47 protein-coding genes, 1 rRNA gene and 1 riboswitch are annotated in these 49,358 nt (G+C 66.5%); of the genes, 10 read left to right on the top strand and 38 right to left on the bottom strand.

Going from position 1 to position 49,358, the window contains the following annotated elements:
* Positions 1-110 precede the first annotated feature (110 nt).
* A complete protein-coding gene (locus tag ABZ789_RS21615) occupies positions 111-863 on the bottom strand; it encodes an alpha/beta hydrolase (RefSeq protein ID WP_358428363.1) in 753 nt (250 codons plus the stop codon).
* Positions 864-896: 33 nt separating this feature from the next.
* On the opposite strand from ABZ789_RS21615, the gene ABZ789_RS21620 reads away from it, so the two are divergent.
* Together ABZ789_RS21620 and ABZ789_RS21625 are read left to right on the top strand one after the other, a co-directional pair.
* Positions 897-1,202, top strand: coding sequence for an antibiotic biosynthesis monooxygenase (locus ABZ789_RS21620; RefSeq protein WP_241386643.1), 306 nt, complete (start codon positions 897-899; stop codon positions 1,200-1,202).
* A gap of 1 nt (position 1,203) precedes the next feature.
* The gene (locus tag ABZ789_RS21625; protein ID WP_358428367.1) at positions 1,204-1,734 is read left to right on the top strand and encodes a DUF1990 domain-containing protein; all 531 of its coding nucleotides are present in this window, start codon (positions 1,204-1,206) and stop codon (positions 1,732-1,734) included.
* Here the strand turns inward: ABZ789_RS21625 and ABZ789_RS21630 are convergent.
* From ABZ789_RS21630 to ABZ789_RS21640, 3 genes are all read right to left on the bottom strand, one after another.
* The gene (locus ABZ789_RS21630) at positions 1,724-2,410 is read right to left on the bottom strand and encodes a DsbA family oxidoreductase (RefSeq protein WP_358428370.1); all 687 of its coding nucleotides are present in this window, start codon (positions 2,408-2,410) and stop codon (positions 1,724-1,726) included. The two genes, ABZ789_RS21625 and ABZ789_RS21630, sit on opposite strands and share 11 nt — an antisense overlap.
* Positions 2,411-2,453: 43 nt before the next feature.
* The gene (locus tag ABZ789_RS21635; RefSeq protein WP_358428373.1) at positions 2,454-2,894 is read right to left on the bottom strand and encodes an OsmC family protein; all 441 of its coding nucleotides are present in this window, start codon (positions 2,892-2,894) and stop codon (positions 2,454-2,456) included.
* 111 nt (positions 2,895-3,005) lie between these two features.
* Entirely contained in the window at positions 3,006-4,298 is a 1,293-nt protein-coding gene (locus ABZ789_RS21640; protein WP_358428376.1) for an oxygenase MpaB family protein, read from the bottom strand.
* Positions 4,299-4,417: 119 nt separating this feature from the next.
* On the opposite strand from ABZ789_RS21640, the gene ABZ789_RS21645 reads away from it, so the two are divergent.
* Both ABZ789_RS21645 and ABZ789_RS21650 read left to right on the top strand, forming a co-directional pair.
* Positions 4,418-5,044, top strand: a complete 627-nt coding sequence (locus tag ABZ789_RS21645; RefSeq protein ID WP_358428379.1) for a TetR family transcriptional regulator — start codon at positions 4,418-4,420, stop codon at positions 5,042-5,044.
* Between the two features lie 122 nt (positions 5,045-5,166).
* Positions 5,167-5,757, top strand: coding sequence for a TIGR03086 family metal-binding protein (locus ABZ789_RS21650; RefSeq protein ID WP_358428490.1), 591 nt, complete (start codon positions 5,167-5,169; stop codon positions 5,755-5,757).
* A gap of 83 nt (positions 5,758-5,840) precedes the next feature.
* On the opposite strand, the gene ABZ789_RS21655 is transcribed toward ABZ789_RS21650, so the two are convergent.
* The 20 genes from ABZ789_RS21655 to dacB form a co-directional block, all read right to left on the bottom strand.
* Complete coding sequence (locus ABZ789_RS21655) at positions 5,841-8,384, bottom strand: ATP-dependent Clp protease ATP-binding subunit (protein ID WP_358428381.1); 2,544 nt, start codon at positions 8,382-8,384, stop codon at positions 5,841-5,843.
* A gap of 297 nt (positions 8,385-8,681) precedes the next feature.
* Positions 8,682-10,112, bottom strand: coding sequence for a phospholipase D-like domain-containing protein (locus ABZ789_RS21660; RefSeq protein WP_358428384.1), 1,431 nt, complete (start codon positions 10,110-10,112; stop codon positions 8,682-8,684).
* A 156-nt stretch (positions 10,113-10,268) separates the two neighbouring features.
* Positions 10,269-10,628, bottom strand: coding sequence for an Lsr2 family protein (locus tag ABZ789_RS21665; RefSeq protein WP_358428387.1), 360 nt, complete (start codon positions 10,626-10,628; stop codon positions 10,269-10,271).
* A gap of 94 nt (positions 10,629-10,722) precedes the next feature.
* Positions 10,723-12,234 (bottom strand): lysine--tRNA ligase, encoded by a 1,512-nt coding sequence (gene lysS / locus ABZ789_RS21670; RefSeq protein WP_358428389.1) that lies wholly within the window; start codon positions 12,232-12,234, stop codon positions 10,723-10,725.
* A gap of 53 nt (positions 12,235-12,287) precedes the next feature.
* Positions 12,288-12,758, bottom strand: coding sequence for a rhodanese-like domain-containing protein (locus ABZ789_RS21675; RefSeq protein ID WP_358428392.1), 471 nt, complete (start codon positions 12,756-12,758; stop codon positions 12,288-12,290).
* Between the two features lie 93 nt (positions 12,759-12,851).
* Positions 12,852-13,685: a type III pantothenate kinase gene (locus ABZ789_RS21680; RefSeq protein ID WP_358428395.1), complete on the bottom strand. Its 834-nt coding sequence runs from the start codon at positions 13,683-13,685 to the stop codon at positions 12,852-12,854.
* A gap of 2 nt (positions 13,686-13,687) precedes the next feature.
* Positions 13,688-14,125, bottom strand: coding sequence for an aspartate 1-decarboxylase (gene panD / locus ABZ789_RS21685; protein ID WP_358428398.1), 438 nt, complete (start codon positions 14,123-14,125; stop codon positions 13,688-13,690).
* Between the two features lie 38 nt (positions 14,126-14,163).
* Positions 14,164-15,102, bottom strand: a complete 939-nt coding sequence (gene panC / locus ABZ789_RS21690; RefSeq protein ID WP_358428401.1) for a pantoate--beta-alanine ligase — start codon at positions 15,100-15,102, stop codon at positions 14,164-14,166.
* Complete coding sequence (locus ABZ789_RS21695; protein WP_358428404.1) at positions 15,095-16,030, bottom strand: DUF2520 domain-containing protein; 936 nt, start codon at positions 16,028-16,030, stop codon at positions 15,095-15,097. Before ABZ789_RS21695 ends, panC begins: the two co-directional genes overlap by 8 nt.
* A gap of 159 nt (positions 16,031-16,189) precedes the next feature.
* Positions 16,190-16,945, bottom strand: coding sequence for a DUF6779 domain-containing protein (locus ABZ789_RS21700; protein ID WP_358428407.1), 756 nt, complete (start codon positions 16,943-16,945; stop codon positions 16,190-16,192).
* 76 nt (positions 16,946-17,021) lie between these two features.
* A complete protein-coding gene (locus ABZ789_RS21705) occupies positions 17,022-17,498 on the bottom strand; it encodes a DUF3180 domain-containing protein (protein ID WP_358428410.1) in 477 nt (158 codons plus the stop codon).
* Positions 17,492-18,034 (bottom strand): 2-amino-4-hydroxy-6-hydroxymethyldihydropteridine diphosphokinase, encoded by a 543-nt coding sequence (gene folK, locus ABZ789_RS21710; protein WP_358428413.1) that lies wholly within the window; start codon positions 18,032-18,034, stop codon positions 17,492-17,494. Before folK ends, ABZ789_RS21705 begins: the two co-directional genes overlap by 7 nt.
* Positions 18,031-18,414, bottom strand: coding sequence for a dihydroneopterin aldolase (gene folB, locus ABZ789_RS21715; RefSeq protein ID WP_358428416.1), 384 nt, complete (start codon positions 18,412-18,414; stop codon positions 18,031-18,033). The genes folK and folB overlap by 4 nt, the downstream gene beginning before the upstream one ends.
* On the bottom strand, positions 18,411-19,232 hold the full coding sequence (gene folP / locus ABZ789_RS21720) for a dihydropteroate synthase (protein WP_358428493.1): 822 nt from the start codon (positions 19,230-19,232) through the stop codon (positions 18,411-18,413). Before folP ends, folB begins: the two co-directional genes overlap by 4 nt.
* A gap of 32 nt (positions 19,233-19,264) precedes the next feature.
* The gene (folE, locus tag ABZ789_RS21725; protein WP_358428419.1) at positions 19,265-19,933 is read right to left on the bottom strand and encodes a GTP cyclohydrolase I FolE; all 669 of its coding nucleotides are present in this window, start codon (positions 19,931-19,933) and stop codon (positions 19,265-19,267) included.
* A 70-nt stretch (positions 19,934-20,003) separates the two neighbouring features.
* On the bottom strand, positions 20,004-22,406 hold the full coding sequence (gene ftsH, locus ABZ789_RS21730; protein WP_358428422.1) for an ATP-dependent zinc metalloprotease FtsH: 2,403 nt from the start codon (positions 22,404-22,406) through the stop codon (positions 20,004-20,006).
* A gap of 252 nt (positions 22,407-22,658) precedes the next feature.
* Positions 22,659-23,213: a hypoxanthine phosphoribosyltransferase gene (gene hpt, locus ABZ789_RS21735; protein ID WP_358428425.1), complete on the bottom strand. Its 555-nt coding sequence runs from the start codon at positions 23,211-23,213 to the stop codon at positions 22,659-22,661.
* An 11-nt stretch (positions 23,214-23,224) separates the two neighbouring features.
* The gene (gene tilS, locus ABZ789_RS21740; protein ID WP_358428428.1) at positions 23,225-24,259 is read right to left on the bottom strand and encodes a tRNA lysidine(34) synthetase TilS; all 1,035 of its coding nucleotides are present in this window, start codon (positions 24,257-24,259) and stop codon (positions 23,225-23,227) included.
* Positions 24,260-24,261: 2 nt separating this feature from the next.
* Positions 24,262-25,308 (bottom strand): zinc-dependent metalloprotease, encoded by a 1,047-nt coding sequence (locus ABZ789_RS21745; protein ID WP_358428431.1) that lies wholly within the window; start codon positions 25,306-25,308, stop codon positions 24,262-24,264.
* Positions 25,305-26,648 (bottom strand): D-alanyl-D-alanine carboxypeptidase/D-alanyl-D-alanine-endopeptidase, encoded by a 1,344-nt coding sequence (dacB, locus tag ABZ789_RS21750; RefSeq protein ID WP_358428434.1) that lies wholly within the window; start codon positions 26,646-26,648, stop codon positions 25,305-25,307. The genes ABZ789_RS21745 and dacB overlap by 4 nt, the downstream gene beginning before the upstream one ends.
* Before the next feature lie 260 nt (positions 26,649-26,908).
* Between dacB and ABZ789_RS21755 the strand changes: the two genes are divergently transcribed.
* A complete protein-coding gene (locus tag ABZ789_RS21755; protein WP_358428437.1) occupies positions 26,909-27,400 on the top strand; it encodes an inorganic diphosphatase in 492 nt (163 codons plus the stop codon).
* Between the two features lie 67 nt (positions 27,401-27,467).
* Here ABZ789_RS21755 and ABZ789_RS21760 read toward each other — a convergent pair whose 3' ends face one another.
* Positions 27,468-28,298 carry a crotonase/enoyl-CoA hydratase family protein gene (locus tag ABZ789_RS21760; RefSeq protein ID WP_358428440.1) on the bottom strand — a complete coding sequence of 277 codons (831 nt, stop codon included), beginning with the start codon at positions 28,296-28,298 and terminating at the stop codon, positions 27,468-27,470.
* A 224-nt stretch (positions 28,299-28,522) separates the two neighbouring features.
* Here ABZ789_RS21760 and ABZ789_RS21765 point away from each other — a divergent pair, with 224 nt between their 5' ends.
* Both ABZ789_RS21765 and ABZ789_RS21770 read left to right on the top strand, forming a co-directional pair.
* Entirely contained in the window at positions 28,523-28,996 is a 474-nt protein-coding gene (locus tag ABZ789_RS21765) for a YbaK/EbsC family protein (RefSeq protein WP_358428443.1), read from the top strand.
* A gap of 216 nt (positions 28,997-29,212) precedes the next feature.
* Positions 29,213-29,743: a winged helix-turn-helix domain-containing protein gene (locus tag ABZ789_RS21770; protein WP_358428446.1), complete on the top strand. Its 531-nt coding sequence runs from the start codon at positions 29,213-29,215 to the stop codon at positions 29,741-29,743.
* Between the two features lie 119 nt (positions 29,744-29,862).
* Here ABZ789_RS21770 and ABZ789_RS21775 read toward each other — a convergent pair whose 3' ends face one another.
* Positions 29,863-31,176, bottom strand: coding sequence for an aminotransferase class V-fold PLP-dependent enzyme (locus tag ABZ789_RS21775; protein WP_358428449.1), 1,314 nt, complete (start codon positions 31,174-31,176; stop codon positions 29,863-29,865).
* A gap of 68 nt (positions 31,177-31,244) precedes the next feature.
* Positions 31,245-31,362: riboswitch (SAM riboswitch) on the bottom strand.
* A 133-nt stretch (positions 31,363-31,495) separates the two neighbouring features.
* Here ABZ789_RS21775 and ABZ789_RS21780 point away from each other — a divergent pair.
* Together ABZ789_RS21780 and ABZ789_RS21785 are read left to right on the top strand one after the other, a co-directional pair.
* On the top strand, positions 31,496-35,401 hold the full coding sequence (locus ABZ789_RS21780) for a Pls/PosA family non-ribosomal peptide synthetase (protein ID WP_358428452.1): 3,906 nt from the start codon (positions 31,496-31,498) through the stop codon (positions 35,399-35,401).
* Positions 35,386-36,738, top strand: coding sequence for a M1 family metallopeptidase (locus ABZ789_RS21785; RefSeq protein WP_358428496.1), 1,353 nt, complete (start codon positions 35,386-35,388; stop codon positions 36,736-36,738). The genes ABZ789_RS21780 and ABZ789_RS21785 overlap by 16 nt, the downstream gene beginning before the upstream one ends.
* Before the next feature lie 12 nt (positions 36,739-36,750).
* Here ABZ789_RS21785 and ABZ789_RS21790 read toward each other — a convergent pair whose 3' ends face one another.
* The 10 genes from ABZ789_RS21790 to ABZ789_RS21835 form a co-directional block, all read right to left on the bottom strand.
* On the bottom strand, positions 36,751-37,338 hold the full coding sequence (locus ABZ789_RS21790) for a hypothetical protein (protein ID WP_358428455.1): 588 nt from the start codon (positions 37,336-37,338) through the stop codon (positions 36,751-36,753).
* 44 nt (positions 37,339-37,382) lie between these two features.
* Positions 37,383-38,645 carry an MCE family protein gene (locus tag ABZ789_RS21795; protein ID WP_358428458.1) on the bottom strand — a complete coding sequence of 421 codons (1,263 nt, stop codon included), beginning with the start codon at positions 38,643-38,645 and terminating at the stop codon, positions 37,383-37,385.
* Entirely contained in the window at positions 38,642-39,715 is a 1,074-nt protein-coding gene (locus tag ABZ789_RS21800; protein ID WP_358428461.1) for an MlaD family protein, read from the bottom strand. The genes ABZ789_RS21795 and ABZ789_RS21800 overlap by 4 nt, the downstream gene beginning before the upstream one ends.
* Positions 39,716-39,759: 44 nt before the next feature.
* Positions 39,760-40,866 (bottom strand): MCE family protein, encoded by a 1,107-nt coding sequence (locus ABZ789_RS21805; RefSeq protein ID WP_358428464.1) that lies wholly within the window; start codon positions 40,864-40,866, stop codon positions 39,760-39,762.
* A complete protein-coding gene (locus ABZ789_RS21810) occupies positions 40,863-41,873 on the bottom strand; it encodes an MCE family protein (protein WP_358428466.1) in 1,011 nt (336 codons plus the stop codon). The genes ABZ789_RS21805 and ABZ789_RS21810 overlap by 4 nt, the downstream gene beginning before the upstream one ends.
* A gap of 55 nt (positions 41,874-41,928) precedes the next feature.
* Entirely contained in the window at positions 41,929-42,966 is a 1,038-nt protein-coding gene (locus ABZ789_RS21815) for an MlaD family protein (RefSeq protein WP_358428469.1), read from the bottom strand.
* Positions 42,963-44,267 carry an MCE family protein gene (locus ABZ789_RS21820; RefSeq protein WP_358428472.1) on the bottom strand — a complete coding sequence of 435 codons (1,305 nt, stop codon included), beginning with the start codon at positions 44,265-44,267 and terminating at the stop codon, positions 42,963-42,965. Before ABZ789_RS21820 ends, ABZ789_RS21815 begins: the two co-directional genes overlap by 4 nt.
* 2 nt (positions 44,268-44,269) lie before the next feature.
* Entirely contained in the window at positions 44,270-45,124 is an 855-nt protein-coding gene (locus tag ABZ789_RS21825; RefSeq protein WP_358428475.1) for an ABC transporter permease, read from the bottom strand.
* A 1-nt stretch (position 45,125) separates the two neighbouring features.
* On the bottom strand, positions 45,126-45,959 hold the full coding sequence (locus ABZ789_RS21830; protein WP_358428478.1) for an ABC transporter permease: 834 nt from the start codon (positions 45,957-45,959) through the stop codon (positions 45,126-45,128).
* Between the two features lie 378 nt (positions 45,960-46,337).
* Positions 46,338-46,964, bottom strand: coding sequence for a TetR/AcrR family transcriptional regulator (locus ABZ789_RS21835; protein WP_358428481.1), 627 nt, complete (start codon positions 46,962-46,964; stop codon positions 46,338-46,340).
* A gap of 250 nt (positions 46,965-47,214) precedes the next feature.
* Between ABZ789_RS21835 and ABZ789_RS21840 the strand changes: the two genes are divergently transcribed.
* Positions 47,215-48,513 carry a cytochrome P450 gene (locus tag ABZ789_RS21840; RefSeq protein WP_358428484.1) on the top strand — a complete coding sequence of 433 codons (1,299 nt, stop codon included), beginning with the start codon at positions 47,215-47,217 and terminating at the stop codon, positions 48,511-48,513.
* An 83-nt stretch (positions 48,514-48,596) separates the two neighbouring features.
* Here the strand turns inward: ABZ789_RS21840 and ABZ789_RS21845 are convergent, their stop codons facing one another.
* Positions 48,597-49,154 (bottom strand): putative immunity protein, encoded by a 558-nt coding sequence (locus ABZ789_RS21845; protein ID WP_358428487.1) that lies wholly within the window; start codon positions 49,152-49,154, stop codon positions 48,597-48,599.
* Positions 49,155-49,270: 116 nt separating this feature from the next.
* A 5S ribosomal RNA gene (gene rrf, locus ABZ789_RS21850) occupies positions 49,271-49,358 on the bottom strand; the annotation flags it as partial.

Below are 49,358 nucleotides of genomic sequence, written 5' to 3' on the forward strand. Positions count from 1 at the left end.
CGAGCGGATGTGGGCCTTAGACAAGCCACACCCCACTCGGAGGTTCTCTTCACATCAAGCCGACACGCCTGCTACCAACGTCACGGCCGAGTACACCTAGACCGGGATCCTCACCGGCTCGTAGGAGGTTCCAGGCGGCTCAGGAAGTCCTCCACGGCCGCACGGTACTCGTCGGGTCTGTCGTCGTGCACGAGATGCCCGGCCTTCTCGACGAGGGCGTACTCGGTACCGGGACGGGTCGCCATCCGCCGCATCTGACCCTCCGGCGTGATGGTGAATTCCCCTTCGAGGAGCAGCGCCGGTACCCGGATCGAATTCCACTCGTCCCAGAAATGCCGCGACCCCCATTCCTCCGAGATGTCGCGGAATGTCGACACGTCGCCGTGCAGGTACCAACCGTCCTCGCGGTGGACGAACGAATCGAGGAAGTACCGGCCCGCGACGGCACCGAAGAAGTCGAGCACCGCGTCCTCCGTCGGGAACGGTTGCGGCCACTGCGCGACCATCGCCGCCCAGTTCGCCGCGGTACGTCCCCGGAAATCGGGAGCCATGTCCTCGAGCACCAGCGCGGCGACACGATCGGGATGCGCGGCAGCCAGACACCACGCGTGCAGGGCCCCCATCGAATGCCCGATCACCACGAGCGGTTCGCCGATCTCGTCGAGATGTCCCACGAGATCGGCGACGAACGCCTCCGTGACGAGCTCGGCGGGAGCGGGCCTGCCGTGTCCGGCGGCATCGAAGGTGTACACCTGCCCGTGCTCGCGCAGCCACGGCACCTGGCGACGCCACGTGCGGGCGCTGCCCATCAGTCCGTGCAAAAGCAGGATGGGTCGTCCGGTTCCGCCCTCGTCGTGCAACACAATCGACCAAGTTAGCGGAGTAGGCTCTCGCGCATGGCAGTCGTGAAGATCAACGCAATCGAAGTTCCCGAAGGCGCCGGCCCCGAGCTGGAGAAGCGGTTCGCCAATCGTGCGCACACCGTCGACAACTCCCCCGGCTTCCTGGGCTTCCAGTTGCTCCGCCCCACCGCCGGCGAGAACCGGTACTTCGTGGTGACACAGTGGGAGACCGAAGAGGATTTCGCCGCATGGCGGGACGGCGGCGCGCGAGCCGCACACGCCGGTGAGGCTCGGAACCCTGTCGCGACCGGCGCGTCGCTGCTCGAATTCGAAGTCGTCCTCGACGTCAAGAAGTCCTGAGATGCCGGCGTCCGGTCTCCCCGGACGCAACCTGACCTATCCGGAGGTCGGAGCGAGCGCGCGGGCGTTCCGAGAAGCGTCCCCGCTCCCCTCCGGCTACCGGCATCTGCGGGTCGAGCGGGAACTGGGCTACGGCGCCACCGACTTCGATGTCGCCGCGACCCGGCTGCTCACCTGGGAGATGCACCGGCGCGCGGGAATTCGCGTACCACCGGAGACTCCTCGCGCGGCAGCCGGGCTCGACGTACAACTCGGCGTGGGCCTCGGGCCGATACGCACCACCGCTCCGTGCCGCGTGATCGAGGTTTTCGGCACCGATCGGCAGCGAGGCTTCGCCTACGGCACGCTTGCCGGGCACCCGGAGAGCGGTGAGGAGACGTTCGTCGTCGAACTCGGTGAGGACGAGCGGGTGATCGGCACGGTCCTCGCGTTCTCCCGGCCGTCCCGCTGGTACACCCGACTCGCCGGCCCGGCCGGGCACCTCGTGCAGCGACGTATCGCGCTCCGCTATCTCGCCGCGCTCACAGTTTGACCGTCACATCGTCGACCGCCCTGCGCAGGAATGCGAGAAAGACGTCCGTCGGCTGAGCTCCCGAGACCGCGACAGCGCGATTGGCCACGAAGAACGGAACTCCCTGCACTCCGATCTTCCGTGCGGCGAGGAGGTCGGCGGCCACAGCGTCGCCGGACGCCTCACCGGCGGGATCGTCACCGTCCAGCGCAGCGCGCACCCACTGCGGATCGAGCCCGGCCGCACCCGCGACCTTCACGAGGACGTCGCGGTCGTCGACCACCTCACCCTCGACGAAGTGTGCCCGGAACAGAGCCTCGAGGACCTCGTCACCCTTGTCACCTGCAAGATGGACGAGACGGTGCGCATCGAACGTGTTGGCAGCGATCACGTTGTCGAAATCGATCGAGATTCCGACCTGTGCGGCCGTATCCGAGACCTGACCGAACATCTGTCGTACCTGTGCGGCCGGCATGCCCTTCATGGCGGCAAGCGCTTCGACCTCCGGTACACGCCGGCCGACGGGTGTGTCGGGCGAGAGCTGGTACGACCGCCAGGTGACCTCGATGCGGTCGCGCTCCTCGAAGGATGCGAGGGCCTCGGCGAAGCGGCGCTTGCCGATATAACACCAGGGGCAGGCGATATCGGACCAGATCTCGATGTGGGCGGTCGGAGCGGATATCTCGGGAGTGCTCATGTGCGGATCAACCCGGCTCCGACCGGCTCTGTTCCCGCCGGGCTCACCCGTCGAGTGCAGCGTCCAGCGAGATATCCACTCCTGTGAGCGCCTTGCTGACGGGGCAGCCGGTCTTGGCGTCCTGTGCAGCTTTGGCGAAGCCGTCGGCGTCGAGTCCGTCGACCTCGCCCCGCACCTTCAACGTGATGCCCGTCAGCCGGAAACCACCCGCGGGGTCCGGCCCCAACGAGACGTCGGCCGTGACCTCGAGGCTTTGCGGGGTGCCGCCTGCTTCCGCAATCAGCGCAGACAATTGCATCGCGTAGCACGACGAGTGCGCCGCGGCGATGAGTTCCTCGGGACTGGTGGTGCCGTCCGCGTTCTCCGCCGAGCGCTTCGGGAAGGACACGTCGAACGTGCCGCGGCCCGAACTCGTGAGTTCGACCTGTCCCGAACCCTTCTGGAGGTCGCCGTTCCAGGCGGTCCGTGCAGTACGTGTGGGCATGAGGATCGTCCTTCCTGTCGCGGGTGCGCGAGCGCTCGTCCACGAACCACACTCGCAGACTCGCCGACGCCACGAGGCAGGTTCCGGGCAGACGGTTCCCGAGGTGCGGATCTACGCCGAACGCAATTCCCGGTCGCGCTCGCGGATGGTCTGCACTGCCGCATCCCGCTCGTAGGGCCGTACCTCGAGTCGCTGCTTCACCTCGGCGATCGTCCGCATGCGCTCGGCGTGGCCTCTGTGTGCGGCACGCTCGGCGCCGCCAGGCACCATGACACTCAGACGGTCCCGTACGAAGTTGCGCGCGAACCACACCGGATACAGCGCCGCCATCGGGCTCAGTCGCGGAATGCCCACGGCGTCGGAGTATCCGGTGCCCAGCGAGAGCCGGGCCAGGTCGGCGTGGAAGTGATAGTGCGCCCAGCCCTTGATGCGGTTGAGCGGGCCGGGGGCATCGACTCCGTAGATGCGGGGAACGGCTTTCAGCGCAGCCTCGGTGAGAGCCGCCGAGGAGTCGTCGGGATCGACTTCCGACCAGACCGCGAGCCAGATCAGGCGCAGAAGTTCGTCCAGGGAAGTGACCTGCAGTTCGGCCGTGACGCCCATGGTGTGCGCGATATAGCGGTACAGGTGGACGATCGCGTCGCGCTCGCGTCGCGAGTACCAGTGCCCCGCCGCCATCACCGCGAGCGCGACGCCGGCGATCGGAATCATCGTCACGCAGTAGTGCAGTTGGTTCACGGGTCTGCCGTGCGTGTCGGTGTTCCAGTCCTCGACCCGGTCGATCCCGGCGCGGATGTATGCGTGCACGACACGCACCCGAGCGGTGTTCTTCGTCCCGGCTCCGAAACGTTCCATCCCGCCCGGTGCCGTGCAATCCATCGACCAGGAGACCGTCTCGACGATCCGGGCTGCAGCACGCTTGGCGAGATCGCCGCCGCGCAGCAGCACGTCGTTGACACGTGGGGACACATAGCTGGCGGGGAAGGCGATGGCCGCGGTGAATGCCATGAGGGTGCTCACCGGCATCCGGGCGATCGCCCGCGCAGCGAGGTCGAGTTTGTCGTAGTCGACCCAGAACGGCACGTCGTCGAGGGCAGCGATGAAGGCTTCCACCTCGGGAGCGGGGTCGTCCACGGTCTCGATCCCGTGCTCGAGCGCCTGCTCGAACTGTGGGCGGATCCGGAGCCGGTCGCGCCGCATTGCAGCCACCAGATCGTCCGCCACCGGATCACAGGTGTTCGCGAACTTGGCGAACGCCCTGGCCTGTGCTCGTGTCGGCCGCACCGAATCGCCTGCGAGAAGCGACATCGCCAGGCGGGGACCGCCCTCTCTCAGGATGGCTTTCGGTGCGAGTCGATCGGCTCGGTCGTGCAAACGGGCAGTCGACGGTGCATCGATCGTCACGGTTTCCTCCTCGTCCGGATTCGGGGATCGACTATCGCAAGGATGCCTCAATTAGTAAACAGATGATTCCGGAATCGATGGATTCCGAACAGTCGACGCTGCTGTGCCACACTCGGGATGTGCCCGAACCCGGAACCACCCGCGCGTACCGCGGCGTCGCGCCGGAGGATCGGCGCGCCGAGCGCCGGAAGCGCCTCGAGAACGCGGTGATCGAGGTTGTGGCCAACGAGGGGTGGTCGGCCGCGACCGTCCGGAAGGTCGCGGCCACCGCAGGGGTCGGACCGCGCTTCTTCTACGAGAGCTTCACCGACATGAACGACCTCGTCACCACCGCCTACGACGAACTCGGTGCCGCACTGTTGGCAAGTGCCGTCGACGCGATCGCATCGGCTCCCGACGACCTGTCCGCCAAGGCACGGGCCGCCGTCGGAGCGATCGTCGGCGCGGTCGAGCGCAGTCCCCGGCAGGGCCGCTTCCTGATCTCGGATGCTCCCCCGCTCGCCGAGCGGAAGAGCGCGTTCATCCGGGCGGCAGCCGACGAACTCGCCGAACAGAGCGATGCGGTGGGTACACGCCTGGATGCCCGACAGGCGGAACTGTGCGCGGTGGTGGTCATGGCCGGAGCCGTCGAACTCCTCCGCGGATGGCTCGACGGCACTCTCGACATCCGTCCCGAGGAACTCACCGACATCGTGGCGAGCACGCTGTCGACGCTGGCCACCCATATGCCCAATATCGGCAGATGAGGGTCGCGGAGGACGGTTCCGGCGTCAGCTTCGTAGTGCAGAGAACCGCCGGCCGGGGGTCGAGTCCGAAAAATCTCCGGTGAAGAGGCACTTACAGGGCGCAGCATTGAGCCGTGACCACGATGCAGCAGGATCCCCGTCCCCTCGTCCGTGCAGCGCTGGACCGCGCACGCAGGATCGTCGGTGGGGTCTCGATCGAGCAGCTGGCCGGCCCGACCCCCTGTCCCGAGTTCGATGTCCGCACACTCATCGGCCACCTCGCCGCGACCCTCGAACGAAGCGTGGCCATCGGCACCGGGCACGATCCGGGAACCCTCCCGGAATTCCTCACTTCGGAGAACGACGACTGGCCCGCCGTGCTGGATGCGGCGGCCGACCGTTACTGGCAGGTGTGGGACGACGACACACTCCTGGACAAACCAGTGACCGCACCCTGGGGCACTTTTCCCGGCCGGGTCGCGATGTTCATGGAACTCGACGAACTGCTCGTGCACGGCTGGGACCTCGCCGTCTCCACGGGACAGGATGCGGATGCCGATCCCGAGCTTGCGGAGGCTGCTCTCGAGATCATGAAGATCACCTTGCCGGAGGCACCTCGTGAAGGGTTTCCGTTCGGGCCGCCGGTCGTGCCCGCGCGCGATGCCGGACCGACCGAGCGTCTCGTGAACTGGGTCGGGCGTGAGAGCGCCCCCTGGACGGGTCACCCAAGCTGAGCGCACACAACGGCAGGGGCGGCACCCTTACGGATGCCGCCCCTGCCGTGTGAATCATTTATCCGGCGCGCACCGGGGACCGGTTATCCGGCGTCCGACTCGCCTTCGCTGGTCTTGGCCAGAGCCACTGCCGGGGTGTCGGGCACCTCGGCCGGCTTCTCGCTCGGCGTGAACGTGAACTTCGCGTTCTCGCCTGCACCTTCGCCGTCCCAGCCCTCGACGTCGACGAGCACGATCTGGCCGGGGCCGATCTCGCCGAACAGGATCTTCTCGGAGAGCTGATCCTCGATCTCGCGCTGAATCGTGCGACGCAGCGGACGTGCGCCGAGCACCGGGTCGAAGCCGCGCTTGGCGAGCAGTGCCTTCGCCTTGTCGGTGAGCTCGATGCCCATGTCCTTGTTCTTGAGCTGCGCCTCCACACGTCCGATCATCAGATCGACCATCTGGATGATCTGATCCTGCGTGAGCTGGTGGAAGACGATGATGTCGTCGATACGGTTGAGGAACTCGGGCCGGAAGTGCTTCTTGAGCTCGTCGTGGACCTTGTTCTTCATCCGCTCGTAGTTCGACGCCTCGCCCGTCCCGGCGGAGAACCCGAGCCCCACGGCCTTCGAGATGTCGGCGGTGCCGAGATTCGACGTGAAGATCAGCACGGTGTTCTTGAAGTCGACCGTACGTCCCTGACCGTCGGTGAGGCGACCGTCCTCGAGGACCTGCAGGAGGGTGTTGTAGATCTCCTGGTGGGCCTTCTCGATCTCGTCGAACAGGACCACGGAGAAGGGCTTGCGGCGCACCTTCTCGGTGAGCTGGCCACCCTCCTCGTATCCCACATAGCCGGGAGGAGCACCGAACAGGCGCGACGCGGTGAAGCGGTCGTGGAACTCGCCCATGTCGATCTGGATGAGGGCGTCGTCCTCACCGAACAGGAAGTTCGCGAGCGCCTTGGACAGCTCCGTCTTACCCACGCCGGACGGACCGGCGAAGATGAACGAACCGGACGGACGCTTCGGGTCCTTCAGGCCCGCACGGGTACGACGGATCGCCTTGGCAACGGCCTTGACGGCATCCTCCTGGCCGATGATCCGCTTGTGCAGCTCGTCCTCCATGCGGAGCAGACGCGTGGTCTCCTCCTCGGTGAGCTTGAACACCGGAATACCGGTCCAGTTCGCGAGGACCTCCGCGATCTGCTCTTCGTCGACCTCGGCAATGACGTCGAGATCGCCTGCACGCCACTGCTTCTCGCGCTCAGCACGCTGCGCGACGAGTTGCTTCTCCTTGTCGCGCAGGCTCGCGGCCTTCTCGAAGTCCTGCGCGTCGATCGCCGATTCCTTCTCGCGGCGGGCGTCGGCGATCTTGTCGTCGAACTCGCGCAGATCCGGCGGCGCGGTCATCCGGCGGATACGCATGCGCGCACCGGCCTCGTCGATGAGGTCGATCGCCTTGTCCGGCAGGAAGCGGTCGTTGATGTAACGGTCGGCGAGAGTCGCCGAGGCGACCAGCGCCTTGTCGGTGATCGAGACGCGGTGATGTGCCTCGTACCGGTCGCGCAGACCCTTGAGGATCTCGATGGTGTGCTCCACCGTCGGCTCCCCGACCTGCACCGGCTGGAAGCGACGCTCGAGAGCGGCATCCTTCTCGATGTACTTGCGATACTCGTCGAGGGTGGTGGCGCCGATGGTCTGCAGCTCACCGCGGGCGAGCTTCGGCTTGAGAATCGACGCGGCGTCGATCGCACCCTCGGCAGCACCTGCACCGACCAGCGTGTGCAGCTCGTCGATGAACAGGATGATGTCGCCGCGGCTGTTGATCTCCTTGAGGACCTTCTTCAGGCGTTCCTCGAAATCACCGCGATAGCGGCTGCCGGCGACGAGCGATCCCAGGTCGAGCGTGTAGAGCTGCTTGTCCTTGAGAGTCTCGGGAACCTCACCGTTGACGATGGCCTGCGCAAGGCCCTCGACGACGGCGGTCTTGCCGACACCCGGCTCACCGATGAGCACCGGGTTGTTCTTGGTGCGGCGCGACAGCACCTGCATGACGCGCTCGATTTCCTTCGCACGACCGATGACCGGATCGAGCTTGCCTTCGAGCGCGGCCTGCGTGAGGTTGCGGCCGAACTGGTCCAGAACGAGCGACGTGGACGGAGTGCCGGTCTCGCCACGGCTCGTGCCCGATTCTGCGGGCTCCTTGCCCTGGTAACCGGACAGCAGCTGGATGACCTGCTGACGCACCCTGTTGAGATCAGCACCGAGCTTGACGAGCACCTGCGCCGCCACGCCTTCACCCTCGCGGATGAGACCGAGCAGGATGTGCTCCGTGCCGATGTAGTTGTGACCGAGCTGGAGCGCTTCGCGAAGGCTCAGCTCGAGGACCTTCTTGGCACGAGGAGTGAAGGGGATATGCCCCGACGGCGCCTGCTGGCCCTGGCCGATGATCTCTTCGACCTGGCTGCGCACACCTTCGAGGGAGATACCCAACGACTCGAGCGACTTCGCCGCCACACCCTCACCCTCGTGGATGAGGCCGAGGAGGATGTGCTCCGTGCCGATGTAGTTGTGGTTGAGCATCCTGGCTTCTTCTTGAGCCAGGACGACGACGCGCCGCGCGCGATCGGTGAACCTTTCGAACATCGCACTCCCTCACACTCTCCGGCCGCCGGTCCGGTACGCCGATCGTCCCGCACCATGCTGCCGCTCTTAGCTCCGGCACTCGAGTCGTTCGTCGGAACCGATGGAGGTTCCACACTTCCACTCCACACTCTAGTGGTCGTGGTATCGACTCGCTTTCCCTCTACCCTTCGGAAGGCGGCGAGAAAACCCGGTCTCAGAAGTCAACGCTGCACGTGGCGGATACCTTTCCGCAAGCTGTACGCCACGAGCGAACAGGCGGCCGACCCTCGAATCCGGCGTGGCTGCCCTCGCTCCGCATCAGCGAGCGAAGAACCGCTCGATCCTCCGTCCGAGGCTCCGTGAGGCACGTTCGGGATCGGCCAGGGCACTTTCCGCGAGGACACTGTCCTCGTCCGACACGGTACCCGGTTCGAACGGTCGCAGCGAGCGCCCCGGGCCGCGCAGGCGTTCGATGGCGGCGATGAGCGACCCACCGTCCGCCGTCGCTTCGGCGACCACCTTGGGTTCGACGTCCAGATGCTCGGCCACCAGGATGTTGCGCAGCTCGACCGCGGCGTCGCCGACGGCGTCCCCGGGTTCGGCGGATTCGATGACGAGATCGCACTCGGTGTCGAATCCCATCGAACGGTTGTTCAGGTTCGACGAACCGATCCGCAGCAGCGTCTCGTCCATGACGACGACCTTCGCGTGGACGTAGATCGGCTCTCCCCCCGCAGTGACGGGATAGTAGGCGGCGAAGCGGCCGTGGACGTCGGCCTCCCAGAGCATGTGCAGCAGCGCCCGCCGGGCACCGTCCATCGCCTTGCGTTCGAGCCAGCCCTCGGCGTTCCGAGGGATCACCAGCACTATCTCGGGACCTTCCGGTTCACGCAGCCGCTTCGCGAGCGCTTCCGCGAGCGTGCGCGAGGCCAGATACTGACTCTCGAGGTAGAGCGTGTGACGGACCTTGTCGATCACCGACAGGTACAGGGCCTCGATCTCGTGGACGCCGTCCTGTCCACCGTAGGTGGGCAGTGTCCGGGCGATGCCGACGTCGACCCCATGGAGCGTCGGTTCGAGGCCGTCGGGCCAGATGGGATCGGGTGCCGGGACGGGAGGGAGCTCTTCTCCCGTGGCCGCCTTCCAGCGTGCGCGGGCCTGGTCGCCGAGTGCCCGCGCAGCGTCACCGTCGACCGCAGTCGTCACGTCGTGCCAGGGTCCGTACCGTTTGCCGCTCGGCTCGCGACGGAATCTGCTCCGGTCCGGATGCTCCGAGGTATCCCAGCGGTCGACGGTCATATCGATACCGCCGCAGAAAGCGATGCTGTCGTCGACGACGAGAATTTTCTGATGGTGTGCCGCACCCACCGGATGTGCGCCGTCGATTTGGAAGTGCAGTCGTGGATCGGTGAGCCAATCGAGCACGAACACCGGCGTCATTCCCCGTGCCACAGCACTGAACGCGCCGATGTTCCACTTGAGCAGATAAATATCGAGTTCGGGACGTCGCTCGGGCAACCATTCGAGGAATTGACCGAGTTTGTTCGGCCCTTCGAGAGTCTGATCGTCCGGTTCGAACTTGATGCGGGTATCGAAATCCCACCCGATCAGCATGATGCGTTTTTGTGCCTGAAGCATCGCCGACTTGGCATGGCGGAAATAGTCGGCGGCGTCGACTATGCAGGTCAACCGCTCCGCTCGTGCGATACGCCAGCAGGTTCTACCCGGTTGGAGCACGGTCTCACCCATGAGCGGATGCTACTCCCGGCACCACAGCCCCATCACGACCGGAACCCGGAACGTGTGACGGAGCGCACCGAGGCACAGGCGAACCCGCCGCCGAACGTCCGTGGGGCGCCGTCCGACGAGATGGACGGCGCCCCACGGACGGTACGACGACGATCGTCAGTGCGCCTTGTTGTACGCCTCGACGATCTCCGCAGAGATACGACCCCGCGCGGAAACCGGGAGATCGTTGTTCCGTGCCCATTCGCGGATCGCGGCCGTCTGCTCGCGACCGGCGCCCGCCGATGCACTCTTACGCGCAACCGGCGCCGTTCCGGTCGTAGCCTTGCTGCGCTTGCGGCCACCGACCTTCCGTGCGTGCTCGATCCAGAATTCCAACTGCTCGCGCAGGCGGGCCGCATTGTCCTCGGAAAGATCGATCTCGTACGTCACACCGTCGAGCCCGAACTCCACCGATTCGTCTGCCGCCGATTCCTGATCGACATCATCGATCAGGGTGACAGTGACTTTCTTCGCCATGTGGTGTAAATCCTCTCGCATGCGTTCCCCCCGCGGGACGGGCACCACACTACCCGCCGATTAACGCCTCGCAATATGAACCGGCGAAAATCTATTAACGGGTGTTCGGTCGCACAATCGGGAAGAGGATTGTTTCCCGGATTCCCAGACCCGTAAGGGCCATCAGAAGACGGTCGATCCCCATTCCCGTACCCGTCGTCGGCGGCATTCCCTGTTCCATCGCCGCGAGGAAATCCTCGTCGAGAACCATTGCCTCGTCGTCACCTTCGGAGGCCAACCGTGCCTGATCGACGAAACGTTCCCGCTGAATCACAGGATCGACGAGTTCCGAGTAACCAGTGGCGAGTTCGAAACCACGAACGTACAGATCCCATTTCTCGGTGACGCCACGTACATTGCGATGATCCCGCGTCAACGGCGACGTCTCCACCGGGAAATCACGCACGAAGGTCGGCTCGTGCAACTGGTCGCCACACATGTGTTCCCAGAGTTCTTCGACGAGCTTGCCGTGACCCCATCCCTTGCCTTCGGGAATCTCGAGACCCACCCGGTCGGCGAGTGCCTTCAATTCCTCGACGGTGGTGTCGGGGGTCACCTCCGAACCGATCGCCTCGGACAGCGAGGGATACATTTCGAGGGTTTTCCATTCACCCCCGAAGTCGTATTCGGTGCCGTCGGCGAGCGTCACGACATGGCTGCCGAAGACCGCGAACGCGACCTCCTGAACGACCTCGCGGATCATCTTCGCCGAATCGTCGTAGGTGCCGTACGCCTCGTACGTCTCGAGCATCGAGAATTCCGGCGAGTGCGTCGAGTCGGCACCCTCGTTACGGAAATTGCGATTGATCTCGAATACCTTCTCGATGCCGCCCACGACACACCGCTTGAGAAACAGTTCCGGGGCGATACGCAGATACAGATCGATGTCGAGCGCGTTCGAGTGCGTCACGAACGGACGGGCGGCTGCGCCACCGTGAAGGGTCTGCAGCATCGGCGTCTCGACCTCGAGGAAGCCTCGGCGTTCGAGCGCGTTGCGCAGCTCGCGCACCACTGCGACGCGCATCCGCGCGTTACGGCGCGCCTCGGGACGCACGATCAGGTCGACGTAGCGCTGGCGCACCCGTGCCTCTTCGCTCATCTCCTTGTGCGCGACGGGCAGCGGTCGCAGCGCCTTCGACGCCATGCTCCACGAGTCGGCCATGACACTGAGTTCACCGCGACGGGAACTGATGACCTCGCCGTGCACGAACACGATGTCTCCGAGGTCCACATCGGACTTCCAGCCGGCGAGAGCCTCTTCGCCGACGCCGGCGAGGCTCAGCATGACCTGCAGCTGGGTGCCGTCACCTTCCTGCAGCGTGGCGAAGCACAGCTTGCCGGTGTTGCGCGAGAAGATCACGCGTCCGGCGACACCCACGATCGTGCCGGTAGCGGTGTCGGGTTCGAGCTCGGGGTACTCGGCGCGGATCTCCGCGAGAGTATGGGTGCGCGCAACGGCGACGGGATAAGCATCCGAACCCTGCGTCAGGAGCCGTTCGCGCTTCTCGCGGCGGACCCGCATCTGCTCGGGGGTGTCGTCGGGCTGCTGGACGGTGGCATCACTCACGGGTAACCAGACTATCGGACCCGCGAGGCCGTTCTGCCTGCAGATCCGTGCTTTCAGTGCGCCGTGACCCGTGCCACGTCCTCGGAGACGTGCTGGGCCCGGGCAACCGCTTCCACCAGGCGCGCGGCACGGATGGCCTCGTAACCTCCGACGAGATGGGTGACGCGACGCAGACCCTGCGCGTGCAGGTCGGCGACCACGCCGTGCGAGCCCGTGCCGTCGGACGAGACGAGGATCCACTCGACATCGCGATCGCCAGCGAGGGCGAGGCTTCCCGGACCGCTCGGATCGAGACGCTCTGCGACGATATCCGCGGAGATGGCAAGGGCACCGGGAAGTGTCCCCTGTGCGGCACGTTCGGCGTGGGATCGGATGTCCACCACCACAGCGCCGCGGGCGACCGCGGCGGACAGTTCGGTGGGGTACGTGCGCTCGACGGCGAGCCGATGGAAAGCGACCGGAGCGGCGACAGGAACCGGAGCTGCAGAGGAAACGGACGTAGCGGAAAAAAGCGCAGCGCGCATGAGGAGACTCCCAGGAATGTGTTATCGGTCGAGGCGGACGTCAGCCTCGACAACACTCCTGGGCGCTCATGCAGCGGATCACGGGAGCCATCTTTACACAGAATGACGCTCAGCGGAACCCGCGGAACCGCGTGCCGCTCGTCTCACCTGGTTCCGTTCGTACACCAGACGCAATCCCTCGAGTGTCAGGTCCGGTTCGTGATGCTCGAGCGTGCGCGACTCCGGCATGATCAGCGGCGCGCTGTCGCCGGTACCGATCACGGCCACGTCGTCGCCGTCGAAACCGGGAACCTCCGCGCAGATCCGCCGCACGATCCCGTCCACCATGCCGGCGAACCCGAAGACCGCCCCCGACTGCATGCACTCGACGGTGTTCTTACCGAGAACGCCTCGGGGACGGAGCAATTCGACCTTCCGCAGGGCCGCGGACCGCGACGCCAGCGCGTCCATCGAGATCTCCACGCCGGGAGCGATCGAGCCGCCGAGAAACTCGCCCTTTCCCGACACCACGTCCACGCACGTAGAGGTTCCGAAATCCACCACGATGCACGGGGATCCGTAGAAATGGTAGGCCGCGAGACTGTTGACGATGCGGTCGGCGCCGACCTCCTTCGGGTTGTCCACCAGCAGCGGCACTCCCGTCCGCACCCCCGGCTCGACGACCACGTGTGGCACCGTCGACCAGTAGCGGTCGAGCATGACACGCAGTTCGCGCAACACCGACGGCACGGTCGACAGCGCCGCGACCCCGGTGATCTGCTCGGCGGACTCACCGAGCAGACCACGGAACAGCAAGGCGATCTCGTCCGCAGTCATCCGGGGATCGGTGCGAACACGCCAGTCGCGCATCAGTCGCGCGTGCGACCCACTGCCCGCGAACACCCCCAGGACGATGTTGGTGTTGCGAACGTCGACGGTGAGAAGCACCTCTAGACCAGCGACGGCGCGTCGAGGGTCGACAGCATGCGCGGGGTGATCAGGCCCGAGCCCTCCGGAGCATGGGCGGGATCATTGCCGAGCTCGACCTGACGGTTGTCGGCGTCGACGAACACCACGCGGGGGTTGTACTCCTTGCATTCCTGTTCGTTCATCACGCCGTAGGCGATGAGAATGACGAGGTCGCCGGGGCTCACCAGACGTGCAGCGGCCCCGTTGATCCCGATGACGCCCGATCCGCGTTCGCCGGCGATGACGTACGTCTCGAGCCGGTTGCCGTTGTCGATGTCGACGATGCAGACCTGCTCGCCCTCGAGCAGATCCGCGGCGTCCATCAGATCCTGGTCGACGGTCACCGATCCGACATAGTGCAGATCCGCGTGGGTGACCGTCGCACGGTGGATCTTCGACTTCATCATGGTGCGGAACATGCTCGTCCTCGGTTTCTCTTTTTCTTTTCCGGACTCGATCAGCGGGTCTGCAGGTTGTCTTCGGCGCGGGGATCCACCGGGCCGGTGGCACGCTCGAGGAAGCCGGTACCGACGGCGACCCCGACGTTGTCGATGAGGCGGGTGGTGCCGAGCCGAGCGGCGACGAGCAACCTGCCGTCGCCTCGCTCGGGCGCCGGCCCGAGATCGGCGCCGCGCACCTCGAGATAGTCCACCTCGATCCGAGGACTCTGCGCGAGCACCTCACGAGCCGTGGACAGGATCGCCTCGACCCCACCCGACGCGGCGTGCGCTCCGGCGACGAGCGCCGCCGACAGCGTCGTCGCGATCTCGCGCTCCTCCGCGTCGAGATAGCGGTTGCGGGAGGAGAGCGCGAGTCCGTCCTGCTCGCGCACGGTGGGAACGCCGACGATCCGGATGTCGAGATCGAGATCGGCGACCATCTGGCGGATCAGCGTGAGTTGCTGGTAGTCCTTCTCCCCGAAGTACGCGGCGTTGGGGCCGACGATGTTGAACAACTTCGCGACGACCGTCAACATCCCCGCGAAATGACCAGGGCGCGAAGCACCTTCGAGTTCCGATCCGAGCGGCCCCGGGTGGATCGTGGTGCGCCGCCCATGGGGGTACATCTCCGACACCGAGGGAACGAAGGCCAGTTCGACCCCGGCTTCGCGGAGCAACTCGAGATCGGAGTCGAGAGTGCGCGGATAGGCGTCGAGGTCCTCCCCCTGCCCGAACTGCAGCGGATTGACGAAGATCGACACGACCACGACCGCCCCGGTGAGCTTCGCCTGCCGCACGAGTTCGAGGTGACCGGTGTGCAGGGCGCCCATCGTCGGTACCAGCGCGACGGTGCGGCCGACGCCGCGCAGAGCCTTGGTGACCTTGGTCAGGCCCGCGGGATCGTGGTGAACGGTCAGTTCACCTCGAACGTATCCGCGCTGTCCTGCTTCACTCACCGTATTCAGCTCCTTCGAGAATTGCCATGAGTTCCGGCTTCGAGCCGGCCCGCTGCGCCGATCGCAGCGACAATGCGCGATAACCCGCGGCGATCTGCGGGTCGACGGCTTCGAGTGCGCGCAGGTGCGCGGCCACGGCGTCCGCGTCACCTCGCGCGACGGGCCCGGTCAGCGCCGCGGGGCCGCGGCGAAGCGCGTTGTCCAGCGCCGCCGAGAGCAACGGCTGCAGGACGCGCTCGGCGACACCCCCGGGTGCATCCTCCACGAGTTGCTGACCGAGCAGTTCTTCACCCTGCAACGCGCTGCGCAGCGCTTCGACGGCGTCGGCGACCAGCGTGACCAGGTGGTTGCTGCCGTGTGCGAGAGCCGCGTGATAGGTCGGCCGCATCGATTCGGGCACGCGGACCGGTTCGCCACCGATCTCCAGGACGAGGGACTGCGCGATGGCGTAGCCGATCTCGTCGGCGGCCGTGATACCGAAACATGCGGAGGTGAGCCGGTCGATGTCCTCGTCGTGACCCGTGAACGTCATCGCCGGATGAATCGCGAGCGGCACGGCGCCCTGATCGGTCAGCGGTTCGAGGATCGTGGTGCCGTGAGCACCGGAGACGTGGGCGACGATCGTGCCGGCCGCGACCGAACCGGTGGTCGCCAGCCCCTGAACCAGAGAGGGCAGTTCGGTGTCGGGAACGGCGAGAAGGAGAAGATTGCAACGCCCGGCAACTTCGTCGACCGGCAGGATCTGCGAATCGGGCAGACGTGTAGCGGCGCGGTGCCTCGAAACGTCGGAGACGGCGGAGCACGCCACGACGACGTGGCCGACACGCTCCAACGCGACGCCGAGTGCGGTACCGACCCGTCCGGCGGACACGATTCCTACCGACAGGCGCGCAGGCGCAGGTGCGTTTGTGATCCCGAAGGAATTCACGGGAGTCCTCTCGTTCGTTCCAGTCCCGCTCAGCGGGTACCGGACGTTCCGATCGACAATAGCGCGCACATTCTGAGCCCCGCCACGATCCCACCGAGTGATCTGCGCCTCATCGACCGAGGTCGGTGGGTCTCCCGGGGCGGCTGGGTCGCTGCCTGCTCAGCGCTCGGCCGACAGCGACGCGATGATCTCCGCGACCGTTCGCCCCTCAGTGTGGGCGCCGCCGTCGGCCCGCCGACGACGAGAGCGTCGACCCGCCGACTCCTCGTCGGATTCGTCCGGCTCCTCGGTCTCCGGCCCCTCGGTGTCCTCCGCCGAGGAGACCTCGACGCCCTCACGCGCGGCCGCCGTGTCGACCGATTCGGTCTCCGCGGTCACCGGTTCGTCGTCGGGAGACGCGAAGGCCGGCCCGGACGGCCGCGGCGCGGATACTCGCGCGGCCTCGCTCAGTTCGCGCAGCCTCTCCGCCTGGCCTTCGAGGGCGACGGCATCGTCCGGCAACCGACCGTCGAACAGCATCTCGAGCGTGCGGCGCAGGGTCGCCAACTCGGTACGCAAGGCCGTCATCTCGTCGGCGTCGAGTGCGAGGTCGGCCCGCACCTTCTCCTCGACGGTCAGTTCGTACTCGCGCCGTGCCGCGATCTCCCGCTGCAACTGCAATTCGTACACCGTCTTCAGGTCGTCGGCCTTGACCCTGTCGAGCGCCGATTCCCGGCGGTATTTGTTCATCGCGATGGCTCCCACAGTGGCGGCCCACAGCGCGACCACCACCGCGACCCGCAGCAATTGCACGCTCTCGCTGAAAACCAGCAACAGCGAGGCGATCATGGCCAGAGCGAGAAGACCGGCGACGATCGTCGAGCCGGTGCTGCGCCACGGACGACGATTTCTGTCTGCTCGCGCCGAGGAAGCCATATCCCTCAGGGTACTTGGGCGTCTCTGCCGATCGGCGCCGTACGAGACGCAACTCTCTCGCGGAACAATCCGCAGGTCAGAGAGCCGGTTCGCTAGGTTCGTCGGGATCTTCCGGTGTCCTGCAGCAGTATTCGAGCCACAATGCGGCGGCCACGAGGGCAAGGCCGGCGATCGCTCCGACGATCACCCCGGAGGTGTCCTCGGTAGCCGCCTGCACATCCCCGAGTTGCGGCACCAGATAGAGCAGGAATCCGGCCCACACGCCGACGCTGGCGGCACCCACCAGCGCGGACGCCTTCGCGAGCGCGACCGCCCGGGCCGCGGTGATGGGGTGCAGCCGGCCTGGTCCCTCACCGATCTCGCGCTTGCCCACCCGCGAGCGAATCATGAACGCGAGGATCACCTCGATCACCGCGACGGGATAGAGCGAGGCACCCGCGTAGACCGGGATGGGCGGTAGCGAGCCGTAGATGGTGCGTACGAGCAGCCACGCGATGATCGCCGCCAGCGCGGCCAGCGCCAGCAGATCGCGGATCCGAGTCTGTTTCAGCACTCGGTGCGACCCTCGATCGTCGGCCCGGCCAGCGCCAACTCGGTGCGGTGCACGCCCTCGCGTTCGGCATCGTCGAGTTCGTCGAGCCACTCTCCGATTCGCAACTGCCTGCCCTCCGCAGTGAGCACTGCTTCGGGCTGCACATCGAGCCAGGGGACGAGCACGAACGCCCGCTGATGGGCCCGCGGATGGGGCAGGAGCAATTCCGGATCGTCGCTGTGCACCTCACCCTCGGCCGTCTCGCAGGTCACCACGTCGACATCCAGACTGCGCGGCCCCCAGCGCTGCACCCGGACGCGCTCGGCGGCTTCTTCTCGCTCCCGGCCGAACCGCAGCCAATCCTGCGGCCCGAACTCGGCGTCCTCGGCGACGACGACCGCATTGAGGAAGTCGTCCTGCTCGACACCACCCCACGGTGCGGTCGAGTACACCGCCGAGACCGCGACGAGCCGCGGCCCCAGCGCTTCGACCACCGACTGCAGGTGCGAAAGCCGGTCGCCGACATTCGAGCCGATGGACAGCACCGCACGACTCATGGCGCAATCCCGGAGGTGTCCTCGCGGGAGCGATCGATCACCACGGCGACGTCACCGAAGGTCAGGGGGATCGGCGCCGACGGCTTGTGGAGGGTGACCTCCACCCGTGTGACACGCGGGTCGGTGAGCACCTCGTCGGCGATCTCCCCGGCGACCGTCTCGATGAGATCGCGGCCCGGACCGGCGATGATCGCGGCGGCACGTTCGGCGAGCTCACCGTAGTGCAGCGTGTCCGCGAGATCGTCGGACGCAGCGGCGCGTGCGAGATCGAGCCACGCGACGATATCGACCACGAAATCCTGACCGTCGCGCTTCTCATGGTCGAAGACGCCGTGGTTTCCGCGGACCGTCAGTCCCCGCAGTTCGATGCGGTCACTCATGCGTGCACTCCTTCTGCGCTGCCGCGCTGCCAGGCACGCACCACCGCGAGGGCATCGCGGGAGGCCTGCACATCATGGACGCGCACGCCCCAGGCGCCGTGGGTGGCCGCCAGTGCCGAGACCACGGCCGTGGCGATCTCGCGACCGGCCGGTGGCCGGACCGTACCGTCGGGCGCGGCGAGCAGAGAACCCAGGAAACGCTTTCGCGAGGCACCGATGAGCACCGGGAATCCGAGATCGGTGAGTTCGGGGAGTCGCTGGAGCAGTTGCCAGTTGTGGTCGGGTTCCTTGACGAATCCCAAGCCGGGGTCGAGCACGATCTTGTCCGAGTCGACACCTGCGGCAACTGCGATGTCGACCTGGGTGAGCAATTCGTCCCGGACCTCGCGGACGACATCGTCGTAGTGTGTCGACCCGCCCGCATGGACGTACTCACCCACCGGTCGCCAGTGCATCAGGATCCACGGCACTCCCGACTCTGCGACGACCGCGGCCATGTCGGAATCGGCACGCCCACCCGAGACATCGTTGATCATCGTCACACCGGCCTCGATGGCAGCCTCGGCTACCGAGGCGCGCATCGTGTCGACGCTCGTCGGGATGCCCGCCTGTGACAACGCCTCGATGACGGGCCCCACGCGGGACGCCTCGACCTCGGCGTCGACGCGCACCGCACCGGGCCGGGTCGATTCACCGCCGACGTCGACGATGTCGACGCCGAGTTCGCGCAGCTCGAATCCGCGGGCTATCGCGGTCTCGCGATCCAGATACCGACCGCCGTCGGAGAAGGAATCACTGGTGACGTTCAGTACGCCCATGACGACGGGCCACTGTTCGGCAGGAAAGACGGTCACCGGCGCAGGATCAGGTCCAGGGCCTCGGCACGCGACGCCGAACTGGTCTGGAACAGCCCCCGCACCGCAGAGGTGGTCGTGCTGGCACCGGGCTTGCGGATGCCGCGCATCGCCATGCACAGATGCTCTGCCTCGACGACGACGATGACGCCGCGTGGCTGGAGCTTGCGCATCATCGCATCGGCGATCTGGCTGGTCAGACGTTCCTGAACCTGAGGGCGCTTCGCGTAGAGATCCACGAGCCGCGCCAGCTTCGACAACCCCGTGACGCGTCCCGTGGGCCCGGGGATGTAGCCGACGTGGGCCACCCCGTGGAACGAGACCAGGTGGTGCTCGCACGTCGAGTACATCGGAATGTCGCGAACGAGAACGAGCTCCTGGTGGCCTTCGTCGAAGGTGGTGTCGAGAACCTCGTCCGGGTCCGTGAACAGTCCGCCGAACACTTCTCGATACGCACGAGCCACGCGGGCCGGGGTGTCGCGCAGACCCTCACGCTCCGGATCCTCACCCACCGCGAGCAGCAGTTCGCGGACCGCCGCTTCCGCTCGGGCCTGGTCGAAGGTTCGCCCTGCGTCCACACTCAACTCGTGGGTCGTCACAACATCGTCCGGATCGGAATTCGTATCCGACTCCAGGTGGTTCACCGACACCCGCTCGCCCTCCACTCTTGCTCACTCGTCTCCATCGGAACCGACCGCCCCGATGCGCGTCCGGTGCCGACTGCACCGGTGCGGATCAGTGTCGGCCGGCCGGGCCTTCCCACGGCTGTGTGGGAGGGGGCTCGGGAGTGCCGTAACCGTCGCGCGGTTGCGAGTCTCCCATGTGATGCTCACCCCGGTGCGGATCCCCCGCACCGTTGTCTCCGGATTCCTGCGGCCGCACCTGCCCCTGATTCTGATCATGCTGGCTCTGATCACGCGGGGGCCAGCCGGGGGCCGACCAGCCTGCCGGAGCGCCGTAGTCGGGTCGCGTCGCGTGTCGCGGGCCACCCGGATACGGGGCCGGAGGCGGGAAGCCGGGAAGCGGCTCGGACGACGGCACCGGTTGCGGCGCGGGATAGCCGTTCGCCGGCCGGCCGGACTGCGCCGGCTGATACTGCGGCTGGGGGCCGGGCTGATACGCCCCGGCAGCGGGCACTTCGTCCCGGCCGGGATATTGCGGGTGCCGATGCGCCGGCTTCGTGAGCGAGGGCGGCTCCGGCGGCCACGGCTCGCCGCGCTCGGCTGCGAGTTCTGCAGGCGTCTTGATCGGCGGCTTGTCGGACGGAACCCGATCACCGAACTCATCGAAGGTCGTGATGCGCGGACGCTTCTTCACGTCGGCGAGGATCCGTTCGAGATCCTTGCGGGTCAACGTCTCGTGCTCGAGGAGTTCGGCCGCGAGCACATCGAGGGCATCACGGTACTCGTTGAGGATCGACCACGCCTCGGTGTGGGCCGCCTCGATGAGGTTGCGGACCTCCTCGTCGATCTCACGTGCGACCTCGTGCGAATAGTCGGACTGCACGCCCATCGAGCGGCCCAGGAAGGGATCGCCCTGCTCCTGGCCGTAACGCACGGCACCGAGCTTCGCGCTCATGCCGTACTCCGTCACCATCGCCCGCGCGATCTTCGTGGCCTGATCGATGTCGGACGACGCACCGGTGGTGGGCTCGCGGAAGACGAGTTCCTCGGCGGCACGGCCACCCATCGCCATGACGAGGCGCGCGATCATCTCCGACCGGGTCATCAGGCCCTTGTCGTCCTCGGGCACCGTCATCGCATGCCCGCCCGTGCGACCGCGGGCGAGGATGGTGACCTTGTAGACAGGCTCGATGTCCGGCATCGCCCAGGCAGCGAGCGTGTGCCCGCCCTCGTGGTAGGCCGTGATCTTCTTCTCGTGCTCGCTGATGATGCGGCTCTTGCGGCGAGGACCGCCGATGACACGGTCGACCGATTCCTCGAGAATCGCCTCGGTGATCACCGTGCCGTTCTCACGAGCCGTGAGCAGCGCGGCCTCGTTGACGACGTTCGCGAGATCGGCACCGGACATGCCTACCGTGCGCTTGGCGAGCGCGCCGAGATCCGCGTTGGGGTCGATCGGCTTGCCCTTCGAGTGCACGGCGAGGATCGCCCGGCGACCGGCGAGGTCGGGGTTCGTGACCGGGATCTGACGGTCGAACCGACCCGGGCGCAGCAGCGCCGGATCGAGAATGTCGGGCCGGTTAGTCGCGGCCATCACGATGATGCCCGAGCGGTCGCCGAAGCCGTCCATCTCGACGAGAAGCTGGTTGAGGGTCTGTTCGCGCTCGTCGTGACCTCCGCCGAGGCCGGCCCCACGCTGGCGGCCGACCGCGTCGATCTCGTCGACGAAGATGATGCACGGAGCATTCTGCTTGGCCTGCTCGAACAGGTCGCGCACACGGGAGGCGCCGACGCCGACGAACATCTCGACGAAGTCCGAACCGGAGATCGTGAAGAACGGAACGCCTGCCTCACCGGCGACCGCGCGTGCAAGCAGCGTCTTACCCGTACCGGGCGGGCCGTAGAGCAGGACACCCTTGGGGATCTTCGCGCCCAGCGCCTGGTATCGCGACGGATTCTGCAGGAAGTCCTTGATCTCGTAGAGCTCTTCGACGGCCTCGTCGGCACCGGCGACGTCGGCGAAGGTCGTCTTGGGCATGTCCTTCGACAGCTGCTTGGCCTTCGACTTGCCGAAGCCCATCATGCCGCCGCGGCCTGCGCCCTGCATACGGCTCATCACGAAGAAGAACACGCCGAGCAGGATGATCATGGGCAGGACGAACAGAAGGATCGACGTCAGCCAGCTCTCCTGGGTGACGTTCGTGTTGTACTTCTGCGCCCCCGAATTGGCGACCAGGTCGAAGATCTGCTCGGATGCCGAGGCCGGGTACTTCGCGATGATCTCGGTGCTGCCCTCGGTCGCGTCGTTGCCGCTCTCGAGCCACAACCGCACCTGCTGTTCGCGGTCGTCGATGCGTGCTTCACTGACGTTCTTCGACTCGAGTTGCGTGACCGCGACGGAGGTGTCCACCTGCGTGAATCCGCGCGTGTCGTCGCCGAAGTAGCTGAAGGCGTAGATCACCAGCAGAATGCCGGCGACGATCGCCAAATTACGGAACACTGTCTTGCGGTTCATACAGGCTGGGCCCGGGCGGCCGGTCCTTTCGGTCGAGTTCGTCGGGGTCTCGCGGTCGCGGCGCTTCGCGCCCGGTGTGGTCGCATGGAACGCGACGGTCAGTGACCAGGCAACGCAAGGTTACCGCGTGTCGACGAGTGGCCGCCCCGGCGCCGGACCGATCCGGCTCCGAGGAGACCTCGTATGTGTCAACGACCGGACCGCCCCTGTAGTTCCAGACGAACAGGACCTGCGGCTCGGCTCGGCCGCAGGCTAGCTGCTGTAGACCTTGGGATCGAGGGTGCCGATGTACGGAAGGTCGCGGTAGCGCTCGTCGTAGTCGAGGCCGTATCCGACGACGAACTCGTCCGGGATGTCGAAACCGACGTCCTTGACCTCCACATCGATCTTCACCGCTTCCGGCTTACGCAGCAGCGTGACGACCTCGAGCGAGGCGGGATTGCGCGTCGAGAGGTTGCGGAGCAGCCACGACAGCGTCAGACCGGAGTCGATGATGTCCTCGACGATGAGGACGTTGCGACCGGCGATGTCCTTGTCGAGGTCCTTGAGGATGCGCACGACACCCGACGACGACGTCGACGACCCGTACGAGCTGACGGCCATGAACTCCATCTGCGTCGGAATCGGCATGGCCCGCGCGAAATCGGTCATGAAGAAGATGGCGCCCTTGAGCACACCGATGAGCAGCAGATCGCCTTCCGGCGCACCCACCGGGTATCGCTCGGCAATCGACTGCGCCAGTTCTGCGGTCCGCTCTTTGATCTGCTCCTCGGAGATCAGCACCGCCGCTATGTCGTTCTCGTACACCGGGGTCCTTCCTACCTTTCGCCGGTCGCCCATGCCTTCGGCGGGTCGACGTACTCCACGGCAAGCCTGCCACGCCGACGCGACACCACCAACCTCGTCCCCGACTCGGGGCCTCGCCCGACCGCAACCGGTCCCTGTCCGCGCCACGCCGCTACCAGGTCGTCGACCGCCCGCAGCATCGTCTCGTTCGGCGAGGCAGTGTGATCGATCAGCCATGCTCGGACGGCCCTGCGCCGTACGGCTGCAGGAGCCTGCGCGAGCACGTCGGCGTCGAGCAGGTCGCCGTCACGGGAGGCAGCCGCACGCAGCTCGTCCGCCCAGCGGTCGAGGGCGCGGCCGTCCTCCTGCAGCTGCCCGGCCGTTCGAGCGAGGGCTTCGGCCACGCCTCCACCGAGCACGTCCTCGAGCAGCGGAAGTGCCTCGCGACGCAGTCGCACCCTGGTGAATCGGTCGTCGGCGTTGTGCGGATCCTCGTAGGGGTGGTAGCCGAGCTCGTCGCACGCCAGCCGGGTCGTGACGCGGCGCACACCGAGAAGTGGACGTCCCCAGGGCGACTCGAACGACGCCATCCCCCGGATCGAGCGGAGCCCCGAGCCGCGGCCGAGGCCGAGCAGCACCGTCTCGGCCTGGTCGTCGAGGGTGTGTCCGAGCAGCACCGGCCGGTCGTCGCGATGCTCGTCGAGTGCCCGGTAACGGGCGGCACGTGCGGCAGCTTCGAGTCCTCCTCCGCCGGTGACGTCCACGCCGACCACAACGGCGGTCGCGCAACCACGGGCGCGTGCGAACTCCGCGGCGCGTGCCGCGACGACCTCGGAGCCGGATTGCAGCCGGTGGTCGACGACGACGGCGTGCACGAACTCCGCTTCGGCGACGGCGGCGGCGGTCAGGGCTGCCGAATCGGCACCACCGGACAACGCGACCGTCACCTCACGAACCGAGTGGGCGTTCAGCCAGGCCCGTACCGCGAGTCGCACTTCGTGGATCGCCGCGGTTTCGGGAAGGAGTGGGCGATCGGGTGATGGTGATGCCGACGAGCGTGAGGCCACGGTCAACTCAGCACCCGCGCGATCCACGCGTCGGGGTCGTCGATCTCCGCCAGTGCGGGGAGAGCCTCCGGCCCGGACCACACCGTATTGAAGGCATCCATGCCCACCTTCGCGACGACGGCGTCGACGAACTTCTTCCCGTGCACGTACTGCGCCATCTTGGCGTCCATGCCGAGGATGAGGCGGATGAGCCGGTGGACGGGGCTGCTGTTGCGGTGCCGACGGTTGTCGAACGCCCGCCGGATCCGCGCAACCGACGGGACCACCGCCGGCCCGACACCGTCCATCACATGGTCGGCATGCCCCTCGAGGAGGGTTCCCAGCGCGAGCATTCGATCGAATGACTCGCGTTGCGATTGTGCCTGCAGCGCCCGCACGACGCCGAGCATGCCGCGTTCCGACATCGGCTTCTCGCCGGGAGTGCGCAGATCCTTGACCGCCGACACGACGCGGGTCGCCACCTCGCTCACCGGTTCCTCGACGGCAGTGGCGAGGTCGGTCGCGGCGTCGCGCATCAGATCGGCCATCCATGGTGCCTGTGCGAACTGCACCCGATGGGTCACCTCGTGCAGGCACACCCACAGGCGGAAATCGGCGGGCGGCACCTTCAGCGCACGTTCGACCGCGACGACGTTCGGCGCGACCAGCAACAGCGAGCGGGAGAACGGATCGTATTGGCCGAGCACCGCGGACGACAGGTAGGCCAGCATGGCGCCCGCCTGCGCACCCGCGGGCTTGCCCACCCAACGTCGGGTGCTGCCCGAATCCGCGCCCGGCGCCGCCGTGAGATCGGCCATGGACGCTGCGGCTGCGCGCACCCATTCCGGACGGTCGACGACCCGCGCCGGCAGCGGCTCGGCTCCGTTGTCGAGTCGTGTGTGTTCGCGGACGGGCCCCTCGGCCCGCGCAGCCGACGAGAACAGCTCGTCGTGCACGGCGGTGCGCGTGTACCGCGACATCGCCGGTTCGGAGCGGGTGAGACGCACACCGACCCCTGCCGCGAACGACCAGTCGATCGCGTCGCCCAGGGCCCGCTCCTTGCCGGTCATCGGCAGCCGCACTCGCGGAGGACCGACGCGACGGCGTCGAGGGCGGGACGGGCCTCGCTCGGGGAGCGTCCGTTGGAGAGCAGAGCGAACGACAGCACGCGGCCGTCCGAGTCGACGACGTACCCGGCGAGTCCGTTGACCTCGGTCAGAGTGCCGGTCTTCGCCCGCACCCATCCCGCTCCGGCACGCGTGGTGGTGCCGTAGCGGTCCGCGAGAGTGCCGGTGGCTCCGGCGACGGGGAGATAGTCCAGCATGGGCCGCAGCTCCGTCCTGTTCGGTCCGGCGGCTTCGGAGATCACGCGGTCGAGCGTGCGAGCGGAGATCCGGTTGTCGACAGAGAGCCCGCTGGTGTCGCGCAGCGTCACTCCGGTGACGTCCAGACCCGCTTGCTGCAGCGTACCGGTCACAGCCCTCGTGGCTCCTGCGAACGAGTGCTCGTTGCCGGTCGCGATCGCGATTTCCCGTCCGATCGTCTCCGCGAGGACGTTGTCCGATCGGCGCATCATCTGGCCGAGGCGCTCAGTGAGCGGCGCCGACTGGACCGACGCCATCGGCGCTGCGCCCGCTGCGGCGGATCCGGTTGCGACGCGTGCCGGGTCGGCACCGAGCGCCGTGGCCAGTGCACGACCCGCATCCAGCGCAGGAGTTTCGCTGCGGGGGGACTCGTCCTCGAGCGGCTGCAACCGGCCACCGTCCAGCATGACGGCTTCGATGGGTGCGACGTAGCCCGCGCCGACGTCCTGTGGGGACCAGCCGGGCGCCAACGGATCTCCGCTGTACAGACTCGTGTCGACGAGAACGGTGTCGACCGCTGCACCGCTGCGACGGATCTGTTCGGCCAGATCGTCGATGCGGGGCCCACCCGGGTAGAAGCTGTCCTCCTCGCGGGGCAGTGCCGACAGCGTGGGGTCGCCCCCGGCGATCAGGACGATTTCCCCCGGCTTCGACCCCTCGACGACACGCGTGGTGATCCGGTGATCCGGCGGCAACACGAGCATGGCGGCCGCGGCGGTGAGAATCTTCGTGGTGGAAGCGGGGATCAGGGCACGACCGGGGTCCTGCGACCACAGGACGGTGCCGGTCGCCGGATCTGTGATCGATCCGGTGAAGTCACCGAGCCCGGGATTCTTCACGGCCGGTTCGAGCGCGGTCGCCAGCACCTCGGGGTCGGGCATAGGGGCGTCGGCTTCGACCGCTTCGATCGCCGGAGTCGCGACGACCGGTGCCGGTGCCGGAAGCACCGCTGTGCCGGAGGACGCCTGCACGTCGTAGATCGCGAAGGCCCCGCCCACGACCAGAGCGAGGAAACCCGCTCCCCAGATCCCGAACAGGATCTTCATGTTCCGCCGCCGCCGGCTTACCAGCGAACCCTGCTTCTTGCTGCCACCCTGCCCCGCCAACACGCCTCCGCTGCATCCTGCACACTCGTCGACCAGCCATCCGCAATTCCCGCTGCCGGCCGCACACTGCGCTGTAACGCACTCGGGGCCCGGTACCTGCGCCTCCAGACTAGCGCCGCGACCGTTATCCTCTCTCCGGACCATCACCGCAGATACGGATGTCGTATCGGCCGGAAAATACCGACGAAGTGAGGCAACGCGTGGAGTTCGAGGTCACCATCGAGATCCCCAAGGGGCAGCGGAACAAGTACGAGGTCGATCACGAGACCGGACGCGTCAAGCTCGATCGTTACCTGTACACCTCGTTCGGCTACCCCGCCGATTACGGCTACATCGAGAACACCCTCGGTGAGGACGGCGATCCGCTCGACTGCATGGTGCTGCTGCCCGAGTCGGTCTTCCCCGGCGTGCTGGTCGACGCCCGCCCGATCGGCATGTTCAAGATGGTCGACGAGGCCGGTGGCGACGACAAGATCCTGGCCGTTCCGGCCGGCGATCCGCGTTGGGATCACATCCAGGACATCAGCGACGTCGACCAGTTCGAGCTCGACGCGATCAAGCACTTCTTCGTGCACTACAAGGATCTCGAGCCGGGCAAGCATGTCGAGGCCGCCGACTGGGTCGGTCGCGCCGAGGCGGAGGCCGAGGTGACCGCGTCGATCGCGCGCCTGAAGGACAACGGCGGACACTGAGCCGTAGAACGAAGGTCTCCCGGACGATCGAATCGTCCGGGAGATCGTCGTTTCGGGGGTTGCGGGGCTACTCCCCCTTGAACTGCGGCGGACGCTTCTCGAAAACGGCGGTGATCGCCTCGGTGAGATCCTCGGACGGCAGGAACGCCGCATTCCACGCCGCGACGTAACGGAGGCTGTCGTCGACGCGGGCAGACCGGGTGTGGTCGAGGACGTTCTTGATGCCGTGGACCACCAGCGGCGGGTTGGCGGCGATCTCGGCCGCAGTCGCGTGAGCCGCGGCGAGAACTGCCTCCGCGTCGTCGAAGACGTCGTTGACGAGTCCGATCTTCTCGGCGCGCGTTGCGTCGATGTCCTTGCCGGTGAGCGCGAGCTCGCGGACGTGACCGTCGCCGATGATGAGCGGGAGCCGGGCGAGCGTGCCGACGTCGGCGACCATCCCGACCTTGACCTCGCGGACGCTGAACTTGGCGTCGGCGCTCGCGTAGCGGATGTCGGCGGCGGAGATCAGGTCCAGCGCGCCACCGATGCACCAGCCCTGGACGGCGGCGACCACAGGTTTGCGGCAGTCGGCGACGGCCGTGATGGCCGCCTGCATGCTCTTGATCATCGCGTGGAAATCCGTACGCGGTTTCGCGAGTGCCTTGCCGGACACGACGGAGCCGAGGCTGCCGCCCATGGCGACGAGGTCGAGCCCGTAGGAGAAGTTTCTGCCCGAGCCGGCGAGCACGACAGCGCGGACGTCGGGATCGGCGTCGAGTTCACCGAAGAGGACGGGCAGTTCGGCCCAGAAGTCGGGGCCCATTGCATTGCCCTTACCCGGGCCGACGAGCGTGACCCGCGCGACGTGGTCCGCTTGCTCGACGGTGAATGCTTTCCAGGGAGAGTGATCGGTCATTCTGTGTTCGACGGTCCTCGGTCCATGAGGGCGAGAACCGCCGTCCTCCTTCCAAGGTCGGGTCGAGGGCGTGTCGACGAAATCTGTCCGCCGCAGGCGGGAGAGGCTTTGATACTGGAGAGTAACTTGCGTGGAGGCATCCCCGCACTGCACCACCGGTCGACGAGGCCACGACGCGTGTCCGGAACAGTGCCGATCGTGCGGCGATTTCCTACTCTTGTTGCATGACCAGGTCGCTGGATCCGAATTCCCACCGCGTCTCGGACACGCTCATAGCTCGCGGCCACCACGGTCTGATCGTCGAGCAGCCGGAGAACGTGCACACCGCCGAGCAGGCGGCTGCCGCGGTGGGCGTGGAGGTGGGCGCCATCGTGAAGTCGCTCGTGTTCCTGCTCGACGACGATCCGATATTGCTGCTGGTCTCCGGAGCGCACCGCGTGGCGGTGAAGCGGACCGGCAAGCGTCTCGGCGGCGAACTCGTCCCGGCCTCGCCCGACCTGGTCACGGAGGTCACCGGGCAACCGCTCGGGGGAGTCGCGCCTCTCGGCCACCCCACCAACCTGCCGACCTACATCGACCGCTCGTTGCAGTACCACCCGGAGCTGTGGGCGTCGGGAGGTTGCCCCCACACGCTCTTCCGCACCGTGTATTCCGAGTTGATGCGCATCACCGCCGCAATCGACGTGGAAGTGGACTGAGATCTCCCGCCTGCCGGTACCGACGGCACGCCCACCCGGGTACACTCGCCGTCGTGACCGTCCGAGCGTGGAGCCGCAGGCATGTCGACCTGTGCCGCACCCGCTCGTGCCTGTGTGCGACCTGAGATCCACACCATCCCTTACTCTTTCCGGCGCCTCGCATTCTCGATAGTTGCCCGAGGGCGCCGTTCATCTTCCGACCAGCGGAGTCCTTTCATGACCACGTCCCCAATCGCGAATCCGGCCACCGGGCCGATCGATTCACCCGAACTCGTTCTCATCGTGCAGATCTCGGACACGAATGCCGGATCACCCGGCGATCTCGCGGTCCTCGCGGACGCACTTCGGGAGACCGCTCTCGACCTGCTTCCCGGCGCCCGCACCCGCACACTTCTCAGCCCCGGTCCGACACCCCTGGTGATCGACCTGCCGGCCCGCGGCCTCGTCCTCGACGGCGAGCGAGTCGAATTGAGCCACCGCGAATTCGAGATTCTCGGGCATCTGGTTCGACAACCTCGCGTGGCCGCCTCCCGCGCGTCGCTCCGGCAGCTCGGCACCGGAGACGCCGACAACGGCGAAATCGACGCCGAGCGCGGCAACCGCAGCGTCGACGTCCACGTGTCTCGAATCCGGTCGAAGCTGGGACGCTTCGGAAGCATCATCACCACAGTGCGCGGATCCGGCTACCGTTACGACCCCGATCCGCGTGTGCACGTGGTCGAGGCGCTAGACCGCCGTACGGCGTGAACACGCGAAGGAGGGGAGAGACGAGTCTCTCCCCTCCTTCGTGATATGTACCGGAAAACCGGGGTCAGGAAGCGCGCATCGGACGCGATGATCGATTCCGGATCGGCGAGATCACGGGCCTACACGCACGGCGAAGCGCTACCGGCGGCCTGTCCGAGACCCGGCCGCGTTTCCGGCGAAGGGTTCCACACGCCATCGGTCTTCGCATGCACCCACGACGGCCCGTCCGCGACCAGCGACCGCAGCGCTGTGAGAAGCCGTTCGATGTCGTCGGACGAACTACCGAGGCCGAGTGAGGCTCGGACGGCACCTCCGGCACGACCGACTCGTGCAAGCAACGGATGAGCGCAGAAGCGCCCGTCACGAACCCCGATGCCGTGTTCGCCGGACAGATACGAGGCGACGTGCCCGGGCTCGTACCCGTCGACCGTGAAGGTGACGATACCGACGCTGTCGGTCGAATCGCCCCAGAGGCGAAGCACTTCCACGCCGTCGATCGCCCGCAGACCCTCGACGAGCAGGGCGCACAGGGCTTCCTCGTGGCGGGTCACCGCATCGGGGTCGAAGCCGGCGAGGGCATCACACGCGGCCGCAAGTGCGGCAACCCCGAGCACGTTGGGGGTTCCGGCCTCGTGACGCGCAGGGGCGCACGCCCATTCCGTGCCGTCGAGACGTACCTCGCGGACCGCCCCGCCACCTGCCAGATACGGTTCGGCGGCGTCGAGCCAATCCCGGCGACCCACGAGCGCTCCTGCACCGAACGGTGCGTACAGCTTGTGGCCCGAGAATGCGAGGTAGTCCACGCCGAGCGACGCGAGATCGACACGTCGGTGGGGCACGAGCTGAGCGCCGTCGACCAGAATCCGCGCACCGCAGGCGTGAGCGAGTTCCGCGAGTTCGGCGATGGGCAGAACTTCGCCGGTCACGTTGGAAGCACCGGTGACGGCGAGCAGAGCCGCGGGCGCGCGCTGAAGTTCGACCGCGAGCCGCCACACCGTCTCCGACACCGTGTCCGCCGCCTCGACGATACGAGAGTTCTTCCACGGCAGCAGATTTGCGTGGTGCTCGATATCGAGCACCACGACGTCACCGGGTACCGCGCTCGCGAGCAGATTCAGCGAGTCGGTGGTGTTGCGCGTGAAGACCACAACCTGGTCGGCGTCCGCACCGACGAACCGCGAGACGGACGTACGAGCGTCCTCGTAGGCCGTGGTGCTGATCCGCGAGGCATATCCGGCACCGCGGTGCACGCTCGCGTAGAACGGCAGCAGTTCCGTGATTCGTTCGGTGACGGCCGACAGCGCCGGCGCGCTCGCCGCGTAGTCGAAGTTCGCGTAGGTGCAGGTTCCACCCTGAACGAGCGGAACCTGCACGTCACAACCGGAAACGGTGGCGAACGGAGCGATGCAGGTGGTGGTGGCTACAGCAGTCATGACAGATCCCTCGTGCAATCAGGGACCCGCCGGTGACGCCCACAACGGAGAATTCTCGTCGCCGGCGGAGTCCGCGCTTGCCGTGTCCGGAGGTGGATTCACGGCCTGGTCGTCACCCGGAGCACCCCACCGCGGTTGGAGGGTTGCCGACCAGCAAGCCGGGGCTTGACGCTGGTACTCATGACCTGGCGAAGACAATGACAGGACGGACCATCCGTGTCAACCCCACGATCTCGGCACCCGCCCACCGCACGTTCACCTGTCGTCCATCAGGACGTGAGATAACCGGAAGAACCATCGAGCAGAAGGACCCGCGGACTTGCCAGCCCCATCCTCCACCCCCGTCGGCCGGTCACCCATCCCGGACGAGTTCCTCCGCGCGTCGCACGCCCCGCCCGCACGCACCCTCGTCGACCTGCTCAGGAGGACTGCCGAGGCGCATCCGAGCGCTCCCGCTCTCGACGACGGCACCACTGTCCTCGACTACGCCGAACTCGTCGAGGCGGTGATCGCGGGGGCGTATGCACTGAACGATGCGGGCGTGGGGGCCGGCGACAGGGTCGGCGTGCGCATGACATCCGGGCGCACGGATCTGTATGTGACGATTCTCTCGATTCTGGCGGCGGGTGCCGCCTACGTCCCGGTCGATGCCGACGACCCGGACGATCGAGCCGAACTCGTGTTCTCGGAAGCACAGGTCACCGCCGTCATCACCGATGAAGGCACCGGTCCCGGAACGGCCGTGCCGCCCGGTGCCCCGGTCGTGCGCGGTCCGCAGCCCGAGGACGACGCGTGGATCATCTTCACTTCCGGCTCGACCGGCACGCCGAAAGGTGTCGCGGTCACCCACCGCAACGCCGCGGCATTCGTCGACGCCGAGGCCCGGATGTTCTGTCAGGCGTCGCCGCTCGGCCCCGGCGATCGCGTCCTGGCCGGCCTGTCGGTGGCGTTCGACGCATCGTGCGAGGAGATGTGGCTGGCGTGGCGGCACGGCGCATGCCTGGTTCCGGCACCGCGCGCGCTCGTCCGTTCCGGCATGGATCTCGGCCCCTGGCTCGTCTCCCGCGACATCAACGTCGTCTCCACCGTCCCGACGCTTGCGGCGATGTGGCCGGCCGAAGCACTCGAAGCGGTCCGCCTGCTCATCTTCGGCGGCGAAGCCTGCCCACCGGATCTCGTCGAGCGCCTCGCCGTTCCGGGACGCGAGGTGTGGAACACCTACGGCCCCACCGAGGCCACGGTGGTGGCGTGCGCGTCGCTGATGGACGGCACCGGACCGGTCCGCATCGGCCTTCCTCTCGACGGCTGGGACCTCGCCGTCGTCGATGCCGAGGGCAATCCTGTCGAGGAAGGCGCGACGGGTGAACTCGTCATCGGGGGTGTCGGTCTCGCGCGCTATCTCGATCCGGTGAAGGACGCCGAGAAGTACGCTCCCATGCCCACTCTCGGCTGGGACCGCGCCTATCGCAGCGGCGATCTCGTCACCCTCGACCGCGACGGCCTGCTATTCCAGGGTCGCGCCGACGACCAGGTCAAGATCGGGGGCCGGCGCATCGAACTCGGGGAGGTCGACAACGCACTGCAGAACCTCCCCGGCGTGGCCGGTGGCGCGTGTGCAGTACGCCGGACGGCTGCCGGGCACTCGATCCTCGTGGGGTACATCGCTTCGACCGACCCGGGGTTCGACATCGCGTCCGCACACGACCTGCTGTCCGAACAACTCCCCGCCGCGCTCGTCCCACGGCTCGCGCTCGTCGACGAACTCCCCACCCGCACGTCCGGCAAGGTGGACCGCGACGCTCTGCCGTGGCCGCTGCCCGGCGCCGACGCCGGCGCGGTGGAAGCGCTCGGGCTCGATCCCACGGCCGAATGGGTCGCCGAATTGTGGACCGACATCCTCGGCGTCCGAATCGAAGGTTCCGACGACGACTTCTTCGAGCTCGGTGGCGGATCTCTCGCGGCAGCACAGCTCGTCACAGCTCTGCGGAGCAGATACCCGGAGATGACGGTCGCAGAGCTGTACGACCATCCCCGGCTCGGATCGCTCGCGGTCTATCTCGACGAACTCGCGCCGACCGAAGCCACCGCACCTCGTGAGGTGACTCCCGTGCCCCGGCGCGCCCAGTTCACCCAGGTCGCTGCGACCGTCCTCCTCAGCACCCTCACCGGATTGCAGTGGGTGACCTGGCTGGCGCTCCTGAACAACATCATCGCGCTCGTCGTCGACGTGCCGTGGACCGTCACGTTGTCGTGGTGGTGGATCGCGCTCGGCGTCCTGTTGTTCCTCACCCCCGCCGGGCGTATGGCCCTCTCTGTCGCGGGTGCACGTCTGCTGCTGCGCGGGGTGGAAGCCGGAAGCTACCCGCGCGGCGGAAGTGTCCACCTCCGGCTGTGGACGGCCCTGCGACTGTCCGACGCGGTAGGGGCCACGAACGTCTCGAGTGCGCCGTGGATGCGGCAGTACGCGCGTGCCCTGGGAGCGAAGGTCGGACGCGATGTCGACCTGCACAGCCTTCCGCCCGTCACCGGGCTCCTCGAGCTCGGGGACGGTTGCTCGGTCGAGCCGGAAGTGGACCTCGGCGGCTACTGGGTGGACGGCGATGTCGTCCACATCGGGAGCATCGGAATCGGCGCCGGTGCGACCGTCGGTGCGCGATCGTTCCTCGCGCCGGGCGCGCGCATCGGAAAGAACGCGCGGGTGGAAGCCGGATCTGCTGTATTCGGTCGCGTGAAAGCCGGACAGAGCTGGGCCGGATCTCCCGCCCGGAAGGTCGGCAAGGCCGACCGGCCCTGGCCTGCACAGGTGCCTCCTCCCGGAAGACGATGGGTGCCGGTCTACGCGCTGTCGTCGCTGCTGCTCGGGGGCCTGCCGATCGTGTCGATCGCTGCCGGTGTGGCCCTGCTGGTGTGGTGGGTGCACGACACCGCGACCGTTTCCGACGCCGTGCTCCGCTCCCTGTCGATGCTGCCCGTCGCGGCGCTGCTCACGATGTTCGTCTTCGCCCTGCTCACTTTGTTCTCCGTGCGGCTGCTCGCCATCGGGATGACGGAGGGCTGGCATCCGGTGCGCAGCCGCGTGGGCTGGCAGGTGTGGTTCACCGAGCGCCTCATGGATTCCTCGCGCACCTTCCTCTTCCCGCTCTACGCGTCGATGCTCACCCCGATCTGGCTCCGCTTGCTCGGTGCCGACATCGGCAAGGACGTCGAGGCGTCGACCGTGCTCATGGTCCCCAAGTTCACGAAGGTCGCCGACGGCGCCTTCCTCGCGGACGACACGATGGTCGCCTCCTACGAACTCGGCGGCGGCCGGTTGTACATCTCGCATGCGAAGGTCGGAAAACGCGCATTCCTCGGCAACTCGGGCATGGCGGCACCCGGCCGGCGCGTACCGAAGCACGGACTCGTCGCGGTGCTCTCCGCAGCTCCGGAGAAGGCGAAGTCCGGGTCGTCGTGGCTGGGCAGTCCCCCTGTTCGTCTGCGGCGCGCGAGTGGAGAGAGCGATGCGAGTCGCACTTTCGAGCCATCGCTGAAGTTGAAGATCGCGCGCGGCGCCGTGGAGACCTTCCGTCTCGTGCCCATGATCGTCACCTTCGGCATCGGACTCGGTGTGTTGTTCACCCTGAACACTCTCGCCGTGCACTGGGGGTATGCCGTTACCGCACTGCTCGGTGGCGTCGTGCTCATGATCGCCGGGGCCGTGGCGTGCCTCGTGACGGTCGCCGCGAAATGGCTCGTGGTGGGACGGATCGGACGCGTCGAACACCCACTGTGGAGTTCGTTCGTGTGGCGCAACGAGGTCTCGGACACCTTCGTCGAAACCGTGGCCGCCCCGTGGTTCGCGCGGGCCGCGACCGGCACCGTCGTGATGAATCTGTGGTTGCGGGCACTGGGGTCGAGGATCGGCCGTGGCGTATGGTGCGAAAGCTACTGGTTGCCCGAGGCCGACCTGGTCTCCCTGGGCGACGGCGCCACGGTCGAACGGGGTTGCGTTGTACAGACCCACCTGTTCCATGATCGGATCATGTCCATGGACACCGTGACCCTCGGCGCCGGCGCCACGCTCGGTCCGCAATGCGTCGCGTTGCCGGCGTCGGGCATCGGCGACGGCGCCACCGTCGGACCGGCGTCGCTGGTGATGCGCGGCGACGTCGTCCCGCCGTCCACCCGCTGGCAGGGCAACCCGATCGCCCCGTGGACCACACCGAACGATTGGTCGCCGCGGTGAAACCCGTCAAGCCCGTCGCGCCTGTCGCTGCCGACCGCCCGCTCGACCCCTACCTGCCCGAGAGTGGGAACCGCGGATACCGGGTGTCGCGTTACGAACTCGAGCTCACCTACAAGGTGGTCTCCAACAGGCTGGACGGCCGAGCGAAGATCATTGCAACGACGACGGACGTACGGCCCAAGTACTCGCTGGATCTCGCACAGTCGATGCGTGTCTCGAAGGTGACCGTCAACGGGCGTCGCCCGGCGAAGTTCGCGCACCGGGACGGAAAGCTCACCGTCACGCCGGCCGAGAAACTCCCCGTTGGTGCCGTGCTGATCGTGGGCGTGCAGTACTCCGGCACTCCCGCTCCCCTGCGGACCATGTGGGGCGAGGTGGGCTGGGAGGAACTCGACGAGGGGTCGCTCGTCGCGAGCCAGCCGAACGGTGCGCCCACATGGTTTCCCTGCGACGATCATCCCGGCTCCAAGGCCACCTATCGGATCTCCATCACCACAGATGCCCCGTTCGTCGCGATCGCGAACGGAACGCTCGTGCACAAGACCACGAAGTCCAGTCGGACCACCTGGGTGTACGAGCAACCCGAGCCGATGGCGACCTATCTCGCGACTGTGCAGACCGGGCAGTACGAGGTACGCAAGCTTGCGTCGGATCCGGTGCCGCAGTACGGGATCCATCCGTCCCGCCTCCGCGCCTCGTTCGATCGGGATTTTGCTCGTCAGACCGAGATGCTCGAAGTCTTCACGCGCCTTTTCGGACCGTATCCGTTCGCGCACTACACCGCACTCGTGACCGACGACGACCTCGAGATCCCCATCGAGGCACAGGGGCTGTCGATCTTCGGAGCGAACTTCTGCGACGGCACCGGACGCGAGGAGAGACTCGTCGCCCACGAGTTGGCCCACCAGTGGTTCGGCAACAGCCTCACCCTGTATCGCTGGTGCGACATCTGGCTCCACGAGGGGTTCGCCTGCTACGCGGAATGGTTGTGGTCGGAGAGTTCCGGCGACAGGTCCGCACATGCGCACGCACTCGATGCCCACCGCGGACTTGCCCGCAAGCCACAGGACATCGTGCTCGAGGACCCGGGTCCGGAGGCTATGTTCGACGACCGGATATACAAGCGGGGGGCACTGACCCTGCATGCCTTGCGGTTGCACCTCGGTGACGATTCGTTCTTCGATCTTCTGCGGACGTGGACCTCGGAACACCGGCACGGAAACGTCACGACGGCCCAGTTCAAGGATCTCGCAGCCCGCTTCTCCGATACCTCACTCCGTCCGCTGTGGGAGGCGTGGCTGGGCACCGAGTCCCTTCCTGCCGCCCCGACCGCCTGAAGCGGCACGTGGTCAGGGCAGGTCGACCTTCGACGCGAGCCACCGGCCGTCGGCGAGTTCCATCGTCATCACCACCCGACTGCGATCGAGCCGAGGTTCGGGAACCAGGGTGTTCGTGACGCTCTGGTCGACGAACAGGAGCACTTCGACCTTCGTCGTGGTCGCCGACTTGATACCCGACTCCACGACGACACCCTCGGCGCGCGCCTGATTGTCGATCAGCAACTGTTCGAGTTGTTCGCTCGACTCCGCATACATCTGCGCGAATTCGCCGGTGCTTCCTCGGAGCACCGCAGCGAAGTCCGCATCGAGACTCGCGGAGTCCACGGACGTCAACGTCACCGCGAACTGCCTTGCAGCCTCCGACGCCGCTCGTGCCGCATCGTCCACTGCACGAGCGTTCCGCAACTGTGTGCCCAGCACTGCGGCAGCGGCCAGGGCTGCCACCGCCACGACGGCGGTGAGTACGAGCAGCGAACGCGTGAGTCGCCCTCTTCCCGAACGGTTTCCGTCCTCGTTGTCGTCGGTACCGGCAACCCTCGCGTCCGTGCTCTCGTCCGTGACGGTCTCGTCCGTGACGGCCTCGCTGTCGATGCTCATGTCGGTTCTCCTGGTTCGGTTCTTCACGGAGGTTGCGGCACAGGTCAGTTCGGCACCTTCGGGCCGCCGTAATCGAGCGGAATGCTGTGCGGTCCTATCGGAGCAGGATCGGACGTGCGCAGCGGATCGACGCCCGGCGGGATGCTCGCCGCGCCTTCCTCGCCGGGTGGACGAGGCGCGTTGCGGGCACCGCGGACGAGCGTCGACGGGTCGGGGTCGGCGCAGTAGGTGTAGAGATACGGTTCCGGGCTGTCGGCAATGGTCGGTGCTCGTCGCGGCAGGTCGTAGTCGCACGAGTTCCGCGGATAGATGTTCACGAGCGCCCAGACGCCTCCGTCGCGAAAAGCGGTCATGAGCGCTTCGAGCGTCGACCCGTCCCGTTCGCTCGGGAAGAAGAATTCGTGCAGGGCAGGTACGCGCACGTGAGCCATCTGCGCGACAGTCGTCAGATTGCCGAGCAGTTGCACCATCGTCGGGGAGTTCTCCGCGAGGAGGTTGTCGACGGAGTGCATCGTCGCGGGTGCGCGGTCCACGAAGTCGCGAAAACCCTCGTCCATCGATTCGACTCCGCGCAGCAGGGCCGACATCTCCCCCGACATCTCCTGCAGTCCTGGTTCGGCGTCGGCGAGCGTGCGAAGCACGATCTTGCCGGAGCGCAGCAGTGACACCGTCTGCGGTAGTACTTCGTCGAGTGTGGAGATCAGGAAGGTGCCGCCTTCGATGATGTCGGTGAGTTTGCGCGGCCCTTCCGGTCCGACGCCGAGTTCCTCCACGACGACTCGGAGAGATTCGGGTTCGATCTGCGCGAGCATGCCGTCGAGATCGTGCATCAGAGTCGAGAGAGGGACAGGTGTCGACGTGTTCTCGGCCGAGATCTCGGCACCGTCCTGCAGATAGGGACCCCCGTCCCTGTCCGGACGCAGGTCGAGGTATTGCTCTCCTGCAAGCGACAGTCCTGCCACGCGGATCTCTCCACCCGCCGGAATCGATACCTCCGAGTCGATCTCGGCGACCGCGACCACGCCGTCGTCGGTCAGCTCGACGGACGACACGGTACCCACCGGCACCCCGCGCAGCGTCACGTCCCGCCCCGGGAGCAGTCCACCCGAGTCCTCGAAGTGCACGCGGATGCGGAAGGTCCCGGCCGTCGGATCGGCATCGAACACGCCGAGCACGAGGTAGGTGAAACCGACGACGAAGGTGGTGACGAGAGCGACGACCGAGAGGCCGAGCCGGTGGCCGTAGCCGTAGCGCACCCCCGCGACGATTCCGCCCGCGACGAACTCGACGGCTCCTCCCCGGTTCACGGACCTTCTCCGTCCAGGCGGTTCTGCAGTCGCATCAACGTATATGTCAGGGTTCCGACGAACGCCTGCCAGTCGGTCTCGTCCGGCAGTCGGCTCCCCGGATCGCCCGAATGTCCCGGCGACGGGACCGCACCGATGACGAGCTGTTCGAGATCGGCGTCGACATTCGCAGAGGTGCTGTTCGTGACCCTCATGATGGGTGCGAGTAGTCGATTGACCGCGTTCAGGCTTGCTTCCGGGTGGGTCGCCGCGACATTCAGCTGCTCGGCGATCCGATCGAGGTCGGCGATCGTGCTGCGGGTGTCGGTGCCCTGTACCGAGGGGAATCGCTCGATCTGCCGGCCGATCCGATCGATCTGCCCGACGAGGTCGAGAATTCGGGCGGTGTCGGCCGCTACGACATCGAGTGCCGGACGTGCGGCCAGCACCACCTCGTCGATGCTCGCTCGCCGATCGGCAAGAGTCGCGATGAGTCCTTCGGTGCGGGTCAACGACTCCTCGATCTCGGCGGTGCGAGCGGTGATGAGACCCGCCAGCCTGGTCGACTCGTCGACGAGCGCCGCGAGCCGATCACCGCGCCCTCCCACGGCTTCGCCCAATCCGTCGACGATCTTCGTGAGGTTGCGCAGGGCACCACCGTTGACGAGAACCGATGCGGTGGAAAGCACTCCCTCGATGGTCGCCGCAGCTGCGGTCGATGACAACGGGATCGTGTCGCCCGGAGAGAGGGCCGCTCCGTCTACGGCATCGACCGGTGGTTGCAGCGAGACGAACACATCGCCCAACGGTGTGGCGGATCTCAACTCGGCGGCGGTGCCCACCGGGACGGACACATCGTCGACGATTCGCATGGTCACGATGGCCGTGTAATCCTCCACCTGCATGGACGCGACCTCACCGACGTCCGCACCCGCGAGTCTCACCTTGGCTTTGGTCGGAAGGTTGAGCGCGTTCTCGAAAACCGCGTGGAGGACGTAGGAGTCGCCCCCCACACCCGGTTCCGGAAGCGGAAGACTCTCGAGCCCCGAGGAACACGCGGTCGTGCCGAGCATCGACGCTGCGATCGTCACGAACACGCTCCGTGTCCATCGCCTCCGGCGGGTGGCCACATGCGTCATCGCGGCAACCCCGCAATCCCTTCGAGCATCGAAGCGATACCGAATCCCGGACCGAAATCCCTCAGATTCCCGGAAGTACAACCGACATCGCGCATCTCCAGTGCCGCACACACCTGGGAAACGAGATGCCCGTCGAAGAAGACCTTCTCGAGTTGGGCGTGTACGCGCGCGGCACCGTGCTCCTGGTCGATCGCGTTGTACGCGTTAGCGAGAAGAAGCGGTGACAGATCGAGGAATTCGGCTACCTCGTTGCGGTAGTCGACGATCGCGCGGACGACCGACTCTGCGTTCGTCACGGTCGACTGCACCGCACCGCGATTGGACTCGAGCAATTGTTCGGCCTGCCCGAGGATCTCGTTCAGCTTCGTTCCGGTGTCCCCCTCGCCGATGCGAGCATCGGCGAGTACTTCACCGAGTCTTCGGGTGGCTTCTCCGAACTCGCGGATCTCGGTGTCGTTGGCGGCCGCGATGTCTGTCAGGACGGAGAGATTGTCGATGATCGTGGTGATCTCGTTGCCGGTTATCGCGCCCTTCTCGGCGCTCATTCGCAGCGCGTCCGACAGTCGGCCGAGGGCGGCTCTGATTCCGACACCGTTTCCTGCCGTCATTGCTTCGCCCACATCGAGCAGTCGCGCAACCGGCCCGTTACCCGCTCCGTCACCTTCGAGTTCGAGGGCCAGAGTGTCTGCCATCGCAAGCAGGCGATCGAACTCGATCGGGGTACGTGTGCGGTCCGAACCGATGACCGCCCCGTCCTCGAGCGTAGGTCCGCTCCGGTAGACGGGGGTGAGTTCGACGTGCCGGTCGGTGAGCACGGAGGTGGACACGGCGACCGCCTGCACATCTGCCGGGATGTCGATGCCTGCGTCGATCTCCATCGTCACGGCGACGTGGGTGCCGTGTGCCGCGATCGCGGATACTCGCCCTACCGGTATCCCGAGGACCGACACCTCGTTCCCCTCGTAGAGACCGGCCGCGTTGTCGAACCGTGCGGTGACGGTCACGGCCTCCTCGGACGTGCGGACCCGGTCGAGAACGAAGAAGGAGGTCACGCCTGCGATCGCGAGCAGGGCGATGCCCCTCACCACCCACTTGATCGTCATCGGCACTCCCCGAGGTAGTCGCGTAGGGTCGGCTCCTCGGTGTGCCCCACCAGAGCACACATCCACGAGTCGATCATCGGTCCGGCCGGCGCCGTGAAGTCGACCTCGTTGGCCGTCCCCGACGCATTGGTGAAGTTGCGGATCGGTACCGGCAGGATCTGGAGAATGTTGCGGAGCAGCGCATCGTTGTTCGCCAGGGACTCGAGGAACTCGTTCAGGTCGGTGATCATAGCGTCGATGTGGGTGCGGTCCTCCACGACGACCGAGTGCAGCGATTCCACGAGCCGTGTGGTCGACTCCAGCAGGCGCTGAACGAGATTGCGACGGTTCTCGAGTTCGGCCAGCATGGCGTGCCCGTCGCGGACGAGTACGGCGAGACTGTCCTGCTGGGACCGCACGACAGTGGTGATCGATGCGGTGGCTTCGAGGATCGAGCCGATCTGGCGGCGCCGGTCTGCCAGGGTTCCGGAAAGACTCTCGATGTTCTGCAGAACCTGCGGGAGAAGTTCGGGTACCCCGTCGAGTTCACCCGCGAGGACGTTCATCGTCTCACCGAGTTGCTCGGCATCCACCTGCTCGAAGGTGGTCGTCGCATCCGCGAGCACGTCCTGCAGGTCGTACGGAACGACAGTGTTCTCGATCGGAATCCGGTTGTCGTCCAGAGGCTCCCGGCCCGCCGGCCGCAGTTCGAGATATCGGGATCCGAGCAGAGTAGTGAGTTTGATCGACGCCACGGTGTCGGAACCGAGTTCGACCCCCTTGTCGATGTCCATGGCCACCACGACGTGGTCCCCGGCAAGGCGGGCCCCTTCGACCGTCCCTACTTGGACGCCCGCAATCGTTACGGCGTCTCCCGTACTGATCCGTGCCGCCTGTGCGAATTCGGCTTCGTACCGCACGGAGGACAATCCGATGCGGGAGACGCCGACGGTGGCTGTCAGCGCGACGGCGATCAACACGACCGCAACGATGCCGATCGTCAGGGGATTGCGCTCCTCGAGCGTCACCTTTCGCTTCGGAGTGCCTCCGCGGCTTTGTCTTCTGCGTGCGAATTTCACGGATTCACCTGCAGACCGGGGAGTGCGTGATCCGCCCTTCGGGCGTGACCTCCGAGACCACGGACGGAATGATCGTACCGACCTGGGGAACCAGAGTGACGTTGAAATTGCACAGGTAGGTGTTCAGATAACTGCCCTCCTGACTTACACGTGCCAGCCCTTTGAGCAATCCCGGCAGGTTCGCCCCGAAGTACGCGAAGCTGTCCTTGTTGTCGAGGAAGTGCCGGGTGAATCCCGGTTGCCGGACGATCATCTCGTGCATGTCGGGCTGCACTTCCCGGCTGATCTGCGCGATTCTGTCGACCGTAGCGGCGACGGAATCGAGCGAGTCGATGGTCTCGTCCCGCCGTGCCGACAGTTCGGCGAAGATCGCGCGGGCACTGCTCAGCACGGCCTCGACATCCTCGCTCTGCGTCGCGAGCTCTCCGATGACCGCATCCAGGTTGACGATGATGTCACCGAGAACCCGATCGGGTTCGTCGAGTGACTCGGCCAGGCGCGATGTTTCGGCGACGAGCACCGTCACGCCACCACCGTCGCCCTGAAGTGCCGCGATGATCGCACTCGTGATCCGGTCGACCTGCTCGGGATCGAGCACACTGAACAACGGCTCGAAGCCGTTGAGCAGCACGGAGATGTCGAATGAGGGATCGGTGTGTTCGAGGGGGATCTCCCACTCGGGTGGGACGGGCTTCCCGGCTCCGCCCTCACTACGCGTGAGTGCCAGATACCGCTGCCCGATGATGTTCTGGTAGGTGATCGCGGCCTCGGTGTCGTCGTACACCGCCTGTGTGTCCTCGATGCGAAACGCGACCTTCGCGACCGTCGCGTCCAGTTCGATCGCGTCGACGCGCCCCACCCGTACGCCCGCCATCCGAACGTCGTCGCCCACCCGCAAGCCCGATGCGTCGCTGAAGACGGCACTGTAGGCGACCGTGTCGCCGTGGACTTCGCGCTGGAGCGTGACGACGACCGGCCAGGTCGCCCCGAGGCACACCAGGAGGAAGAGGACGAGACCGATCAGGGGCTTGCGGTAGTTCACCTCGGACCGCTCCCCTCGTCCGGCCGAACCGTGATCAGCGCTCCGCGCGCCACCGGTCCGAGCAGCATCTCTGCGGCCGCCGACGGATCGCCCCCGAGGAGCGCGCCGAGCAACCTCTTCTCCTCCTCGCTGCCGATCGAGCCGACGTTGCCGCCGGCCGGGACGCTGCTGAGCACTCGTGCTCCGGTGTCCAGGGAGGCGACCGGCGGCGCTCCGGTCTCGGGTGCCGTTTCGCAGCTCGGGCCGGCCAGAGCGCCGTACCTGGGGCAGTCGGCACGCGTGTACATCCTGTGCGGGGTGAACTGGAAGATGAACTTGCCCATCCCGCGCGGTGCACCGTGCGGCCAGAAGTCCTCGAACCACTTGTCGGAGATGCGCCGCATCCGGGTGGTGATACGGGGGAACTCCTCCGCACCGTCCGCCATGACGCCCAGTACCGGAGTGAGCGCCGTCGTCACGCCGATGACCTGCTCTGTGTGTTTCTCGAAGCCGGTCGCAACGAGGTCGAGAGTGGCCGCGCTCGACGCCAGGAACGTCCCCAGTTCCGCACGCTTCTTCGAAACGGTCCGCATCGGCAGCACCGCGTGGTTCACGGCGTCGAGCAGGTCCGGTGCGGATTGTTGGAGTCCGCGCACCGCATCGGACAGAGCCACCAGTGTCGACGGACCACCGTCGGGTGTGAGGACGGCCCCCAGCTCACGGACCATACGATCGAGTTTCTCTCCTGCCGAGACGATATCGGCTCCGCGGCGATCGGTTGCCTCCGCGACGGTTGCGAGGATCCCGAGGGTGTGCCGCTGGTCGACGCGAGCCGTGGCCGCCGTGATGTCGCGGAGTTTCGTCAGCGCTGTCTGCAATTGGACGGTCGCCAGGCTCGTGTCCTGCGGAATCGACGCACCGGCGCGCAAGGGTGATGCCGCGCCGTTGTCGACGAGTTGCACGGACGACACGGCGAAGACGTTGCTCGGCACGACACGTGCAGTGACGCTGCTCGGAATCGATTGCACGTGTTCCGGTTTCAGCGACAGCCTCACAACGAGGGAGGACGTGGCGTCCGGGCGCACGACCTCCCGCACCTCCCCGACCAGCACGCCCCGGAACTTGACGTCCGACCGTGCGAGGAGTCCGTCACCGATGTCCGAGAGCACGGCGTCCACCTCGACGGTCCGGGTGAATCTGCCGTCGGCCTTCGCCAAGACCACTCCCACCGCGATGAGGCCGACGAGCAAGGCCAGCGCACCGGCGACGAACAGCCGGGCCGGGGTGGAACGTCCGACGTCGCTCTCGAGCAGAATCGACATACCTACCCTCCGAGCCTTGCGCCCGAACCGATACCCCACAGGGCGACGGTCATGAGGAGATTGACCACGATCATCGCGGAGATACTCGCCCGCATGGCCCGGCCGGCAGCGGTCCCCACCCCCTGCGGTCCACCAGCCGCATAGAATCCGTAATAGCACTGGATGGTGGTGGTGATGACGACGAACACCACGGTCTTGAGCAGGGAGTACGCGATATCCGTGCCGCTGAGCACAAGTGAGAAGTAGTGGCCGTAGGTGCCGGCCGACACACCGCCCGCCAGTCCGATCACCGATTGCACGGCAACGTAGTTCACGGTGAGGCACACGAGATACAGGGGCACCACCGCTACCACCGAGGCGAGCAGCCGCGTCGTGACGAGATACGGGATCGACCGGATCGCCAGCGACTCCAGAGCGTCGATCTCCTCCGAGATGCGCATCGCACCGAGTTGGGCAGTGAATCGGCAACCTGCCTGTGCTGCGAAGGCGAGCGAGGCCATGATGGGAGCCAGCTCACGGGTGGTGGCCGTCGACGAGACCATTCCCGTCGCGGGTTCCAAGCCGAGCAGGTGCAGCGCGTTGTATCCCTCGATTGCCACGATTGCTCCCGCGGAGGCGCCGAGGACGATGATCACCCCGGCCGTGCCGCCCCCGACGACGAGAGAACCGTTGCCCCAGGTGACATCAGAGAGGATGCGTAGGAACTCCTTCCGGTAATGCCGCAGTGTCGTCGGGATCGCTGCGACAGCTCGGAACAGGAAGACGATGATGTGCCCGAGTCGCTGGACCGAGCGAGCATGTGCAGTCGCGAAGACGACGAGCGGGCGGGTGCCGGGCGGGAAGTATCGTGACGCCATTTCAGAATCCCGTCCGGGGAAACAGCAGCACGTAGAGCTGGGTGAAGGCGACGTTGACGATCATCAGAAGCAGGATCGATGCGACGACGGTCGCATTGACCGAGTTGGCGACGCCGGCAGGTCCTCCGCGTGTCGTCAAGCCCTTGTGACAGGCAACCACGGCGACGATCGCTCCGAAGACCGCCGCCTTGACCATGGTGAGGACGAAATCACCCAGGGTCGCGAACGACGCGAAAGTGGTCACGAAACTACCTGGAGTACCGTTCATTACGAAGGTGTTGAAGATGTAGCCGGACAGAAAGCCGACGAAGCACACGAGGCCGGTGAGCGCGAGACCGACCACGATCGCAGCCACCAGGCGCGGAACGACCAGGCGCCGGACCACCGAGAGACCCATCACCTCCATGGCATCGATCTCGTCGCGGATCTTGCGCGAACCGAGGTCGGCGCACACCGCCGAACCGGCCGCCGACGCCATCAGCAGAGCCGCCACCATAGGCGCGCCCTGTTTGATGACCGCGAGACCACTGGCGGCACCGGCCAGTGAGGTGGCCCCGACCTGCCCGGCGAGAAGACCGAACTGTATCGACAGGGTCACCCCGATCGGGACGGCCACGAACATCGTGGGCAATGCCGATGCCGACGCCATGAAGGCTGCCTGGCGCACGAACTCCGCGAACGGGAATCGCAGGGTGGCGATGTCGAGGATCAGGTACTGAAGGGCACGGATTCCCAGAACGCATTGACCGCCCACGGTTTCGAGTGCCGCAACAGGATGTCGCCGGATGTACCCTCGCGCCCAGTTGCCGATCTCGTCTGTGGCCGGCGTCCGCATCGCGGGATCACCGGGCCCATCCGGTACCGGACATATCCACCCGCCCGGGACTGCACTTCGCCGTACCCGAAACCATATGTGCCACGGGCGCTCCCCTTCAGGAATGAACGAGTACGTGTATGACACCGGACGATCGATCGGCCGCAATCATTACCGAGATCGGTTGCGTTCGGATGGTTTTCGAGAGAATCTCCGAATCCGTCCGATGTCACGACACGCGCCACGAAACTTCGCTTCGGCCACCCGCGGGCGATCGGGCGCCGAAGCAGGGCTGTCTACCCCAGCCCAAAAGTAGAATACTATTCTCGAACTTGCAATACATGATTTCGGAATACTTCGCCCACCTCCACGGGAGCCTCCCCACGCAAGACGATCGCACTACACGTGATCGCGATGCCTGCCACTACGGTCACCGGGAGGTTCGACGTCTCGTTCGAGCACCGACAGGCACCACTCCACCAGCTCGAAGGTCTCGGCATGACCTGCGGTGAGCCCGAGGGCCTCCTCCATCACCACCACACGGGAGATGCTGGTCATCAGCACCGATACCACGACGGGCGGAAGGCGGGCCATGTCGTATCCCGACCGCGCGAGGGCTGCGCGCGCGGCGTCCCGTTGACCTGTGCGGAACAGTTCCGAGTATCGGGCGATCTCGCGACGAAGGGCGTCGCGATGACGAGCGAGTGCGATGAACTCCGTCGTCACGGCCACCGCCGCGGGATCGATGCTGAACTCCCACAGCGCCCGCAGTGGCTTGTCGGACCTCACGACCTCCGCCTGGATCGCCAAGCCCTCCTCGGCACGTCGGCGGAACATCTCGAGAAACAGGTCGTCCATGGTTCGGAAGTAGTAGTGGACGAGCTGCGGCTTGAGACCGGCACGCTCGGCTACGCGCCTCGAAGTGACGGCCGCGTAGCCCTTTTCGAGCATCAACTGCTCGGCCGCGTCGAGCAGCACCGTCCTGTTCTTCGCATCCGGTGCACCGATCCGTCTCGACGACGTCATCTCCCACCCCCGTGTAGCCGACACAGCGCGACCCGTATCGCAGGTGACCGGCCGGCCCGGCGGTCGCGAAACGCCGGTCGGCCACTCATGTCTACTGCATGAGCAATGTGTCCTTGACCACATTCGAGGTCCATGCTATCCATATATCCAGCACTGCTAGGCAGGCGCTCAGCATCGGGCGAGGCTGGCGTTCTCATCGGAAACATCCGCAGTTGCACATCTCGTGTGTGCACAACGTCAGGAGCCCCGAGTGAACGACGACTTCGACTCGAAGGATTTCTTCACAGACCCTTCGTTCATCCCGGATCCACATCCCTATTTCGATCATCTGCGCTCGCAATGCCCGGTGCGGTTCACCGCTCCCCGCGGCGTGGTGGCCGTGACCGGCTACGACGAATGTCTTGCCGTGCTTCGGGATACGTCGACCTACTCCAACATCAACGCTGCGACCGGCCCGTTCCCCGGCATGCCCTTCGAACCCGAAGGCGACGACATCAGCGAGCAGATCGAGCGTCATCGCCCCGAGATCCCATTGAACGAGCACCTCGTGACGATGGATCCGCCTCAGCACACACGTGTCCGACGGCTTCTCGCCGGACTGTTCACCCCTCGGCGGCTGGCCGAGAACGAGGACTTCATGTGGCGACTGGCAGATCGCCTGATCGACACCTTCCACGAGTCCGGGAAGGTGGAGCTGCTTCACGAGTACGCACAGCCGTTCGCTCTGCTCACGATCGCCGACCTCCTCGGTGTTCCCGAAGAGGACCACGCCGCCTTCATCGCCCACCTGTCGACACAGACACCCGGTGCGATGGCCGAGGACGGAGTCCTGGGAACCAATCCGCTGGAATTCCTCGATTCGAAGTTCTCGGCCTACATCGAAGATCGGCGCCGGACACCGCGAATGGACGTCCTCTCGATGCTCGCCGAATCGACGTACGCGGATGGCGACACCCCCGACGTTGTCGATCTTGTGCGTCTCGCCACCTTCCTGTTCGGCGCAGGGCAGGACACCACTGCACGCCTGATCACCGCGGCGTTCCGGCTGCTCGCCGATAGGCCCGATCTCCAGAAGCAGCTTCGCGAGGATCGCAGCCTGATACCCCAGTTCGTGGACGAGGCGCTACGCCTCGAGGGGCCGGTCAAGAGCGACTTCCGTCTGGCCAAGAAGAAGACGAGCCTCGCTGGAGTCGATATACCTGCAGGTACCCCCGTCATGGTGTCGCTTCCTGCCGGCAACCGAGATCCTCGACGGTTCGCCGATCCACACGAGTTCCGACTCGACAGGGAGAACTCCCGCGATCACATCGCCTTCGGGCGCGGTGTCCACTCCTGCCCCGGCGGCCCGCTGGCCCGGGTGGAAGCACGCGTGTCCGTCGAGCGTCTCCTCGATCGGCTCGGTGACATCCGGATATCGGAAGACAAGCACGGGCCCGTCGGTGACAGGCACTTCGATTACGAACCGACGTACATCCTCCGCGGGCTCACCGAAATACATCTCGAGTTCACTCCCGTCGCCATGCCGGAAGGAAGTGCCCACGTCCGCTGACGGAGTCCGTGCAGCAGCGGTACTCGAGTGATCTCACTCGAAAGAGACCGGCACGCACCGGATCTTCGGTCGGTAACGGCCTCCTACGATCGGCAACGCAGGGATGCATCCAGCGCGCTCATCAGTTGCCCGACACGAGTCTTCGAGGTGGGCGCGGGTGGATAGCGCGAGAGTACGTCGACCAGCGTGGGGGTCGCACGGCGGCGTGCCTGCTCGATCATCGAGTTCCCGACTGCGGGGTCGTCATCGGCTCGGAGCTCGGCAATGCGCGCAGCGCTCGCGGCGGCTCGCAGGATGTGCCCGACCTGGGTAGCCTTCGCGATCGGATGCAGATAGGCGGCCGCGGGGGCATCGCCGGCGCATCGGGCAGCCAGAGCGGCCGCCTCGGTGGACGCTTGCTTCGCTGCCCGATGCGCGTCCGATGCAGTCACTCGCTGAAGACTCGTTCGCCTCGCACCGCCGGCGAATTCCCATGCCGCATCGAGGGCAGCACGAGGACGCCGGTCACCAGGAACGGACTCTTCGAAGACGGGAAGCACGTCCTGGGCGCTCTCTGCGGCATACCGCGCCACCACCCGCAACTCGCCCACGGTCAGCTCGAAATCGCCGAAGACGCTTCTCGCCGGCTCGACTCGCCCCATATACGCAAGCGTATGTCGGCCGAAGACCATCCACACGAGAAAAGGGGACCCGCGAAAGCGGGTCCCCTTTCAAAGCCGAAGACCCCCAACATGGTTGGGGGTCTTCGGTAACGGGTGTTCGGCGGTGTCCTACTCTCCCACACCCTGTCGAGTGCAGTACCATCGGCGCAGACAGGCTTAGCTTCCGGGTTCGGAATGGGACCG

The sequence above is a fragment of the Rhodococcus sp. NPDC047139 genome (assembly GCF_040643435.1).
GTDB lineage: Bacteria > Actinomycetota > Actinomycetes > Mycobacteriales > Mycobacteriaceae > Rhodococcus.

Excerpts from the sequence above, each read along its gene's own strand:
- ABZ789_RS21620 (WP_241386643.1), top strand. The coding sequence starts at position 897 with ATGGCAGTCGTGAAGATCAACGCAATCGAAGTTCCCGAAGGCGCCGGC.
- ABZ789_RS21625 (WP_358428367.1), top strand. The coding sequence starts at position 1,204 with ATGCCGGCGTCCGGTCTCCCCGGACGCAACCTGACCTATCCGGAGGTC.
- ABZ789_RS21630 (WP_358428370.1), bottom strand. The coding sequence starts at position 2,410 with ATGAGCACTCCCGAGATATCCGCTCCGACCGCCCACATCGAGATCTGG.
- ABZ789_RS21635 (WP_358428373.1), bottom strand. The coding sequence starts at position 2,894 with ATGCCCACACGTACTGCACGGACCGCCTGGAACGGCGACCTCCAGAAG.
- ABZ789_RS21650 (WP_358428490.1), top strand. The coding sequence starts at position 5,167 with ATGCAGCAGGATCCCCGTCCCCTCGTCCGTGCAGCGCTGGACCGCGCA.
- ABZ789_RS21655 (WP_358428381.1), bottom strand. The coding sequence starts at position 8,384 with ATGTTCGAAAGGTTCACCGATCGCGCGCGGCGCGTCGTCGTCCTGGCT.
- ABZ789_RS21660 (WP_358428384.1), bottom strand. The coding sequence starts at position 10,112 with ATGGGTGAGACCGTGCTCCAACCGGGTAGAACCTGCTGGCGTATCGCA.
- ABZ789_RS21665 (WP_358428387.1), bottom strand. The coding sequence starts at position 10,628 with ATGGCGAAGAAAGTCACTGTCACCCTGATCGATGATGTCGATCAGGAA.
- ABZ789_RS21675 (WP_358428392.1), bottom strand. The coding sequence starts at position 12,758 with ATGCGCGCTGCGCTTTTTTCCGCTACGTCCGTTTCCTCTGCAGCTCCG.
- panD (WP_358428398.1), bottom strand. The coding sequence starts at position 14,125 with ATGTTCCGCACCATGATGAAGTCGAAGATCCACCGTGCGACGGTCACC.
- ABZ789_RS21700 (WP_358428407.1), bottom strand. The coding sequence starts at position 16,945 with ATGGCTTCCTCGGCGCGAGCAGACAGAAATCGTCGTCCGTGGCGCAGC.
- folK (WP_358428413.1), bottom strand. The coding sequence starts at position 18,034 with ATGAGTCGTGCGGTGCTGTCCATCGGCTCGAATGTCGGCGACCGGCTT.
- folB (WP_358428416.1), bottom strand. The coding sequence starts at position 18,414 with ATGAGTGACCGCATCGAACTGCGGGGACTGACGGTCCGCGGAAACCAC.
- folP (WP_358428493.1), bottom strand. The coding sequence starts at position 19,232 with ATGGGCGTACTGAACGTCACCAGTGATTCCTTCTCCGACGGCGGTCGG.
- ftsH (WP_358428422.1), bottom strand. The coding sequence starts at position 22,406 with ATGAACCGCAAGACAGTGTTCCGTAATTTGGCGATCGTCGCCGGCATT.
- ABZ789_RS21745 (WP_358428431.1), bottom strand. The coding sequence starts at position 25,308 with ATGACCGGCAAGGAGCGGGCCCTGGGCGACGCGATCGACTGGTCGTTC.
- dacB (WP_358428434.1), bottom strand. The coding sequence starts at position 26,648 with ATGAAGATCCTGTTCGGGATCTGGGGAGCGGGTTTCCTCGCTCTGGTC.
- ABZ789_RS21760 (WP_358428440.1), bottom strand. The coding sequence starts at position 28,298 with ATGACCGATCACTCTCCCTGGAAAGCATTCACCGTCGAGCAAGCGGAC.
- ABZ789_RS21765 (WP_358428443.1), top strand. The coding sequence starts at position 28,523 with ATGACCAGGTCGCTGGATCCGAATTCCCACCGCGTCTCGGACACGCTC.
- ABZ789_RS21770 (WP_358428446.1), top strand. The coding sequence starts at position 29,213 with ATGACCACGTCCCCAATCGCGAATCCGGCCACCGGGCCGATCGATTCA.
- ABZ789_RS21775 (WP_358428449.1), bottom strand. The coding sequence starts at position 31,176 with ATGACTGCTGTAGCCACCACCACCTGCATCGCTCCGTTCGCCACCGTT.
- ABZ789_RS21790 (WP_358428455.1), bottom strand. The coding sequence starts at position 37,338 with ATGAGCATCGACAGCGAGGCCGTCACGGACGAGACCGTCACGGACGAG.
- ABZ789_RS21805 (WP_358428464.1), bottom strand. The coding sequence starts at position 40,866 with ATGACGATCAAGTGGGTGGTGAGGGGCATCGCCCTGCTCGCGATCGCA.
- ABZ789_RS21820 (WP_358428472.1), bottom strand. The coding sequence starts at position 44,267 with ATGTCGATTCTGCTCGAGAGCGACGTCGGACGTTCCACCCCGGCCCGG.
- ABZ789_RS21825 (WP_358428475.1), bottom strand. The coding sequence starts at position 45,124 with ATGGCGTCACGATACTTCCCGCCCGGCACCCGCCCGCTCGTCGTCTTC.
- ABZ789_RS21830 (WP_358428478.1), bottom strand. The coding sequence starts at position 45,959 with ATGCGGACGCCGGCCACAGACGAGATCGGCAACTGGGCGCGAGGGTAC.
- ABZ789_RS21835 (WP_358428481.1), bottom strand. The coding sequence starts at position 46,964 with ATGACGTCGTCGAGACGGATCGGTGCACCGGATGCGAAGAACAGGACG.
- ABZ789_RS21845 (WP_358428487.1), bottom strand. The coding sequence starts at position 49,154 with ATGGGGCGAGTCGAGCCGGCGAGAAGCGTCTTCGGCGATTTCGAGCTG.